The sequence below is a fragment of the Streptomyces sp. NPDC002588 genome (assembly GCF_040295925.1).
GTDB lineage: Bacteria > Actinomycetota > Actinomycetes > Streptomycetales > Streptomycetaceae > Streptomyces.
Genome location: NZ_JBEOWF010000002.1, coordinates 283394 through 339292, shown reverse-complemented (window position 1 = coordinate 339292; position 55899 = coordinate 283394). Strand labels below are relative to the sequence as shown.

The following is a 55899-nucleotide window of genomic DNA, read 5'->3' as shown; positions in this document are numbered from 1 at the left end:
CGGCGCGTACTTCGCCAACCCCTGCTTCACGCAGATCCACCCGACCTGCATCCCGCGCACCGGCGACCACCAGTCGAAGCTGACCCTGATGAGCGAGTCGCTGCGCAACGACGGCCGGATCTGGGTGCCGAAGGCGAAGGGCGACACCCGGCCCGCGAACAAGATCCCCGAGGACGAGCGCGACTACTACCTGGAGCGCATCTACCCCTCCTTCGGCAACCTGGTCCCGCGCGACATCGCCTCCCGCGCCGCGAAGAACGTCTGCGACGAGGGCAGGGGCGTCGGCCCCGGCGGACAGGGCGTCTACCTGGACTTCGCCGACGCCGTCCGGCGCATGGGCCGCAAGGCCGTCGAGGCCAGGTACGGCAACCTCTTCGACATGTACCAGCGGATCACCGACGAGGATCCGTACGAGGTGCCGATGCGGATCTACCCGGCCGTGCACTACACGATGGGCGGACTGTGGGTCGACTACGACCTCCAGACCACGGTCCCCGGCCTGTTCGCGATCGGCGAGGCCAACTTCTCCGACCACGGCGCGAACCGACTCGGCGCCTCCGCGCTGATGCAGGGCCTGGCCGACGGCTACTTCGTCCTCCCGGCGACCATCAACGACTACCTCGCCCGCAACCCGCACCAGGACGCGGTGACCGACGAACACCCCGTCGTCCAGGAGACGCTGGCCGAGACCCAGGACCGGCTGAACCTGCTGCTGTCCGTCGACGGCGACCGTACCCCCGACTCCTTCCACCGCGAGGTCGGCGAGCTGATGTGGGAGTTCTGCGGCATGGCCCGCACGGACGCCGGACTGCGCAAGGCACTTGAGCGCATCCCGCAGATCCGGGAGGAGTTCTGGCGGCGGATCAAGGTCCCGGGGACGGGCGAGGAGTTCAACCAGTCCCTGGAGAAGGCCAACCGGATCGTCGACTACCTGGAACTCGCCGAGCTGATGTGCCTCGACGCACTGCACCGCGCCGAGTCCTGCGGCGGCCACTTCCGGGAGGAGTCCCAGACCCCGGACGGCGAGGCGGCCCGCAGGGACGAGGAGTTCGCCTACGCGGCGGCCTGGGAGTTCACCGGGACCGGCGAGGCCCCCACCCTGCACAAGGAAGACCTGGTCTTCGAGTACGTCCACCCCACCCAGCGGAGCTACGCATGAAGCTCACCCTGCGCGTCTGGCGGCAGCGTGCCGCGGACGCCGACGGCGCCATGTCCACGTACGAGGTGGACGGCATCTCGCCCGACATGTCCTTCCTGGAGATGCTCGACACCCTCAACGAGGAGCTCATCCTCAAGGGCGAGGACCCCGTCGCCTTCGACCACGACTGCCGCGAGGGCATCTGCGGCGCGTGCAGCCTGATGATCAACGGCGACGCGCACGGACCCGAACGCACCACCACCTGCCAGCTGCACATGCGGTCCTTCCGCGACGGCGACACCATCGACGTCGAGCCGTGGCGGGCCGCGGCCTTCCCGGTGGTCAAGGACCTGGTCGTGGACCGGTCGGCGTTCGACCGGATCATCCAGGCCGGCGGCTACATCACCGCCCCGACCGGCTCCGCCCCGGAGGCGCACGCCACACCGGTGCCCAAGCCGGACGCCGACTCCGCCTTCGAGCACGCCGAGTGCATCGGCTGCGGGGCCTGTGTGGCGGCCTGTCCCAACGGCGCGGCGATGCTGTTCACCTCGGCGAAGATCAACCACCTGAACGTCCTGCCGCAGGGCGCGCCCGAGCGCGAGACCCGCGTCCTGGACATGGTGGCGCGGATGGACGAGGAGGGCTTCGGCGGCTGCACGCTGACGGGGGAGTGCGCGACGGCCTGCCCGAAGGGCATCCCGCTCGTGTCGATCACCGGCATGAACAAGGAGTGGCTGCGGGCGACGCGCAAGGTGAAGCGGTAACACCTGGCGTTGGCCGGGAAGTTCCGAAGCGCCTGGCATTCAGCATTCCCACATCCGCACTCTCGGCACCGGTCACGTACACGCCAACCGCGGTCGGCAGAAACAGGGGGAGCGCCACCGTCCCCGATGTGGCCCGTGCCCAGGAGTGAGCCATGACCGGCGTTTCCACGCTCGACCGTCCCCAGCAGTCCACGGCACCCGTCCGCTACACCGTCACCCTGGCCCGCGACGAGGACGACGTACGGGCCGCCCAGCGGCTGCGGCACGACGTGTTCGCCGGCGAGATGGGCGCCCTGTTGTCCTCCCCGCAGCCGGGCCTCGACGTCGACCCCTTCGACGCCCACTGCGACCACCTGCTCGTGCGCGACACGGAGACCGGCCAGGTCGTCGGCACGTACCGGCTGCTGCCGCCGGAGCGCGCCTCGGTCGCCGGACGCCTCTACTCGGAGGGCGAGTTCGACCTGACCCCGCTCGACACGATCCGCCCAGGCCTGGTCGAGGTCGGCCGCTCCTGTGTGCACCCCGACCACCGCGACGGCACGGTCATCGGCCTGATCTGGGCCGGCATCGCCCGCTACATGGTGGACCGCGGCCACGAGTGGCTGGCCGGCTGCTGCTCGATCCCGCTCGCCGACGGCGGCGCCCTCGCCACCGGCACCTGGGACCGGGTCCGCGAGAAGCACCTGGCGCCCGAGGAGTTCCGGGTACGCCCGCTCCTGCCGTGGACGCCGAACGAGACGGCTCCGGCCGCCCGCACCGAACTGCCCGCCCTGTTGCGCGGGTACGTCCGGCTGGGTGCCTGGGTGTGCGGCGAGCCCGCGCACGACCCCGACTTCGGGGTCGCCGACCTGTACGTGCTGCTGTCGATGCGCCGGGTCAACGCGCGCTACCTGCGGCACTTCCTCTCCCTCGTCCCGGCCTCATGAGCGTCTGGCTGCCCGGCGCACCCTGCACCCCGGTGGCGTGCGTGGAGAGCACCGCGTCCCGGACCGTCCTGCCGTGGGCCGTGCTGCGGCTGGTCACGGTGGTCGTGCTGGTGCTCGCCGGCGTCGTCGCGTCCCCCGTCGGCCCCTGGATCCCGGCGGGCGTGATACGCGTGTGGAGCCGCGCCGTCGTGCGGGCCTCCGGGGTCCGGATCCGGGCGACAGGCGGGCCCGCGCCCGCCACCGGCGGACTGCTCCTGGTCGCCAACCACATCTCGTGGCTGGACATACCGCTGCTGGCCGGTGTCCGCCCGGCCAGGACGATCGCCAAGAAGGAGATCCGGGACTGGCCGGTGGCGGGCGCGCTGGCCGCGAACGGCTGTCTGTTCATCGAAAGGGACCGCCTGCGCGCCCTGCCCGGCACGGTCGCCCGGATCGCCGACGTGCTGCGCCGCGGGAAGGCGGTCGCGGTGTTCCCGGAGGGCAGCACCTGGTGCGGGCGCGCGCAGGGGCCCTTCCGGCGCGCGGTGTTCCAGGCGGCGCTGGACGCCGGGGCCCGCGTCCAGCCCGTCCGCATCCGCTACCGGGACGCCGCCGGGGCGGCCAGCACCGCACCCGCGTACGTCGGCGACGACTCCCTGCTCACCTCGCTCTGGCGGGTGTGCTCGGCGCGCGGACTGGTCGCGGAGGTCGAGGTGCTGCCGGTGATCGAGCCGGGCACGCACCCTGACCGGAGGCTGCTCGCGGCCGCGGCCGGAGCGCGGGTGATGTCCGGGACGCCGTACGGGCACCCTCGTGCGTCGCACGAATTCCCGGCAAGCAGGGGGTCTTCGGACGTGCGGGATGGGATCATGGCGCGCGTCCCGACCACCTGAGGGGAGCGCACGTGAGCACAGGGCCGGCCGGCAGCACCGTCCTGGTGACGGGAGGCAGCGGTTTCGTCGCCGCGCACCTGGTACAGCAGCTCCTGGAGCGCGGCCACCGGGTGCGCACGACCGTGCGCTCCACGGCGAACACGGCGAAGCTCGCCCCCCTGCACGCCCTCCGGGACGCCCACCCGGGCCGCCTCGGCCTCTTCGAGGCGGATCTGCTGAAGGACGGCTCCTTCGACGAGGCGATGAAGGGTTGCACGGTCGTCTTCCACGTGGCCTCGCCCTTCCTGATGCCGGAGAAGATCAAGGACGGCCTGCGGGACGTGGTGGAACCGGCCCTCGAGGGCACCAGGAACGTCCTGGCGTCCGTCGACCGCACGGAGACCGTCGAACGGGTCGTCCTCACCTCCACGGTGGGCGCGATCTTCGGCGACTACGCGGACGTCGACGCCATGGACGGCCGCATCCTCTCGGAGCGGTACTTCAACACCACCAGCACGGTGGAGAACAACCCGTACCACTACGCCAAGACGGTCGCCGAGAAGGCCGCGTGGGACGCGGAGGCCGCGCAGAGCCGCTGGCGGATGGTCGTCCTCAACCCCGGCCTGATCCTCGGCCCCTCCCTCACCCCGGCCTCCGACTCGGGCAGCCTGTTCCTGCTGGACGAGCTGTTCAAGGGCTACTTCTTCTACGGCGCCCCGGACTTCAGCTTCACCACGGTCGACGTCCGCGACGTGGCCGCCGCCCACATAGCGGCGGCGCAGCACCCGGACGCCCACGGCCGGTACATCCTCGCGGCCGAGGAGATGACCTCCTTCCACCAGATGGCCCGCATCCTGCGGAGGCACCACCCGCGGAGCCTGCGCCTGCCCCGGACGGCCCTCCCGCACTGGCCCGTCCGCATCCTCGGCCCCGCCTTCGGCCTCACCCAGGACTACATCCGGGCCCACCTCGGCATCCGCTTCCGCGTCGACAACCGCAGAAGCACCGACGAACTGGGCCTGACCTACCGTCCGATCGAGGAGACCCTGGTGGACCACTACGGGTCCTGGCGTGAGCAGCGGATTCAGGCCCGGACGACCCGGGCCAGCCGCCGGTAGGAGTCCAGCAGCGCCGCACGGTCGTACGTGCTGGTGGTGACGAGGACCTCCTGTGCCCCGGTGTCCTTCAGCAGCAGCTCCAGCTCGCCGGCCACCTGCTCCTCGGTGCCCGCGATGTGCCCGGTCAGACCGGCCTCGTAGAAGCCGCGCTCCTTCGCGGTCATCGTGCGGGTCTCCACCTGCCCGGCGGGCGGCAGCGGCGGGAACGTGCCATGGGTGCGGGAGTACGCCATCGACCAGGCCTCCGGCAGCAGGAGCCGGCGGGCCTCCTCGGCGGTCGCGGCCACGGCGACCGTGCCGGAGACCACGACGTACGGTTCGGGCGCCCAGGGGGAGGGGCGGAAGCGGGTGCGGTACCGGTCGATGCCGCGCCGCATCCGCTCCCGGTCGCGCAGGTCGCCGATGACCATCGGCAGGCCCGCGCGGGCCGCGGTCTCCGCGCCCTCGCCCATGGCCAGCACGAACGGCGGCACGGTCAGGCCCTGCGCCGGGTAGGCGTGCACCCGGGTCGGCGAGGTGCCCCGGAACCAGCCGAGCAGTTCCGCCAGCTGGGCCGTGAAGTCGTCGGCGTCGGCGTCGTCCTTGTCCCGGCCGAGCGCCCGGCGCACCCCGTCGGTGAAGCCCACCGAGCGGCCCAGACCCATGTCGATCCGGCCCGGGAAGAGCGACTCCAGCACACCGAACTGCTCGGCCACGACCAGCGGCCGGTGGTTGGGCAGCATGACCCCGCCGGTGCCGACCCGGATCGTGCGCGTCGCCCCGGCCACGGCGGCCGCGAGGACGGTGGGCGCCGAACCCGCCACCCCCGGCACCCCGTGGTGCTCCGAGACCCAGAACCGGTGGAAGCCGAGCCGCTCCGCCTCCCGCGCCAGCGCCACGGTGTCCCGCAGCGCCTCCGCGCCGGTGCGGCCCTCACGGATGCGCGAGCGGTCGAGGACGGAGAAACGGGCCGAGGCGATCACGGAGGTCATACAGGGTTCAACACCTGTGCCCCGCCGGGATTCCCCACCAGCTCCGGAGTGAGGCGGGTGACCGACAGCGGCAGGCGGCCGCTCGCCGTGTTCGACCGTGACCGGGAGGTGCGGGTGCTGGTCGACGACGACGCGCTGGTGTGCGTGGACGCCGAACGGGCCGGGTTCGCCGTCGTCCTGGCGCGCCGGACGGAGCCGTCCGCCGAACTGCGCGCGGCGCAGGAGCGGGAGGGCCGTACCTGAGGGCCCGGGTCAGTCCGACTCGTCGAGGCGGAAGCCGACCTTCAGGCCCACCTGCCAGTGCGCGATGTCGCCGTCCTCGATCTGCCCGCGCACCTGGGTCACCTCGAACCAGTCCAGGTTGCGCAGTGTCTGCGAGGCGCGGGCGATGCCGTTGCGGACGGCCTGGTCGACGCCCTCGGGCGAGGTGCCGACGATCTCCGTGACCCGGTAGGTGTGGTTCGACATCGGATGCTCCTCTCGCGTGCGTCACTCCACCGTGCCCCAAGCCGCGGCACACCGCCATGCCACACACTCGGCAAGAAAAAGCCTATTTTCTACCCATGTGGTGATATAAGGATCATGTTGGAAATATGAGCTTCGACTGGGTGTTCGAGGTAGACCATGCGGCGGTTCAGAATCGCGATGTCCCGACAGGCGCCGGTTCCCATGGCGCGTCACCCCATCCACCGTGAGGAGACACGGGCCCTGTGGTACCGCCCCTTCTCGGTCGGCGTGGACCTGCTCGCCGCCGCCCTGCCGGTCGCGGCGACCATCGTGGAGGTCCGTGAACCCCACCCCTTGCGGCTGGCCGCCGCCGCGGCCCTGCTCTGGCCGCTGATCGGCGTGGCCAGCAAGCGCTACACGCTCCTGGCCTGGGGCGACGGCGGCGGTCTGCGGACCGTCGTCCGGGACTGGCTGGTCCTCGTCGGCGCCCTGGCCACCCTGCGGGTGGTCTGCGGCCTCGGCAGCGTGCCCGCCGAGGCCTTCACGGCCCTCATCCCCGCACTGGTGTGCACGGGCGTCTGCCAGAAGGTGATCCACCGTCACCTGGTGGCCGCCCGCCGCAACGCCCGCGCCCTGCGCCATGTCGTGGTCGTGGGCGAGGCCTCGACGCTCGACGCGGTGGTCGGGCAGCTCGCCCAGCGCACCGACCACGAGTACATCATCGTCGGCGCCTGCCCGGTCGGCGACGGAGAGATCGACTCCGGGGTGCCGGTGTGCGTACGGCTGCCGCTCGAGGCGCCCGAGACCCCCGAGACCGACGCCGGCCTCGTGCTCGGCGCGGTCGACGAACTCGGGGCCGACCTGGTGTTCGTGGCGCCCGGCCCGCACATGACCGGCGAACGGATGCGCCGGCTGTCCTGGGCGCTGTACGACCGGGGACGCTCCCTCATGGTGCTGCCCGGCATCACCGACGTGGCCCGCCGCCGGGTCCGGCTGACCTCGGCGGCCGGCCTCACCCTGCTGCACATCGCCCCGCCCCCGCAGCGCGGCGCGCACAGCCTCGCCAAGGGAGCCGTGGACCGGGTCGGCGCCCTGCTGCTGATCGTCCTGCTCTCGCCGCTGCTGCTCCTGCTGGCGCTGGCCGTCCGGCTCGGCTCACCGGGCCCGGTCCTCTACCGCCAGACCCGGGTCGGCCGGCACGGCATGCGGTTCGCCATGTGGAAGTTCCGCACGATGGTCGTCGACGCGGACCGGCTCAAGAGCGGCCTGGAGGCGGAGAACGAGAACGACGGGCACATGTTCAAGATGCGCCGGGACCCCAGGGTCACCTCCGTCGGACGCGTCCTGCGCCGCTACTCGCTGGACGAGCTGCCCCAGCTGTTCAACATCCTCTTCGGCCACATGTCGCTGGTGGGCCCGCGCCCGCCGCTGCCCGAGGAGGTCGTCAAGTACAACGGCATCGAGATGCGCCGGCTCCACGTCCGCCCGGGCCTGACCGGCCTGTGGCAGGTCAGCGGCCGCTCCGACCTGTCCTGGCGCGAGACGGTCGCGCTCGACCTGCGCTACGTCGACAACTGGTCGCTCTCCGGCGACGTCGACGTGATGGCCCGCACGGTCCGCGCGGTGCTGGACGGCCAGGGCGCCTACTGAGCCCCGGCCCGGCGGCCGCCGCCTACCGCCGGGCCACCGTCCGTCCCCCGTCCGGCATCCGCTGTCCGAGCCGCCGTCCGCCATCCGGGCGCGTCTGCCGTCAACACGCGGCCGGCGCGGGGGCTCCGCCCGCGGGGCCGTGAAGGATCGCGTCATGGTACAGACCACTTCCGCCGCGGGCCCGGCGCACCGGCCCGTCGTGGCGCGACACCTGCGCGGTTTCACCGGTGCCGGTTACGACAAGGGCCGCCCCCCGCTGACCCAGGCCGCCTGGTACGCCGTCCAGCATCTGCTGTTCACCCAGTGGTGGTTCCCGGCCCGCTGGCGGCCGCCCCTGCTGCGCGCCTTCGGCGCCCGGGTCGGCGAGCGGGTGCTGATCCGGCGCGGGGTGCGCGTCCACTGGCCGTGGAAACTGGACGTCGGCGACGACGTGTGGATCGGCGAGGACGTCTGGATCCTGAACCTCGAGCCGGTCGTCATCGGCCACGACTGCTGTGTCTCCCAGAGCGCCCTGCTGTGCACCGGAAGCCACCGCCGCCGCTCCGTCACCTTCGAGTTCGACAACGGCCCCATCCGGCTGGAGCCGGGCAGCTGGGTCGCGGCCCGCGCCGTGGTGCTGCGCGGGGTCACCGTCGGCCGGGGCGCGGTGGTGGGCGCGGGCGCCGTCGCCCACCAGGACCTGCCGGAGGACTCCGTACTGACCACGGGAGGCGCCGCATGAGGCTGGTCCACGTGGTCACGCTGGTCAGCGACGACGGGGCGTTCGGCGGTCCCACCAGCGTGGCGGCCGCGCAGCTCGAGGAGTGCGCCGCCCGCGGCCACGACGTGACGCTGGTGTCGCTGTGGCGCGGCGCCGCACCGGCACCCGAGCGCCTCGGTGCCGTGCCCTTCGTCTCCCGCCCGGCCTGGCGGGCCGTCCCGGGCCGGGGCTGCCTCGGGCTCATGCACCCCCTGCTGCTGTGGGACCTGTGGCGGGTGATGGGCAGCGCCGACGCCGTCCATGTGCACGCGGGCCGCGACCTGGTCTCGCTCGCCGCGCTCGCGGTGGCCCGGCTGCGGCGCGCGGACTTCGTGACACAGACCCACGGCATGGTCGAGCCCCGCACCGCGCCGGTCGCGCGCGTCTTCGACCGGCTGTTCGTGCCCCTGCTGCGCCGGGCACGCGCCTGCCTGGTGCTCACCGACCGGGAACGGCGCGAACTGTCCGCGGTACTGGGCCCGGACGGGCCGGAGCTGGTGAGTCTGCCCAACGGACTGCGGGTGCCGGCGGACGCGGCCGGCGGGCCGGCGCGCGGCGACCACGAAGTGATCTTCCTGGCCCGGCTGCACCCGCGCAAACGCCCCGAGGTGTTCGTGGAGATGGCCGCGCTGGTCCACAAGGAGCTGCCCGAGGCCCGCTTCACGCTGCACGGCGCCGACGAGGGATCCCTCCCGGCGGTGCGCCGGCTCATCGAGGACCGCGGACTGACCGGTGTGGTCGCCTACGGCGGCGCGCTGGACCACTCCGCCGCGCTGGCCGCGTACCGCAGGGCCGCGGTGTACGTGCTGCCGAGCGTGCGCGAGCCGTTCCCGATGACGGTCCTGGAGGCGCTCGCCGAGGGAACTCCCGTCGTGTGCACGGACAGCAGCGGCATCTCGGCCGAACTGGCGCGCAGAAAAGCGGCCTTGGTGACCGACGGCAGCCCGGAGGCGCTGGCCGACGCGGTGGCCGCGCTGCTCGCGGACGGCGAACTGCGCCGCGGGCTGGCCGACGCGGGCCGCCGAGCGATCGACGAGGTCTTCTCGATCCGCGCGGTCGTGGACCGGCTGGAGGGGCTCTACCGGAGCCGGCCGCGCTGAGGACGAGGACGAGGACGGCGGAAGGGGGCCGGCCGCCGAGTGCGGCCGGCCCCCTTCCGGTTCAGCGCAGGGGCGCCCGGCTCGCCGTACGGAGGATGTCCTCGAAGCGCGAGGCGCAGTCCTCGAGGGCGAACTCCCGCTCGGCCAGGGCGCGGCTCTCCTTGCCCAGCGCCTCGGCCCGGGCCGGGTCGGACAGGATCTCCGCGGCCCAGGCCGAGGCCTCGTCCAGCGCGGACTCCTCCGGGGCGAACACCGCCGACCCCGCCTTGCGCAGCAACTGCGCGGCCAGGTTGCCGGCGGGCATCAGACCGAGCACCGGGCGCCTGGCACACAGGTACGACAGGGTCTTCGACGGGACCGAGAACTCCCCGGCGTCCGCGCCCAGCAGGACGACCAGGAGATCGCCCGTGCCCAGCACCTCGGGCAGCCGGTCGTAGGGCTGGAAGGGCAGCAGCGTCAGTTCGACGCCCCGGGCGGCCGCCGCCTCCTTCAGGACGGGTACGGCCGGACCGTCGTTGACGACGACCAGCCGCACCGGCGTGCCCCGCTCGGCGAGCCGCTCGGCCAGCCGCACCAGCAGGGCGGGGTTGTGCTTCAGGCCCAGGGTGCCGGAGTACAGCACGGTCCGTACGCCGTTCAGACCGTGCTCGGCGGACCAGGCGTTGGCCCGGTCCACCGGCACGATCTCGTCCAACGGCGCCCAGTTGGGGATGACGGTGACCTTGCCGGCCGTGCCCCACTCGCGGTGGACGCGCACGAACGACTCGGCGATCACCACGATCGCCGAGGCCCGGCGCGCCGACCACTTCTCACCGGCCCCGAACACCTTGGCGGCGAGCCCCATCGAGCGGGCGACCCCTTCGGCGGCGAAGCTCTTCAGCGCCACGGCGGTCACGTCCTGGTGCCACAGCACCCAGGGGATGCCCAGTCGCCGCAGCACGGCCGCCGCCACCACCAGCACCGGGATCGGCATGTTGGACAGCAGGGCCACCTCGGGCCTCTCCCGCCGTACCTGCCGGGCCAGTTCGAGGCCCAGCAGGGTCTCCTGGCGCAGCCGGCGGACGTAGGCGTCCTTCTGCAGCGCGAGACCGTCCCCGATGGTGACGAAGCGCAGACCGGGGGAGTCCCCGGCGAGGTTGCCCTTGCCGGAGACGTAGGCCGTGCACGTCGAGTGGACGACCTCGTGACCGCGGCGGGCCAGTTCCCGGCTCAGCTGTGCCTGGAACGGGTGGCCGCTGTAGTCGTGGACGAGGATCCTCATCGGCTCTACCTGCCCTGGTGTCGGGTCGTGGTCCGTCACTGCTGGGCGCGCTTGACCTGGTCGTAGACCCAGGCGTAGGTCTTCTCCAGGCCGTCGACCAGGGCCACCGAGGGTTCCCAGCCGTGGATCTCGCGGATCAGCGTGTTGTCGGAGTTGCGGCCGCGCACGCCCTGCGGGGCGTCCAGCCGGTGGGCGCGCTCGCAGCGGACACCCGCGATCCCTTCCACGATGTCGACCAGCTGGTTGATGGTCACCAGCTCCGACGAGCCGAGGTTGACCGGGACTCCGCTGTCCCCGTTCATGATCATCTGGCTGCCGTGCAGGCAGTCGTCGATGTACATGAAGGAGCGGCTCTGCAGGCCGTCGCCCCAGATCTCGATCCGGTGGTCGCCGCTCAGGACGGCCTCGGCGACCTTCCGGCACACCGCGGCCGGTGCCTTCTCCCGGCCGCCGGTCCAGGTGCCGTGCGGGCCGTAGACGTTGTGGTAGCGGGCGACGCGGGTGACGAAGCCGTGGTCCTCCGCGTAGTGGCGGCACATACGCTCGGAGAACAGCTTCTCCCAGCCGTAGCCGTCCTCGGGCTGTGCCGGGTAGGCGTCCTCCTCCTTGAGGGCGGTGAGCTTCGGGTCGGTCTGCTTGCCGGCGGCGTAGACGCAGGCCGAGGAGGAGTAGAAGTAGCGCTCCACACCGGCCTCGTGGGCTGCCTGGAGCATGTGGGTGCTGGTGAGCACCGACATCATGCAGGCGGCCTTGTTGTTCTCGATGAAGCCCATGCCGCCCATGTCGGCGGCCAGCATGTACACCTGCCGCGCGTCCCGGACGCCGGCGCGGGCGCAGTCCAGGAGGGACAGGTCGGCGACCACGTTCTCGGCGTCGGCGTGGACCTGGTACCACTCCTGGCGCGGCTTGATGTCGATGGAGCGGACGGTCAGTCCCTGGGCGAGAAGGTCGCCCACCAGGTGACCGCCGATGAATCCCCCGCCCCCGGCGACGACGACGTCTACCTGCTGGCTCATGCGCAACTCCTCTGCGAATCGGGATACCTGGTGAGATCCAGTGAGATCCATCGAGATCCGTCGAGATCCGGTGAGATCTGTTGGCCGATAAGCTATGCAGATTTGTCATGATTTGCGGTAATTGGCACGCCGAGAAGTTGGCGGTTTGTGCGCGCCTGGGCTGATCAGGGCGATCTAAGCGCTATATATCTTTCAGTGATGTTTCAGCCTAAATATTCGTTCGACGGAGAGGCCGGGATGCAGGACGCTCGCGTCCGCAGTGTGGCTGCGGTCTCCCTCTGGGCCGTGGTGCTGACCGTCCTGCTGCCGGGGCTGATCCTCCAGTCGCACGGTGTGCACGTGTCGGCCGCACTCGCCCTGCAATGCGTCGTCGTGGCGCACAGCGGCGGCGCGCTCGCCCGGGTGCTCACGGCGGCCCGGGTGCGGTTCGTCGCCCTCGGTTTCTGGGTGTTCGCCTATATCTGGCTGGGCCTGGCCGCGCTGGCGATGCTCGCCGTCGACACCTACCCCTGGCCCTACCGGACCGACGAGTTCACCGCCCTCGGGGCCGTGGCCGTCGTCGAACTCGGGCTGCTCGCCTACAGCGCCGGGACGGCCCTCGCCGACCGCCGGGAACGTGCCCGTCCCGCGACCGCCCCGCCGGGGCTCCTGGAGCGCGTGCTCTCCCGCCGGCTCGCCCCCTGGCGCCTGGTGGTGCTCTGCGCCTTCGCCCTCGGCCTCGCGGTATTGCTGATCGCCGGCCAACCCGGCCGCCTGGGCGCCTACTTCACCAGCCGTCAGGCCATCACCGAGGCCGGCGGCGACGACGCCTCCCTGCGCTCCCTGCTCAGCTGGTCGCTGTCCGTGCCCGCGTTCTGGGCGCTGCTCGGTCTGCTGCGGGTCCCCCGGCTGCCCGGCGGCGACCGCTGGCTGCGCGGGGTGCGCTGGATCCTGCTGCCGGTGCTGGCCGCGCTCAACGTGATCGTCAACAACCCGATCAGCAAACCGCGGTTCTGGGCCGGCATGGTCCTGCTGACCCTGCTGTTCTCCGTACCCCGGCTGTGCCGCCCCCGCGCCTTCCGGGTGACGGCCGCCGGGCTCCTCGCCGCGCTGCTGTTCGTCTTCCCCTACAGCGACTACTTCCGCTACAGCGACCGGGAGGACGTCGCCGTCGTCTCCCTCGCCGACCAGTTCACCTCCAACGGCGACTACGACGCCTTCCAGCAGGTGCAGACCGGCGTCGACTACGCGCACGACAACGGGTTCTCCCCGCAGAGCGCGCTCGGCCCGCCGCTGTTCATGGTGCCGCGCTCGATCTGGCCGGAGAAGCCCTCGGACACCGGCATCGCCCTGGCCGAGTACGCCGGATACGACTTCCACAACCTCTCCGCGCCTCTGTGGATCGAGAGTTACCTGTGGGCCGGGCCCCTCGCGGTGGTCCTCGTGTTCTGTCTGCTCGGCCTCTTCGGACGGCGGGTGGACGACGTCCGCCACCGGCTGCGCGACCGGGCGGGCGCTCTCGCCGTCCTTCTCGTCCCGGCCTTCGCCTTCTACCAGATGGTCTTCCTGCGCGGCAGCCTGCTCGCCATCGCGGGCCCGCTGACCCTGCTGGTGGTCGTCCCGCTGCTCATCAGCACCCCCGTCGCCCGGGCATCCCGCATCCCCTCGTCGGCGGTGCCGAGCGCACCCACCCGACACGCATCGATCCCCGGAACAATCCCCGGAACAGGAGGGCACCCGTGACCGGCCCCATCCATCTCGACGACCGGTACGACGAGCCGGACCAACTTCGCGACCAACTGCGCCGCATCCTGCGCCACCGCGCCCTGATCGCGCTGGGCCTCATCCTGGGACTGCTCGGGGGGCTGGCCCTGGCCGAGTACCGCGCGCACACCTACACCGCCACCGGTGAGGTGCTGGTGCGCTCCTCCGCGGACCCGTTCGGCACGGCCGGTGTCTCCGCCGACAACCAGGTCAGCATGACCACCGAACAGCAGATCGCCACCAGCGAGGAGGTCGCCCGGCGCGCGGCCGACGCCCTGGGCGTCCCCGACAGCCAGGCCGGCGGTCTGGCCGCCCGGCTGCGGGTCACCAACCCGATGAAGTCCCGCGTGCTCCGCTTCGAGTTCACCGCCGGTTCGCCCCAGCGCGCCGCCCGCGGCGCCAACGCCTTCGCCGCGGCCTACCTCGCCGACCGCAAGGGCCGCAACGACGCCGCGGTCAAGCGCGCCACCGGCGCCCTGGACCAGCAGATCCAGGTGCTCAACAAGCAGCTCGCCCAGGACGAGCTGGAGCGTCCTGACACCAAGACCGCCGCACAGAGCCAGCTCTACAACCTGCAGAAGCGCGTCCTGGACATCAAGTCCCGTGACACCGACGCCGGTGACGTCGTCCGCAAGGCGACCGCCCCCCACCTGCCGGCCGGTCCCGGGCTGCGCACCCTGCTCGCCCTCGGCCTGGTCTGCGGTCTGCTCCTCGGCCTCGTGCTGGCCTGGCTGCGCTCCGCGCTGGACACCCGGGTCCGTACGGTCGGCGAGGTACGGGCCGCGCTGCGCGCCCCGGTGCTCGGCTTCCTGCCCGAGAGCCCCGAGGACAAGGACGACGAGCTGCTGAAGGTCGGCCGCACCGGCGGCGCCCGCACCGAGGCCTTCCGGGCCCTGGCCTTCCGGCTGCGCAACACGCAGAACCCGGCCGGTGCCGGCCACGTCCTCGTCGTCGCCCCGCGCGACGCCGAGGCCGCCGAGGAGGTCGCCGCCAACCTGGCCGCCGCGCTCGCCGAGTACGGCGGCGAAGTGCTGCTGGTCGACGCCGACCCCGACACCTCCGACCTCACCCACCGGCTGCCGCTGATGTCGTACGAGTCGCCCACGCTGGAGGAGGCGTTCCTGCCCAACGGGAGCATCCTCGTGGACGCCGACGTCGCCGGGCGGTTCGCCTTCCGCGCAGGCGCGGGCCACGGCCTGCACGCCCGGATGTCCGCCCCCGCCGAGATCGGCCGCGCGCTGCCGAACGCCGACTCGTCGACCGTCGTCGTCACCGGGCCGTTCCTCGGGCACGCCGACGCCCTCGCCGTCGCCCAGCGCGTCGACGGCGTCCTCCTGGTCGCCGGTCTCGGGTCCACCCGGCAGGACGAGCTCAGGCAGGTGCAGGAACTGATCGACTGCGCCGGCGGACGACTCCTCGGTGCCGTGCTGGACGCCGCGCGCCCGCGCCGCCGCCTGTGGCTGCGCCGCCGTCCGAAGCACCGCCCGGCCCCGCACACCACGGCCTTGATGGGGCTTCCCGCACAGGACGGCACCCTCACGGCCTCCCGCCGATGACCGCTGCCGAAGCGGCCGCTCCCACCCGCGCCCCGGCCGCCGCCCCCAGCGGGGTGGCGGCGGTCGCGCGGGGCGGATGGTGGGGGATGGCGGGGTCCGCCGCGAACGCCGTCTTCTCCTTCCTCCTGGTCGGCCTGGTCACCCGCGCCGTCGGAGCGGACGGCGCCGGTGCGATCTTCACCGGCGTCGCCCTGTTCACCATCCTCGGCAACACCTGCAAGCTCGGCGGCGACGCCGGGCTGATCCGTTTCGTCCCCCGCGACCTCGCGCTCCACGGCGGCCGTTCGGCGGGCGTACTGCTGCGCATGGCCGTCCTCCCGGCGGCCGCGGCCTCCGTGGTGGCCGCCGCGCCCCTGCTGCTCTCGCCCGCCGCGGCCACCGCCCTCCTGCCCGGGCTGCCCCCGGCGGACGCCGTCGCGCTGGTCCGGCTCTTCGGGCTCTTCCTGCCCGTCGCCACCGTCGGCATGGTCCTGCTCGGCGCCACCCGGGCCTACGGCACCGTGCTGCCGTTCGTCGGCGTGGAGCAGATCGGCAAGCCGGTGCTGCGCCTGCTGATCGCCCTCCCCGTCGTCTGGTTCCTGCCCGGACTGCTCGCCCTCGCCTCGGCCTGGCTGCTGCCCACGCTGGCCGGCTCCGTCGCCGCCTGGTTCGCGCTGCGCCGGTGCCGCGCCGCGCGCCGGCCCACCCCGAACGCCGCGCCCGGCGGGGCCGTCTCCTGGCGGACGTTCTGGGGTTTCGCCGCGCCCCGCGCGGTCTCCTCCGTGTTCGACATCAGCGCCGTGTGGATCGGTGTCATCCTGCTGTCCGCGCTCGCCACCGCCCAGGAGGCGGGCGTCTACACCGCGATCGGCCGGGTCGTCACCGCGGGCACCCTCCTCCAGCTCGCCGTCCGGCTCGCCGTCGCCCCCGAGATCAGCCGGCTGCTCGCCCTGCGCGAGGACACCGAGGCGCATGTGCTGCACCGCGTGTCGACGTGCTGGATCGTGCTGTTCTCCTGGCCGCTGTTCGTGCTCGTCGCGGTCTTCCCGAAGACCTTCCTGGCCCCGTTCGGGCCGGAGTTCGTCCAGGGCGCGCCCGCCCTGGTCGTGCTGTGTGCCGCCTCGATGGTCAACGTCGCCGTCGGCAACGCCCAGACCGTGCTGCTCATGGCAGGCAAGAGCTCCTGGCATCTCGCCCTCACCGCCGTCTCGTTCACCGTGCAGCTGACCGTCGGCGCCCTCGCCGTGCCCGCCTGGGGTGTGCTCGGTGCCGCCGCGAGCTGGGGCGCGGCCATCGTCGTGGAGAACCTCGCGGCGGCTCTGCTCATCCGGCTGCGCCTCGGCTTCAGGACCGTGGACCACGGTTACCTGACCGCCTTCGGTATCGGAACGCTCGTCACCGTGGTCCTGGCAGCCGCCCGCACGCGCGATGGTGACACCCCGTCAGGACTCGCCGTGGCGATGGCCTTGGGAATGTGTGTATTTGCTATTAGTTTGTGGCGATATCGGACGTCGCTGAGGGTGAGCGAGCTGGTCGGAGTGCTGCGCCGCCGCGCCGCATGAGGCCGGCCCGGCCGCAGCCTCCTGGCCCTCGGCCGTCGTCCCGGCCTCCGTACCACTCACACCACTGCCATCCGGGGTTCCCTTGTACCTGAGAAAGCTCCGTACGAAGCCGGTCACCAGGGTCGCCGTCACCGCCCTCGTGTGCACCACCGTCCTGCTCGACGCCACCTCGGCCGTGGCCGCCGACGGCGACCCCAAGACGCTCGCCGCCGACACGCTGCCCACCTGGCAGGCCGACGGCATCGTCTGGTCGCTGGCCGCCGCGAACGGCGTCGTCTACGTCGGAGGGTCCTTCGACTCGGTCCGCCCGCCCGGCGCCGCGCCCGGCCAGCGCCAGACCAGGCGCCGCAACTTCGCCGCGTTCGACGCCGTCACCGGCAAACTCCTGCCCTGCGCCCCGTCCTTCACCGGGCACAACCACACGGTGCGCGCCATGAAGGCCTCGCCCGACGGGCGGGTGCTGTACATCGGCGGCTCCTTCGACGGCACGGGAACCGCCAAGACGGCCAACGTGGTCGCCCTCAACACTTCCGACTGCTCGGTGCGGGCGGACTTCAAGCCCGCCGTCTCCTCCACCGTCCGCGCCATCGAGACGACGGGCAAGGCGGTCTACCTCGGCGGCGACTTCACCCGTGTCTCCGGCCGGCCCAGGAACCATGTCGCCGCCGTCTCGGCCAAGGGCGCCGTGCTGCCGTTCGAGGCGGACATCGACCAGCCGGTGCGCGCCCTGTCCGCCGCGACCTCGCACGGACGGCTCTTCGTCGGCGGCGACTTCGAGTCGGTCAACGGCCGGGCCGCCCGCTCCCTGGTCACCCTCGACCCCACCACCGGCGCGACGGTCCTCGCCTACCCGGGCTGGTTCCCTTCCCAGTCGTCGGTGAAGACGATCGCCCAGGACGGCACCCGCTTCTTCGTGGGAGCCGAGGGGCACGGGCCCGGCATCTACGACGGCCGGATCGCGGGCCGGCTGGCCAACGGCACCATGGTCTGGAACGACACCTGCCGCGGCGCCACCCAGTCCGTCGTTCCCTTCAAGGGCGTCCTGTACAGCGCGTCCCACGCGCACGACTGCAACGAGACGCCCGGCGGGTTCCCCGATCGCGGGGACCGCCAGCACTTCCTCGCCCAGTCCGTCGCGGACCGCAGGATCCTGCACTGGTTCCCCGACACCAACGGCGGCCTCGGCGAGTCGGTCGGCCCGCGGACCCTGGTGGTCGCCAACGGTGTGCTGTGGGCGGGCGGCGAGTTCACCGAGGTCAACGAGAAGCCCCAGCAGGCCCTCACGCGCTTCGGCGACAAGGACACCGGGGCGCCCGAGGTGCCCTCCCTCTCCCTGGCGTCCTCCGAGCCCGGCAAGGTCACCCTCTCCTGGCGCGCCTCCTGGGACCGCGACGACGCGACCCTGACCTACAAGATCTACCGGGACGGCAAGCTCGTGGGGCGCAAGAGCGAGTCCTCCGCCTTCTGGGAGCGTCCCAAGGTGACGTACACCGACTCGGTCGCCTCCGGTACGCGGCACAGCTACGCCCTCGTGGTGACGGACGGCTCGAACACGTCGTCCAAGTCCCGCTCCCTGACCGTGAACGTGCCGCCGAACAAGGCCGCGGAGCGCCCGGCGGCCGTGACCCCGTCCGGGAACGCGGGCGGACAGCGGCAGACGCGTGGGGCCGGTGGCGCGAGGTGACCCGCATCGGATTCGCGCCCGGCGTCTACGACCTGTTCCACATCGGGCACCTCAACATCCTGCGTGAGGCCCGCAGGCACTGCGACCGGCTCGTCGCGGGCGTCTCCTCCGACGACCTCACCCACCGCCTCAAGGGCAAGACCCCGGTCGTACCGCTGACCGAGCGGCTCGACATCGTCCGCAGTGTGCGGTACGTCGACGACGCGGTCGTGGAGACGGAGGTGGACAAGCTGAGGACGTGGAAGCGGGTCGGCTTCCACGTCATCTTCAAGGGCGACGACTGGCGGGGGACGCCCAAGTGGGAGGAGTACGAGCGGCGGTTCGGGGAGGTCGGCGTCGAAGTCGTCTACTTCCCCTACACCATGCACACCTCCAGCACCCTGCTGCGCGGCGCCCTGCAACTGCTGTCCGCGCACGAGCCGCCGGAGATCCCCTCAGCGCAGCTCGCGGAACCACTTCACCAGAAACGCCGCCATGAACAGGACGTGTGCCAGGAGCAGGGTGCAGTACACCGCAAGGAAGACGTGCTGGCTGCCCAGGAGTAGGAAGCTGACACAGGTCAGGCCGTAGTCGACCGGCAGCAGCAGCACGGCCCGCAGGGCCTTGGGCGACCCGGGCGGAATCCCGTCCGGGGTCCGCCGCCGGAGCTTCTCCGTCAGGATCCCGGCGAAGAAGATCACCACGGCGGCGAGCTGGAAGACCATCGGCGCCAGCAGCCAGGCCGGGCTGGGCAGCGTGAAGAAACGGTAGAACGACACCAGCACGACCAGGTGGAGGGTGAGGATCTTGCCGCAGTCCAGGACATGGTCGAGCCACTCGCCCGACGGACTGCCCGAGCGCTGCCCCCTGGCCAGCTGACCGTCCGCCGAGTCCAGCACGAACCCCACGGCCAGGGACGTGCCGACGCAGACCGCCATCGTCGGCCCGGGCGGCACCAGAGCCACGGCGGCCAGGGCCGGAAACGTGAACAGGGCGCCGAGGACGGTCAGCTGATTCGGCGTCGCCCCGATCTGGTAGGCCAGCGCGGCCAGCACCCGGCCGGCCGGGCGGTTGACGAACCGGGTGTAGAGCGAGACCCCCTTCGCGGGCTTCTGGGCCGCCGACAGATGGCGCAGCACCTCGGCAAACTCGGCCACTTCTCTCCTTCGGTCACAAACCTGCTTCTGATGAAAACAGTCTTTTGGTAAGAAAACGGTTGGAAAGAAGGCAATTATGTCAGAACGGGGAGGCGGGATGTCCCGTGTCAGCCGCCGACAGCTACTGCGTGGCGGAGTGACCATGCTGGGCGCGACGGTCCTCACCGCCCACACCGCGTCCGCCGTGTCGGGCCCCGGCCGGCGCAAGCCGTCCGGGGACCTGCTGTCCCGCGTGATCAACGTCGGCGACCTGGGCGCGGTGGGCGACGGACGCACCGACGACAGCGCGGCCTTCGAGTACGCCTACGCGCTCGCCGCCACCCGGGTCTCCCGCGGCGTGGGGCGCACGGTGATCGAGATCCCGCCCGGCGAGTTCCTCATCACCCGTCCCCGCGCCCTGCTGGACGGTGCCGCCCCGCTGCGCCCGGCCAACGGACTGCGCTTCTCCGGTGCCGGCAAGCGCATGACCACCCTCGTCTTCCGCCCGCCCACCGGTCCGGGCTCCTATCTCTGCCGCAACGACGACATCTGGGCCAACCTCTCCTTCGAACGCATCCAGTTCCGCTCGGCCACCCCGGGCGCCTCCTTCATGAGCTCGTACTCCACCGGGCAGGCGCAGGACTACCGGTTCTCGGAGTGCGAGTGGATGGGGGAGTGGGAGTACGGCGTCGCCCTGGACGGCACGGACACCAACTCGGAGATGCGCTGGGAGGCGTGCCGGGTCGGCGGCGCCTACCGCAGGGCGTTCCTCTACTCGGGTGTCACCGGCCGCGGGCAGGACCCCAACGACCAGGACCAGTTCCTCAACTACTGGTTCACCGACATGAAGGTCGAGTACGACTGGGGGAACTTCCTGGAGTTCCCCTACGGCGGCTCCATCACCTGCCGGGGCGGCTCCTACATCGTCACCGGCACCCGGCCGCAGAGCCCGGAGTACGGCACCACCAGCACGTTCTTCCGCTTCCCCGTCGCCCAGCACCACGACTCGGTACAGCGGTTCCACGCCCAGGACATCCGGTTCGAGGTGCGCAACCCCGATGTGCGGATCATCGACTGTGTGTGGAAGAGCGGCACCGTCCACTTCAGCGACTGCGACGACACCGCGAACGCCTACAAGGCCTTCTCACCCGAGGTCCGGTCCCACCAGTACGTCGTGGGACCGCGCGGGCCGCTGGTGCGGTACGACTCCTGCCAGTTGGCGGGCCGCCACGAGTACCGGACGGACGGCGGGCGCGACTCCCTGCCGACCGTGGCCCGCTACGACATGTGTCTTCTGCGCAACCACCCGGAGGACACGTTCGCCGTCACCGACGGGGGCGGCCGGCCCGGCTTCGTCAGCTTCGTCGACTGCGTGGACGGCGCCGGCCCGGCGGAGCCGCCGGTGCAGAGCGGGCCCGAGGCACCGGACCCCGCCAAGGGCGGCCCGGACACCCCGAGCGCCCCGGGGCAGCCGCCGGCCGCCCCGCAGCCGCCCACCGCCCCCGGGCCGGCCGGCCCCGGTACCGCCGCCGCCCCACAGCCGGCCCCGCCGGCTCCACCGGCCAAGCCGGTCCAGCCGGTCCAGCCGGTCCAGCCGGCGCAACCGGTCCAGCCGGCCCCCGTACGGCCGGGAGCGCCCGCCGGGTAGTCCTGCCCGTCGGGCGCGGCGGCGGCATGACCGGTCCTCGTTCCGCTCCTTCAGAGGCTGCGGGCGGTGATGTCGCCGCGGGAGGTGGTGGCGCGGATGTCGAGTTCGGCGGTGCCGTCGTTCTTCAGGGCGTTGCTGACACGGCCGTGATCGGTACCGGCGTCCAGGGCGGCCGAGACGCCGGCGGCCGCGGCCACCGAGATGTCACCGGACTGGGTGCGGAGCACGAGCGTGCCGCGCGCGGCCTCGGCGATCCTGATGTCGCCCCTCGCGGTGCTGATCTCCGCGGGGCCGCCCAGCCTGCCGACCTCGACGTCGCCGTCGGTCGCGGTGAGGCGGACGCTCGCGGCCTCGTCGATCTTGATCTGTCGGTACGCGCCGTCGAAGACGACGTCGCCGAGGCGTCCGACGCCGCGGAGCTCGGCGCTCGCGGCCTTGGCCTCGACGCGGGAGCCGGCGGGCAGCCGGACGGTGATCTCCACGGATCCGGAGGGGCCGAAGAGCCGGCTGTCGGGGGCCGCGGCCGTGATCCGCAGGACGCCGTCCGCGTAGGCGACGGTGGTCTGCTCGGCGGTCCTGGTGTCGCGGCTCTTGGAGGGGTCGGCGGGCAGGACCTCGACGGTGGTGTCGGCGCGGTCCGCGGCGATGAACTGGACGCGTCCGGCGGGGAGGTCCAGGACGGCGGAGATCGGGGCGGGGGTCTCGAACTTCTGCATCGTGCTCTCCCGTGTCTGCTCGTTGTTTCTAACACCGGAAACGCTACGTTGCTTTCCAAATCAAGGCAACATATCTGTTGCGCGAAATTGCTATCTTCGCAGCTAGAAGCGGTTAAAGTGTTGCAACGGCCGCTCGTTCAATGCAACGGGCGGAATCTCGATCATTGCAATGAACGTGAAGTGAACGCTATGCTGGATGACATCAGGGACCGCCACGGAGGATCACCGAGGAGATCGCGATGCCGGGAGGCAGGCTCACCCAGCAGGAACGTCAGCAGATCGCGCTGGGGCTGGCCGACAGCCTCCCCTACGCCGAGATCGCCCGACGTCTCGACCGTCCGACCTCGACGGTCACGCGTGAGGTGATGCGCAACGGCGGCCCCACCGCCTACCGGGCCGACCTGGCCCACCGTGCCACCGAACGCCGCGCCCACCGGCGCAGGCCCGTCTCCGCCCGGGGGGCGGAGCCGGTCCCCCAGCCGCACGGACGCGACGCCGAGGCCGTGGCCGAGTACGAGGAGACGTTCACCACCGTCCTCATGGCGTCGGGCCTGAGCAAGATGTCGGCCCGGGTGCTGACCTGCCTGTTCACCACCGACGCGGGCAGCCTCACCGCGTCCCAGCTCGCCCAGCGCCTCCAGGTCAGCCCGGCGTCCATCTCCAAGGCGATCGCCTTCCTGGAGAGCCAGAGCCTCGTCCGCCGGGAACGCGACGAACGCCGCCGCGACCGCTACGTCGTCGACGACGAACTCTTCTACCAGGCGACGATCGCCAGCGCGCGGGCCAACGACCAGCTCGTCGAAACCGCACGCCGGGGCGTCGCCGTACTCGGCCCCCACACCCCCGCCGCCGCCCGCCTGGAGAACATCGCCCGCTTCCTCGACTTCATCAGCGAAAGCATCACCCGTGCCGCCGAACAGGCCCGCGAAGTCCTCCACACCAAACGCGGGACCACCTCCGACGACACCACGGAGTGATGCTCTCCGGCCCGGTCAGGAAAGCCCGGACGCCCTCAGGACGGCTCGTGCGGTCTCGTCGTCGATCCGGTGGCCGAGCTGCTCCAGGACGTCCGCGCCCTGGCGGAGCGTGCCGCGTTCGACGGAGCGGTGGACACCGGTGTCGAGTTCGTGCCAGATCAGGGGGTTGGCGGCGAGGACGCGGGGGTCGAGTTCGAGGCGCCCGCCGTGGGCGTCGCGCAGGACCAGGTGCGAGGAGACGCCGCCGAACTGCCGTACGGCCACCAGCGCGTCCGTACGCACGGTGTGCCGGCGCCAAGGGGTGCCCACCGCCAGCCAGCCGGGGCCCGCGGTGACCCGGTGCGGCAGCAGGACGGCGAAGAGGGTGGCGGACAGGGTCAGCCACAGCAGCGATCGCAGGAGCGTCAGGCTGCCCGCGTCCCAGTCCACGAGCAGGAAGAGGGCGCACAACACCACGGCGCAGATCGCCGCCAGCCGGGCGCTGCCACGCCAGTGACGGTCGTCGGCTGCAGGGGCCCAGGGGCCCAGGGGTCCATCGGAGGCATGTCCCCGACGCTAGGCGGCCGGGCGGGGCCGGGACACCGTCGCTGACGGGGTCCTGACGCCGTACGGGCGGATCCATACGGAATCCTGACGCGGGCACCGTCCGGCGCGGCCTCGCGTCACGGACGTGGGGGAGCGGCGCGGGCGAGGGCCGAGGAATCAGCGCCGCGCGTGACGGATCTTCAGCCGTCCGTACCCCATGGCCCCGGAGATCCGGATCGTCGGCCCGTCCGGGCGGGAGCTCCGCCTTGGCTTGTACCGCGTGTCCTTCCACCCGGTGTGCAGCTCGTCGTACTCGACGAGCGCGTCGCGAGGCACCGTGATCCTCGCCCTGCCGGTGCCGAGTTGCAGCTCGATGTCGACCACCGGATGCTCGATGACCGCCCGCGAGAGGTCCAGGTGCACCCTGCCGAAGGCGGACGTGACCTTGAGGATCCGAGGCACCCGCCATGCGCCGCCGCGCGTGATCCGTCCGCCGGCGGCGGCGATCGTGGAGGTGGTGTCCCCGTTCTCCGCCGGGAGCGCCGGGAGCGAGGCGAGAACCGACCCGAGTTCGCTGTCCGTCCCGGCGGTGAGCGCCCGATGAAGGCGTTCGTCCAGCTCCTCGTGCGAGATGTGGCCTGCGGCGTACGCCTCCTGCAGGCGGCGCACGGCCGCGTCGCGGTCGTCCTCGCGGAGCGGTGACGGCGGGTTATCCGGCAGGGAAGTCACGCTTTCACCCTACTGCCGAGCCAGCGGCGCACGGACGGCACGCGGCCCCCGCGCCCGACAGGACGAGGGGGCCGCATCCCATGCCGTGTTGGCGGCAGCGGGCGGTCAGGTGCGTGTTGCGAAAGTCCCGCCTGCCTGCTCTTCGGGCAGACGACGCTACTTTCGCAACACGCCCTGGCGAGGAGTGGCGAGGACGACGCAGAAACCTGCCCCGGAGTCCTCCCAGACCTGATCCGCGTGCAGGCCCGCCGCGTTCAGTTCCGTCCGCAGCCCATCCGTGGTGAACTTCGCGCTGCGCTCCGTGATCCACTCCTCGCCGCGGTCGAAGTGCACGGTGAGGTCGAGCTCCCGGATCTTGACCTGCTGATCCGCGCGGCTGCGCAGCCTCATCTCGATGTGCTGCTCGGCCTCGGACCAGACCGCCCGGTGCTCGAAGGCGTCGGGGTCGAAGTCGGCGCGCAGTTCGCGGTTGAGGACGTGCAGGAGGTTCTTGTCGAAGGCGGCGGTGACGCCGTCGCCGTCGTCGTAGGCGAGGATCATCTCCTCGGTGTCCTTGACCAGGTCGGCGCCGAGCAGCAGGAAGTCCTGCGGGCGCATGACGTCCCGGAGTTCACGCAGGAAGGGGACCCGGGCCGGCCGGCGGAAGTTCCCCAGCGTGCTGCCGATGAAGGCGATCAGGCGTGGGCTGTCGGCGGGCAGTTCCGGCAGCACGAAGGGAGCCGTGAAGTCGGCACGGAGGGCGTGCAGGACGAGACGCGGATAGTCCTGTACGAGCTGGGCACTGGCCTGGTGCAGAGCGTCCTCGCTGACGTCGACCGGGACGTAGTGCAGGCCGTTCGGCCCCAGCGCCTCCAGGATCAGCTTCGTCTTGGTGCTGCTGCCCGAACCGAGTTCCACGAGGCTGCGGGCCCCCGTACGCGCGGCGATGTCGTGCGCGTGAAGCGTGAACAAGCCGAGCTCCGCCCGCCACAGGGGGTACTCCTCGAGCTGGGTGATCTCCTCGAAGAGTTCGCTGCCCCGGGCGTCGTAGAACCACGTGGGTGCCGTGGACTTGGGGATGCTGGTCAGCCCGCCGCGGATGTCGGCGCGCAGTGCCTTGGCGTAGTGCCCGGCGTCCAGGGTGTTGGTGTAGCCGTAGGTGCGGGTGCCGGTCACAAGTGCCTCGCTCGGGTCGACGGCGGACTGGGGCGGTTTCCCTTCGGCGGGAGCGTCCGGGTGCTCTGGAACAGGCTCACGTGGGGGTCTCCTCGGGTGGTGCGGGTACCGCGTCGGGACTCGGGTCCTTGAGGGGGGTGAGCAGGACGTCGGTGCGGCTCGCCGTCAGGAGGGTGCGGTCGGGGACCTCCTGCCAGCGCGGATCGTCGTCGTGGGGTTCGGAGGCCACGACCGTGCGGCCGCCGGGACCGGCCAGGTACCAGAGGCTGTCGCCCCAGGCGGTCGCGGTGATCGCCGTACCGTTGGTGAGCAGCAGGTTGAGGCGGGATCCGGGTGCCGCCGCGGCGACCTCGAGGACGGTGTCCGTCAGCGCCTGTCCCTCCGGGTCCCCGCCGTTCAGCCGGGCCAGGACCAGCGCCCACACGAACGCCGAGTCGGTGCGCGCCTCCATCGACAGCACGTCGGCCGCGGGCAGGGTGCGCACCAGGGACTCCAGGGAGCGCGGCCAGTCGGACACCGCCCCGTTGTGGCTGAACAGCCAGGTCCCCGCCGCGAACGGCGCCGCCGCGGCCTCCGCGTCGGCCCCGGCGAGCGTCGCGTCCCGTACGGCGGCCAGCCACGCCCCGGAGCGGACCACCCGGGCCAGGTCGGCGAAGGACAGGTCCGCCCAGATCGGTCCGGCGCGGCGGTAGCGGGCCGGGACCGGATCGTCCTCGGCGTACCAACCCACGCCGAAACCATCGGCGTTGACCGTCCCGTACCGCTGCCGCCTGGGCGCCCACGACTGCCGGTACAGCCCGTGCGGCGGCTCCACCAGCACCCGGCCGAGCGGCTCCACGGGCCCCAGGCACGCGATATGACGGCACATCAGACGGTCCCCGAGCGCGCGGTGCGGAAGCCGGAGAAGATCTGCCGCCGGATCGGGTAGTCCCAGTTGCGGAACGTGCCCCGGCAGGCCACCGGGTCCACCGCGAACGAACCGCCGCGCAGCACCTTGTACTCGGGCCCGAAGAACACCTCCGAGTACTCCTTGTAGGGGAACGCACGGAACCCGGGATAGGGCAGGAAGTCGCTCGCCGTCCACTCCCACACGTCACCGATCAACTGGCGTACGCCGAGGGGGGATTCGCCCTCCGGGTAACTGCCGGCGGGGGCCGGGCGCAGATGGCGCTGGCCCAGGTTGGCGTGTCGGGGGGCGGGGTCGGCGTCGCCCCACGGGTAGCGCATCGAGCCGCCGGTGGCCGGGTCGAAGCGGGCCGCCTTCTCCCACTCGGTCTCGGTCGGCAGCCGGCGCCCGGCCCAGCGGGCGTAGGCGTCGGCCTCGTACCAGCACACGTGCAGCACCGGCTCGTCGGGCGGCACGACCTCGGTGGTCCCGAAGCGGCGGCGCAGCCACTGGCCGCCGTCGCGGTGCCAGAACAGCGGGGCGTGGATGCCGTGGCCGCGGATGTGCGCCCAGCCCTCCTTCGTCCACCAGCGTTCCTCGTCGTAGCCGCCGTCGTCGATGAACGCCTGGTACGCGGCGTTGGTCACCGGTGTGGTGTCGATGTGGAAGGGGGCCACCTCGCGCCGGTGCGCGGGGCGTTCGTTGTCCAGGGCCCAGGGCTCGTTGGACGTGCCCATCGTGAACGGGCCGCCGGGGACCAGCACTTCGGCCGGCCCGGTGAACAGCGGGAGAGGATCCGGGTCGGGGGCGGTCAGGGCCGCCGGGCCCCGGCGCAGCTGATGGGTGATCAGCATCGTCTCGTCGTGCTGCTGTTCGTGCTGGGCGATCATCCCGAAGGCGAAGCCGGCCTCCGTCAGCCGGGTGCCGTGGAAGTCGGCCGACTCCAGCACGTCCGTCACCCGGCCGCGGACCTCCGCCGCGTACCGGTGGGCCTCGGCGGGCGGCAGCAGCGGCAACGAGGGCCGCTCGGCACGCGGGTGCTCGAAGGCGTCGTAGATGCCGTCGATCTCGGGACGCATCGCCTCCCGCCCGGCCACCGTGCGCAGCAGCCACAACTCCTCCTGGTTGCCGATGTGGGCGAGGTCCCACACCAGCGGGGACATCAGGGGGGAGTGCTGGGCGGTGAGGTCGGGCTCCTCGACGCATGTCGTCAGGAGCGTGGTGCGCTCACGGGCGGTGGTCAGGCTCGCCAGCGCGCGGTCGCGGAGCGCGTCGGCGTCCAGTGGGCCGGCGGCCGGAGTGGTCTCGGTCATGGGCGGAGGTCCTTCCCGTACGCGCGGGTGTCCGTGCCGCGCAGGCGGTCGAGCGTGTCGTCGGCGGGGGTGCGGCCCCGGAGCACATAGCGGTCCCGGTACGCGGCCACGGCCTCCAGCACGGGGGCGGTGGCGCCGAGCCGGGGCAGGGCCCGGAGGGCGGCCTCGAAGCAGACGACGGCGGTCTCCTGGAGCTCGGGGTCGGCCAGGCCGTAGCGGGCCGCCTCGATCCACAGCGGATTGTGCGGGGCGGGCCGCGGCAGCGCCCGCTCGGCCAGCGGTTTCACCGCCCGGTAGGCCGACTCCGTGGCCTCCGGGTCGTCGAACAGCGCCGTCGCCACGGCGACCGGCACGATCCAGCCGTCGTCGCCGGGCTGCGCGTCGATCATGCGCAGCTCCAGGTGGCCGCGGGGTCTGACCGGCGGGAAAAGGGTGGTCAGGTGGTAGTCGAGGTCCGCGCGGGTCGGGGACCCCGTCCGGATCCACTCGCGGAAGGTGAGCCGCTCCGGGACGTCCCAGGGGCCGCCCTCGCGCCGTACGCACATCACCGGAGCGTCCAGCACATGCCGGGCCCAGGCCTCGCGCGGCTCCCCGTCCAGGGCGGGGGCGCCCGCGCGGCCGGCGCCGATCTCGGTCCACAGCAGCTGCCGGGTGGAGCGCCACCCGGTCGGCCTGCCGCCGAGCAGCGGGGAGTTGGCGAAGGCCGCCACCAGCACCGCGCCCAGCGTGTGCGAGAGCCACCAGCGCCGTCCGTGCCCGAGCGGGCCGGGTTCCTCGTAGCCGGCGTCCAGACAGACCTGCACGGAGGCCGAGGTGCACATCATGGCGCGGCCGGCCGGCCCGGTGCGGTCGAGGTACGTCTCCATGGCGTCGTAGCGCGGCTCGTGCAGGAACCGGCGCGGCGCGTGCCAGGGATCGGTGCCGAGGCCGACGAGGGCGAGGTCCCGCTCGCGCAGGACGGCCCGGACGGTGTCCAGATCGGCGGAGAGGGTGCCCAGGCACTCCATCAGGGAGGCGGCGGGCGGTGAACTGAGTTCCAGCTGCCCGCCCGGTTCGACGGTGAGCGGCGAGCTCAGGGGCACTGTCCTCAGCGCGGCGTAGGCCGCTTCGAGCCGTTCGGGTGACACGGGGAGCCGCGGCCGGCGCAGCTCGTGGACCAGCCATTCCAGTTCGACACCGAGGGTGCGGGGCGGGCCGGTCTTGAAACAGATGCCCCTCACCAAGGCCTCCACCTCGGCCTCGGTGAGGGTGTCGCGGCGCTCCGTACAGTCGGTGGGGCTGTCGGTACAGTCGCTGACCGAATCGGACATGTCGGGATCCTCCTGAGGTTCCACCATGCCACCGGTCCGGCTTCCGGGCCGCCGGACCGGCATCACATCTGTCCCACCCAAGACCCTCGTTCCAAAACGCACAAGGGTGCAAATCGGTGCGTAATGGTCCGGCGGCCTTCGAATCCGTGCCGATTACATGTTGTTACCTGGGAGTTCCCGGTGTGTTTCCCGGTCCCGGAAAATCTCGTTGCACCGCCTGTCCGGCGTCGCTCACGATGCGTGCATGAGTACGACGGCGGGAGAGGCGGGGGAGACCCGCACGCCCATGGAGTCCACGGGGGTGGCGCCATGAGCGCGCGGCTGCGCGGGATCGCGCGGGAGACGGAGGAGATCGTGGCGGCGGGCGCCTACCGCGCACCCGACGGGCGCGAGGTGTCCCTCGCGGCGGCGGTCGAGGCCGCCCGGGCGGGCACCCGGATGCTGGGCCCGGGACCGGTCCCGGTACCGGAGGCGTCCCCCGTCACCACGGCCGTCGAGGTCACCGGCGAAAGCAGCCTGGAGGCCGCCCGCCGGCTCGCCGACTCCCCGGTCGCCGTCCTGAACTTCGCCTCCGCCCGCAACCCGGGCGGCGGCTATCTGAACGGCGCGCAGGCGCAGGAGGAGGCCCTGTGCCGCGGCTCCGCGCTGTACGCCTGTCTGCTGCGGGTCCGGGAGTTCTACGACCACCATCGCGCCCACCGCGACCCGTTCTACACCGACCGGGTGATCCACTCACCGGCCGTGCCCGTCTTCCGCGACGACCGCGGCCGGTTGCTGGGCGAGCCGTACACCGCCGGCTTCCTCACCTCCGCCGCGCCGAACGCGGGGGTGGTGCTGCGGACGGCGCCGGAGCGCGCTCCCGAGCTGCCGCGGGCCCTCGCCGTGCGCGCCGAGCGGGTGCTGGAGACGGCCGCGGCGCACGGCTACCGGCGGCTGGTGCTGGGCGCGTGGGGCTGCGGGGTGTTCCGCAACGACCCCGCGCAGGTGGCGGAGGCGTTCCGGGCGCTCCTCGCCCCCGGCGGGCGGTTCGGGCGGACCTTCGAGCACGTGGTGTTCGGGGTGCTGGACCGGACGCCGGGGACCGAGGTGAAGGCGGCCTTCGAGCGGGCGCTGGGCGCTCAGGTCCAGCCGTAGCGCTCGTGCAGCCGCTGCCGGACCAGGTTGAACCGCCCCCGGTCCAGCGCGCACGCCTCGCGGCGCATGCCGTCCTCGTGGAGCCTGAGGACGCGGTCGACGTCCACCCAGGAGTCGCGTCCCGTGCGGTCCCAGGGGCCGCTGCCGATCGCGACCCACTCCCGGTCGTTGTCGTGGCGCTTGCTGGAGAGCTGGACGGCGAGGAAGGTGCCGGCCGCCTCGCGGGCGACGACGAGCACCGGACGGTCCTTGCCCCGGCCGTCGCTCTCCTCGAAGGGCACCCAGGTCCAGACGATCTCACCGGGGTCGGGGTCGCCGTCGTGCGCGGGCGAGTACTCCGTGCGGACCCGGCCCACCTCGCGCGGGTCGGCCTCGGTGGTGGCGGTGGGCCCGAAGCGGCCCGGGACGTATCCATCGGTAGACGTGCTCACGGGGGCACCCTAAGGGGTGCCCCCGTGAGTCCCACCAGCGGTTCACTTCCCTTCGACGGGCACCTTCTGCGACGGCGGCGGCGCGGCGACCCCGTTCAGGGGCGAAGTCCCGCCCGGCGTCTGTCCGTTCTGGTTCATGGACGCCAGCAGCTGACGGGCGAGCCCCAGCCCGGTCCCGCCCATGGTCAGCGCCTTCGCGAACACGTCGCCCATGCCGTCGGCGCCGTTGAGCAGCACCATGTTGTCGACGTTGCCGAACGCGGACGCACCGGCCCGCACGATCTCCGGCCAGTTCTCCGCGAGTTGCTGGGCGACGACCGCCTCCTGGTTCTCGGCGAGGGCGGCGGCCCGGGCCTTGATGGCCTCCGCCTCCGCGAGACCCTGCGCCTTGGTCGCCTCGGCCTCCGCCAGACCCCTTGCCTGTGCGGCGGCCGCCTCGGCCTCACCGGTGGCCCGGGTCGCGGCCGCGCCGGCCTCACCCCGGGTCCTGGTGGCCTCGGCCTCGGCTCCGGCGGCGGTCTTCACCCGGGTCGCCTCGGCGGCGGCCGCGAGTTCCGTCTCCTTCGCCTTGGCCTGCGCCGCCGAGATCCGCGCGTCACGCTCGGCCTCGGCCAGCGTGCGCTTCTCGTACGCCTTGGCGTCCGCGGGCTTGCGGACGTCGGCCTGGAGCTGCTGCTCGCGCCGGTGCGCCTCCAGTTCGGCGACCCGGGTCTCCTGAATGACGACCTCCTGCCGGGCCGCCGCGTCGGCGTTCGGACCCGCCTGCCGGGCCTTGGCCGCCGCCTTGTCCCGCTCGGCCTGGTAGCCGGCCTGCAGGATCTCGCTGTCCCGGGTGGCCTCCGCCATCCGGGCGAACGAGGCCTGCTCCGCCTCCGTGGCGAGACGATTCGCCTCCGCCTGCGCGATGCGCGCGTCCCGCTGCACGGCCGCCGCGTGCGGCATCGCCAGGTTCTGGATGTACCCGGTCGGGTCCTCGATCTCGTGGATCTGCAGCGAGTCCACGATCAGGCCCAGCTTCTCCATCTCCGTACCGCAGGCGGCACGGGTCTGCCCCGTGAGCTTCTCCCGGTCCCGGATCATGTCCTCGACCGTCAGCCCGCCCACGATGGAGCGGAGATGGCCGGCGAAGACGTTGTGCACCCGCTCCGACATCATCTTCTGCTGGTCGAGGAAGCGCCGGGCCGCGTTGGCGATCGACACGAAGTCGTCGCCGACCTTGAAGATGACCACGCCCCGCACCTTGAGCGGGATGCCCTGGTGCGTCACGCAGTCCACATGCAGTTCGGTCTCGTTCAGGTCGAGCGACAGTTTGCGCACCACCTGCACACCGGGCATCACCAGCGTGCCGCGCCCCGTGACGATGCGGAAACCCATGCCCTCCTCCAGCCCCTCCATGCGGTGCTTGGAGCCGGAGATGACGAGTGCCTCGTTGGGTTCCGCGACCCGCCACATCAACTTGAACAGACCGATCAGAACGAGAACGGCGACGACCGCCGCCCCCGCAACGACGCCGACAACCATCGGCATACGCCCCCTTTGGATGGTGCCCTTTCGGCACCGAACGAAGGGAGTGTGCGCCTCGGCGGACCCGGGTTGAAGACGCTGACGAATCCTTGTTGCAATCTTGACGCATACCTGGACGAAGAGCTCTCACCTGGGGTGAGGCGGGCTCAACTGTCGTACGCCTCCGTGACGTAGACGGTCCTCGGCGGCAGGTACTCCACCACCATCACCACCGTGCCGCGCTCGATCCTGCCCGTGCCGTTCGCCGCGTAGGCGAGGAAGTGCTCGGCCCCGCCCCGCACCCGGACGATCACCTCGCCGACGAGCCCGGGCCCGACCGTCCCGGTGACCCGCCCCATCAGCCCGATCATCGACGCATCGTCCATGGTCACAGGGTACGGGCAGGTTATGCGGCCGGGGAGTCCGCGACGAGCGGCCCGGGCCAGTGTTCGTGCCAGCGCAGCTCCGCCTCCAACTGGGCGGCGAGGGAGAGCAGCAGGGGCTCGCTGTCGGCCGGGCCGAGCAGTTGGGCGCCGACGGGCAGACCGTCGGGCGTGAAGCCCGCGGGGACGTTGACGCCGGGCCAGCCCAGCACGTTCCACGGCCAGGCGTAGGGGCAGGCGGCGATCATCGCGCGGTCGGTGGCGAACCCGCTCAGGTGCAGCATCGCGCCGACGAGCGGCGGGGGAGCGGCCGTCGTCGGGGCGAGGACCACGTCGTACGACGTGAAGAAGCCGCCGATACGACGGTGCAGGGCCGCCTCCGCGCGCCGGGCCGCCCTGAGCGGGGCGCCGCCGAGCAGCCGGCCGAGCCGGGCGGCGCCGTGGGTGCGCCGGTCGAGCAGCGCGGGGAACGGTGCCTCGGCCACCCGTTCGGCGATGCCCGCGGTCGCCCGGGGCACGAAGGTGAGCCCGATCTGCCCGTAGGGCGGGTCGGCCTCCTCCACGTCATGTCCCAAGTCGGCCAGTTTCGAGGCGAGTTCGACGACCCGGGCGCGCACTTCGGGCGTCAGGCGCGCGGGTACCGCGGTGAACGGCGGCTTGAGGGAGAGCGCGATCCGCAGCCGGCCGGGATCGCGGCCCACCGCGGCCGAGGCGTCGACGGCGGCCGGCCGGTGCGGGTCGCGGTCGTGGTTCCCGCTCGCCGCGTCGAGGAGCAGTGCCGCGTCCCCCACCGTCCGGGCCAGCGTGCCGTTGACGGTGATGCCGTGGAAGGACTCGCCGCGCGGCCAGGTCGAGATGCGGCCGCGCTGCGGCTTGACGCCGACGAGATGTGTCCAGGAGGCCGGGATGCGGACCGAACCGGCGCCGTCCGAGCCGAGCGCCGCCGGCACCAGACCCGCCGCCACCGCGGCCGCCGAACCGCCGGAGGAGCCGCCCGGCGTGTGCCCGGGGCTCCACGGGTTGCGGGTCGCGCCGAAGGCCGGGCCCTCGGTGAACGGCCACTGGCCGAACTCGCAGGTGTTGGTCTTGCCGACGATCACCGCGCCGGCCGCGCGCAGCCGCCGTACCGCCTCTCCGTCCTCGGCGGCCGCCGGATGCGCGCCCGGGCAGCCGAAGGCGGTCGGTTCGCCGGCCACGTCCATGTCGTCCTTGACGGCGACCGGCACCCCCAGCAGCGGCCCGCGTCCGCCCGCCGCCAACTCCCGGTCCGCGGCGTCGGCTTCGGCGAGCGCGGCCTCGGCGCGGACGATCCGGAAGGCGTTGAGGGTGTCCTGCGTGGCCTCGATCCGGGCCAGGGCCCGCTCGACGAGAAGACGGCTGGTCACCTCCCCGGCGGCCAGGGCGCGGGCTGACTCGGCCAGGCCCTGGGCACGGTCGAGCGTCATGGCGGGACCACCTCCGGTACACGATGTCTACCGGAGAGTAACTCCCGGACCGGTGGCGCTGTACAGGTTTCGCACAGGTGTCGGCCAGTCGTGTGTGAACCATTGACGTGCACCTGCCTCACCTCTACCTTCTGCTCGACTTCTCGAACCGAGTTCGAAGTTTCGGACGTACGCCGTTGTACCGGTCCGTTGTACGAGTCCCAGGGAGAGCCGCCCGTGACCACACATCCCCCCACCCCGTCCCGTCGCGCCCTGCTCCGGGCGATGGCCGCCCTGCCGGTCTCGGCCCTGGTGCTGGGCGAAGCACCCGGGCTGCTCGGCACGGCCGCGGCCGCCGCCCCCGCGAGCGGCTACGCCACCCGGTACACCATCGTGCCGTTCCTCAACAGCGACGACGGCACGGTCAACGTCTACCAGTCCGACGACGCCACCGACTTCCGTCTGGTGCAGTCCTCCGCGTACACCCCGCCGAGCAACCGCATCCGCGACGCGAGCATCTTCAAGCACACCAACGGCTACTACTACCTGACCTACACCACCCACACCTGGCAGGACGTCAGCACCACGATCGGCTTCGCCCGCAGCTCCGACCGGGTCAACTGGACCTTCCTGTACGACTACACGGTCCCGATCACCGGCCTCTCCCGTGCCTGGGCGCCGGAGTGGTTCGTCGACAGCGACGGCAGTGTCAACGTCATCGTCTCCTGCTCGCTGACCAGCGACGAGTGGATCTTCACCCCGTATCTGCTGAAGGCCACCAACTCGGCGCTGACAACGTGGAGTTCACCGGTGGCCCTGTCGGGCATCGGCTCCAACCACATCGACACCTGCATCGTGAAGGCAGGGTCGACCTACCACGCGTTCACCAAGAACGAGACGGCGAAGTACATCGAGTACGCCACCGCGAGCAGCCTCACCGGCCCGTACACGATCTCCAGGACGGGCGACTGGGCGGGCTGGGGCAGCTACCGCGAGGGCCCGTCGGTGATCCAGCTCGACAACGGCGCCTGGCGGATCTTCTTCGACGGCTACGGCGACGGCAATTACTACTACAGCGACAGCTACGACACCTTCGCCACCTGGAGCGCGCCCAAGGCCCTGCCCGCGGTCTCGGGCACGGCCCGCCACTTCACCGTCATCAAGGAGACCGTGTCCGGCGGGCCGAGCATCACGAAGAACGCGACCCGCTCCTTCCGGTCCGTCAACTACACCACCCGCTACTGGCAGGAGCAGTCCGCCCTCCTCAACCTCCCGGTGGTCAGCAGTTCCAGCACCACCGCCGAGAAGCAGGCGGCCACCTTCACGGTCGTCGCCGGCCTCGCCGACTCGGGCGGCTACTCGTTCCGTGACGCCTCCGGCAACTACCTGCGCCACTACGACTTCCGCGCCCGGTTCGACGCGAACGACGGCACGTCCACGTTCGCCAGGGACGCCACGTTCATCGCCCGCACGGGCACGGCGAGCGGCTCGGTCCGCTTCGAGTCGTACAACTACCCCGGCTACTACCTGCGGCACTACAACTACCAGCTGACCGTGGCCGTGTCGGACGGCACGGACCTGTTCCGGCAGGACAGCTCGTTCGTGCCGGTGACCGCCTGGGCCTGAACGGGGCCGTGCCCGGCCGGCTGCCGTGCCGGGGCACGGAGGGCGGGTTCCGCCGATGCGGCGCCGGAGGACGTCCCGGCGCCGCATCGGCGGCACCTGTCGGTGCGGACCCGACCTCGAACTCCTGTGCCGAGTAGGCGAGTTGGACACTTTCGCGGCCACCTCATCCCGGTTGGGCCGGGTCGTAGGGTGGCACATATGAGCATCGACGATGTCGCGTTGCGCCCCGTGGCCGAGGACGACCTGCCCGTCATGGAACTGTTCCTCAACGACCCCGCGACCACCGCGCCTTTCCAGTGGTCCGGCTGGTGGGACCCGGGGCGCTGGCGCCGCCAATGGGCGCAGAACGGCCTGCTCGGCGACGACAGCGGGCATCTGATGGTGGTTCGCGGCGGGGAGAGACTGGGGTTCGTCGCCTGGCGGAAGATCACGCCGACCCGGACCACGTCCTACTGGAACATGGGGATCTGCCTGCTGCCGGAGACCCGCGGGCGGGGTGTCGGGACAGAGGCGCAGCGGCAGTTGGTCCGGTACCTCTTCGCGCACACCACGGTCGTACGGATCGAGGCGGACACCGAAGCGGAGAACATCGCCGAACAACGCGCCCTGGAGAAGGTCGGGTTCAGCCGCGAGGGCCTGATGCGCAGCATCGCCTTCCGCGACGGGCAGTGGCGTGACGGCGTGCGCTACAGCATCCTGCGCGGCGAACTGGCCTGAGCACGTGATGCCGCGCTCGCCGGCTGAACGGACAGCCGGGGGCCGGCCATGAGCGGACTGCCGTGCGGCGGTCGCGGCCGTCAGGCGGAGGGCTTCCGGGAGGCGCCCTCGCGCGGGGCCGTGGTGAGGCGGCCCGCGTGCGGCTTCCCGCACGACGTGGCCGCCCGGGTCGAGATCGGTCGTCACGGTCACCTGGCGGCTGCCGCGGCACCGGTTCAGGCGCCGGTGCCGCCGCAGCTTTCGCGGATGATCAGGTCGGTGCCGGCGAAGGTCGGAGCGAGCGGCTGGAAGTCGCTCTCCAACTGGCCGCGCAGGAGGCCGAAGGCGTCGCGGCCCAGCCCCTGGAAGTCCATGCGGACGGTGGTCAGGGAGGGGGTGAGGAAGCCCGCGTGCGGGGCGTCGTCGAAGCCGATGACGCCGACGTCTCCCGGCACGGACCGCCCGGCGTGATGCAGGGCGCGCAGTACGCCCAGCGCCAGGTCGTCGTTGCCGCACAGGATCGCGGTGACACCCGGGTCCTCGGCGAGCCCGCGCCCCTCGTCGTACCCGGCCCGCGCGTCCCAGCCCTTGCCGCCGTGGGGTTCGGGCGGGGTGATGCCGGCCGCCTCCAGCGCGCTCCGCCAGCCCTGGGCACGCGGCCCCTCCGAGCGGCGGGTGCCCCCGGACGTGGGGATCGCGACGTAGTGAACCGTCCGGTGGCCGAGCTGAAGGAGGTGCGCGGTGGCGGCGCGGGCCGCCTCACGGTCGTCGGCCCACACGGCCGGCCGGGGAGGGGTCCGGCCGTGCGACGGCGCTTCGACGACCGCGGCGCACGGTACGTCCGCCGGAACCCGGCTCAGTGCCGCGGCGCCGAGCCGGTCGAAGCCGATGACCATCAGTGCGCCGCCCTCGGCCATGGCCGACGAGATCGTGCGGTCCAGGTCCTCCTCGGGCGTCAGCACCTTCATGCCGAGCGAGTAGCCCGCGGCCCGGGCCGCTTCCTCCAGGCCCTGCAGGGTGGCCGCGTAGCCGTAGAGGGTCGTGTTCGACGTCAGTACGGTGATGGACCGGGTCACGCCGCTGGCCAGTGCGAACGCGGTGGCGTTGCGCCGGAATCCCAGCGTCTGGATGGCTGCCTCGACCCGCCGGCGGGTCTCCTCGCGGACGTTGGGGTGACCGTTGATGACCCGCGAAACTGTCTGGTAGGAGACGCCCGCCGCCTGGGCGACGTCGCGAATGCTGGCGGCCTTGCGTGGCTCCTGTCCGGGGCCGGAGCGGCCATCGGAGCTCTTGTGACCGGTCACATCCATGGGACGAGTGTCAGCGGTCACAATGACGTCCGTCAAGACACAAACCCATGTGCTGCCGACAGTTGTACCAGCCAGACGCCACGGCGCACGAACGCCCCGGCTGAAGCTGCTTCAACCCGACCACGGTCAGCCGCGGCACGCCCGAGCGGGGCGGGGACGGGCGACGGGTCGGCCCGGCGGGGAACGATCAGGATCGGAGAAGCCGAACGTGATCCCGGGCCCGTAGCGTGTGGGGCTATGGAGAGCGAGCTCCGGAGGATGGAGAGACGATGAGCAGGGCCACGAGGACGGACACGGGCACCACCGAGGCGCACAGGGCCGACAGCCACGATCTGATCCGGGTGCACGGCGCGCGCGTGAACAACCTCAAGGACGTCAGCATCGAGATCCCCAAGCGCAGGCTGACGGTCTTCACCGGTGTCTCCGGCTCGGGCAAGAGCTCGCTTGTGTTCGACACCGTCGCCGCCGAGTCGCAGCGGCTGATCAACGAGACCTACAGCGCCTTCGTGCAGGGCTTCATGCCGACGCTGGCGCGGCCCGAGGTCGACGTCCTCGAAGGGCTGACCACCGCGATCATCGTCGACCAGCAGCGGATGGGGGCCGACCCCCGCTCCACCGTCGGCACCGCCACCGACACCAACGCGTTGCTGCGGATCCTCTTCAGCCGGCTCGGCACACCGCACATCGGCCCGCCCAGCGCGTACGCCTTCAACGTCCCCTCGGTCCGGGCGAGCGGCGCGATCACCGTCGAACGCGGCGCCAAGAAGGCGGTCAAGGCCACCTTCAACCGCACCGGCGGCATGTGCCCGCGCTGCGAAGGCCGGGGCGCGGTCTCCGACATCGACCTCACCCAGCTCTACGACGACTCCAAGTCGCTCGCCGAGGGCGCGATCACCGTCCCCGGCTACAAGGGCGGCGGCTGGAACTCCCGGCTCTACGTCGAGTCCGGCTTCTTCGACCCGGACAAGCCGATCCGCGGATACACGAAGAAGGAGCTGCACGACTTCCTGCACCGCGAGCCGACCCGGATGAAGATCGCGGGCATCAACATGACCTACGAAGGGCTGATCCCGCGGATCCAGAAGTCGATGCTCTCCAAGGACAAGGAGGCGATGCAGGCGCACATCCGCGAGTTCGTGGAGCGGGCGGTCACCTTCACCACCTGCCCCGAGTGCGACGGCACCCGGCTCAGCGAAGGCGCCCGGGAGTCGAAGATCAAGGGGATCAGCATCGCCGACGCCTGCGCGATGCAGATCAGCGACCTGGCCGACTGGGTCCGCGCACTGCGCGAGCCGTCGGTGGCGCCGCTGCTCACCGCGCTGGGGGGGACCCTGGACTCCTTCGGCGAGATCGGTCTCGGCTATCTCGCGCTCGACCGGCCGGCGGGCACCCTGTCCGGCGGCGAGGCACAGCGCGTGAAGATGATCCGCCATCTCGGCTCCTCGCTCACCGACGTCACCTATGTCTTCGACGAGCCCACCGCCGGCCTGCACCCGCACGACATCCAGCGGATGAACGAACTGCTGCTGCGGCTGCGCGACAAGGGCAACACGGTGCTCGTCGTGGAGCACAAACCGCAGACGATCGCCATCGCCGACCACGTCGTCGACCTCGGCCCCGGCGCCGGCACGGGGGGCGGCACCGTCTGCTTCGAGGGCACCGTGGAAGGGCTGCGGGCGGGCGACACCGTCACCGGCCGCCACCTGGACGACCGGGCCGCCCTCAAGGAGACCGTGCGAACGCCCACCGGCGCGCTGGAGATCCGCGGCGCCACGGCGCACAACCTGCGCGACGTCGACGTCGACATCCCGGTCGGCGTGCTGTGCGTGATCACCGGCGTCGCGGGCTCCGGCAAGAGCTCGCTGGTCCACGGCTCCATCCCCGCCGGGGCGGGCGTGGTGTCGGTCGACCAGACGCCCATCCGCGGCTCCAGGCGGAGCAACCCGGCGACGTACACCGGACTGCTCGACCCGATCCGGACCGCGTTCGCCAAGGCCAACGGCGTGAAACCGGCGTTGTTCAGCGCCAACTCCGAGGGCGCCTGCCCCACCTGCAACGGCGCGGGCGTCGTCTACACGGACCTGGCGATGATGGCCGGGGTCGCCAGCACCTGCGAGGACTGCGAGGGGAAGCGGTTCGAGGCGTCGGTCCTCGACCACCACCTCGGTGGCCGCGACATCAGCGAGGTGCTCGCGATGTCGGTGGCCGAGGCCGAGGAGTTCTTCGGCGACGGCGAGGCGCGCACCCCGGCCGCGCACCGCATCCTCGGCCGGCTGTCCGACGTCGGGCTCGGCTACCTCAGCCTCGGCCAGCCGCTCACCACGCTGTCCGGCGGCGAACGCCAGCGGCTGAAGCTGGCCACGCACATGGCGGACAAGGGCGGCGTGCTCGTCCTCGACGAGCCGACCACCGGCCTCCACCTCGCCGACGTCGAGCAACTGCTCGGCCTGCTGGACCGGCTCGTCGACTCCGGCAAGTCCGTCATCGTCGTCGAGCACCACCCGGCGGTCATGGCGCACGCCGACTGGATCGTCGACCTCGGCCCCGGCGCCGGCCACGACGGAGGCCGCGTCGTCTTCGAGGGCACCCCCGCCGACCTGGTCGCCGCCCGCTCCACCCTCACCGGCGAGCATCTCGCGGCCTACGTCGGCGGCTGAGACGGCACCGGGCCGGGGCCCGTCCGGCGGATCGGGGCGCAGGGCGGCAGCGGCGACCGACCAGCCCGGGCGAGCGGGCCCCGGGTGAGCCGGACCTGACCGGCGACAACGCCGCGGCCGGGCGTGTCGGCGGGCCCCCGTCCGGTGCCCGGGACCAGCGGTGTCAGGGGCGCAGCAGGTAGTGCGTGAGCAGCGACTCGGCCCTGGCGGGACTCACCCCCAGGGCCGTGCCGATCCGCTCCCACGACACCTCGTCCTCCTGGATCGCGTAGGCCGCCTCCTGGGCGATGTCGGCGGTGAGGCGCTCCAGCGCGGTCGCGGCCCGGAGCGCGGCGACCGGGGCCTGCTCGACCAGCGCGGCCAACTGGTCCTCCAACACGTCCAGCAGATGGGTGAGTTCGTCCGGCAGAGGCACGGTCCGGCGTTCCACGGCCCGGATGTGCTCGCTCCAGTCACGGTACGCGTCGCCGGTGTCGGGGTCGGGCCGGCGGCCGCTCACCTCCTCCGCCCAGTCGATCGGGTACGGCTCCCCGCGCCAGCCGCACGCACAGGCCGCGCGGAACCCGGCCGCCCGGGGCCGGCCCGCGAGACCGTCGTAGGCCCACCACTCGCCGGTCTCCACGCCGCTGTCGGCGCCGCCGAAGTCCAGGTACACCGGCTTGGGCTCGTCCCCCTCGGCGAGCACCGCCCCCGCGATGCCCTCGTGGGACTCCCCGAACTGCTCGGTCGTCCACCCCACGGTCTTCCCCCCTGTGGTCCGGTCTTGTCGCATCCCTCGAACACCCTGCGGGGCGCCGTACGGTGACACATGCCCCGGGAGCGAGCATGCCCCGGGCCGCCCTTCCGTGAACGGGACTTCACCCGGCGCCCCGGGGCGCGAGGGTGAGATCATCTCCGGCATGGACTTGGCACCGGAGCAGGAGATGATCCACGTACTGCCGGGGGAGGTGACCCTGTCGGACCGGCGCACACGGCGTACGTGGGCGGTGGAGGTGGCGGCCTGCCGGATCGGGACCCACCCCGTCACACGGGACCTGTACGCGCGCGTCACCGGCGCGCCCCCGCACGCCGCCGGGGAGGGCCGGCTGCCCGTCGAGGGCGTCTCCTGGTGGGACGCGGTGCACTTCTGCAACGCCCTGTCCCTGCGCGCCGGTCTCACCCCCGCGTACCGCACGGGGGCCGACGGCGAGACCGTCGCCTGGGACACCTCGGCCGACGGATACCGGCTGCCCACCGAGGCCGAATGGGAGCACGCCTGCCGCGCCGGCACCGAAGGACCGCGCTACGGCCCGCTCGACGACATCGCCTGGTACCGGGAGAACTCCGGCGAACGGCCCCAGGAGGTCGGCGCCAAACTCCCCAACCCCTGGGGCCTGTACGACATGCTCGGCAACGTCTGGGAGTGGTGCTGGGACGTCTACGACGCCGAGGTGTACGGCACCTACCGCGTCCTGCGCGGCGGCGGCTGGTTCGACGAGCACTGGAGCTGCCGGGCGTCCGTGCGGCGGCGCAGCCACCCGACGTTCCGGGTGGACGACGTCGGCTTCCGGCTCGCGCGTACGGCGCGCCCGGCGTCGTAGGGCGCGCTACGGGCGCGGCCAGGGGCGGCCGCCGATGGCCTCGATGCCGTTGTTGAACCGCCGCAGGTAGCCCGCGAAGGCGGCGACGTCGTCGTCCGGCCAGTCGTGCATCACCTGGTCCAGGATCTCGACGATCCCCTCCCGTTCCGCGTCCAGCAGGCGCATCCCCTCTTCGGTGAGACGGAACTTGCGGGCCATCCCGCCCTCGGGGTCGGGGATGCGCTCGATGAAACCCGCCCGCATCGCCGCCGCGGTCTGCCGGTTCAGGGTGGAGGCGTCCAGGCCGAAGGCCTCGCTGAGTTCCCCGATCGACATCGGCCCCTGGACCTGGATCCGGCTGAGCAGGATGTAGGCGCTGCGCTCCATGAGGCTGTTCTTGCGGCGGCCGCCCCGCTGGTTCAGGAACGTGTGACGGCTGAGCAGCATCTGCTCGTACTCGACCTCATGGGTGGGCGTCTCCATGGGCCCATCCTGGCATACGGGTGTGTATGGGCCATGCCATGTGCTTGATACATATGGCATGTACGATGCACATCCTCGCGTACATCGTTTCCTGCTCCCGCGCTTCGTCCTCTGCTCCCGCACTTCGTTCCTTGCACACTTTCTCCGAGGAGTCCCCCATGGGCGCCCCAGCCCCTCAGCCCACGGCCCGCTCGGGTGCCGTGATCGCCACGCTGGCCTTCGCCGGCACCACGGCGGCGATCATGCAGACCCTGGTCACGCCTCTGATAGCCGAGCTGCCGCAGATCCTGGACACCTCGTCCTCGAACGCGGCCTGGGTGATCACGGTCACCCTGCTGGTGGCCGCCGTCTGCGTACCCGTCGTCGGCCGCCTCGGCGACCTGGTGGGCAAGCGCCGGATGCTGCTCGCCTGCTCCGTGCCGCTGATCGTCGGCTCCGTCGTGTGCGCCTTCGCCTCCGACGTGGTGACGATGATCGTCGGCCGCGGACTGCAGGGCATGGGCATGGGCATGGTGCCCCTCGGCATCGCGCTGCTGCGGGACGTCGTACCGGCCGAGAAGCTCAGCGGCTCCATCGCGCTGGTCAGCGCCTCCATGGGCATCGGCGGCGCCATCGGCCTGCCGCTGGCCGCCGCGGTCGCCCAGTACGCGAACTGGCGCGCCCTGTTCTGGGGCTCCGCCGCCCTGGCCGCCGTCGTCGCCGTCCTGATCTTCACCCTCGTCCCGGACGTCCCCGCCGGCGCCAAGGGCCAGCGCTTCGACCTGCCCGGCGCCGTCGGCCTCGGCGTCGGCCTGGTCTGCCTGCTGCTCGGCGTCTCCAAGGGTGCCGACTGGGGCTGGGCCTCCGGCAGCACGCTCGGCCTGTTCGCCGCCGCCGTCGTGGCCCTCGTCGGCTGGGGCGCCTGGGAGGTGCGCACCACCGACCCGCTGATCGACCTGCGCACCACGGCCCGCCCCCGCGTCCTCCTCACCAACCTCGCCTCGGTCTTCATCGGCTTCGGCATGTACGCGAGCATGCTGGTGATGCCGCAGCTGCTGCAGTTCCCGGCGGCCACCGGCTACGGCCTCGGCCAGTCGATGCTCGCGGCCGGCCTGTGGATGGCCCCCGGCGGCCTGATGATGATGCTGGTCTCCCCGCTCGGCGGAAAGCTCACCAACGCCCGCGGCCCGAAGTTCACCCTGGTCTGCGGCGCCCTGGTGCTGGCCGTCGGCTACTTCGTCTCCCAGGCACTGATGGGCTCCGCCTGGGGCGTCATGGTGGTCAACCTCATCACCAGCGGCGGCGTGGGCCTCGCCTACGGCGCCATGCCCGCCCTGATCATGAGCTCGGTGCCGCTGACCGAGACGGCCGCCGCCAACGCCTTCAACACCCTGATGCGCTCGCTCGGCACCTCGGTCGGCTCCGCCGTCATCGGAGTGATCCTCTCCCAGATGACCACGACCATGGGCGGCTACACCTTCGCCTCCGAGGACGGCTTCCGCACCGCGCTCCTCGTCGGCGGCGGCCTCGCCCTCGTCTCCGCGGCCATCGCGGCGGTCATCCCCGCCGCCCGCGCCGCGGCGGCCGAGGACACCACCGGCCAGACCGCCGCGCCCGAACAGGCCAAGGTCTGAGCGACCGGAGGGGGCGACCGCACGGTTCGCCCCCTCCGTGCTCCCCGGGCCCCGACTCCTACTCGAGGTCCAGCAGCCCCCTGCGCACCGCCTCCGACACCGCCGCCGCCCGGTTGTCCGCGCCCAGCTTGCGGTAGACCCGCACCAGATGCGTCTTGACGGTCGCCTCGCTCAGGAACAGCGCCTCGGCGATGGCCCGGTTGCTCAGCCCCTCCGCCAGCAGCCGCACCACCTCCACCTCCCGCCCGCTCAACTCCCCCTCGGGAGCCGGGCCCTGGCCGACCAGCTCGCCCACGAGCTCCGACGCGAGCCCGAGCCCGCCGGCCGCGGCGCCGCGCACCGCCGTGAACAGCTCCTGCGGCGGCCCCGCCTTCAGCACATATCCCCGGGCCCCCGCCTCCAGCGCGCGCACCACGTCGGCCCGGCCCGAGTAGCTCGTCAGCATCACCACCGGCATCCCGGGCGCCTCGGCCGCGAGCCGGCGCACCGCCTCGATCCCGTCGATGCCGCGGCCGCCCCCGAACCGCAGGTCCATCAGCACCACGTCCACCCCCAGCCGGGCCGCGAGCCGCACCGCCTCCTCCCCGGACCCCGCCTCCCCGGCCACCTCGAGATCCGGCTCCCCCTCCAGCAGTGCCCGCAGCCCCGCCCGTACGACGGCGTGGTCGTCCGCCACCAGCAGCCTGAGCGGTGTCCCGCTCACCGGGCGGCCACCCCGGCGGCCGGACGGCTCGGAGCCTGCGCGGGCACGGTCGCCCGCACCCGCGTCCCGCGCCCCGGCACGCTGCCGACGTCGAGGTCGCCGCCGCACTCGCGCAGCCGCGCCCGGGCGGCCGGAATGCCGAGCCCCCGCGCGGTCCGCGACGGCACGCCGGCCCGGCCGGGCTCGAACCCCCTGCCGTCGTCCCGCACTTCGAGCTCCGTCCGGTCCGCGTACCCGTGCAACGTGACCACGACGTTCACCGCCCGCGCATGCTCACGGACGTTGGCCAGCGTGCTCTGCGCCACCCGGAACAGGGTCGCCGCCGCCTGCCCGTCGAGGGCCGGGCGGCCCACGCCCGCCGAGCGGAACCGCACCCGCGCCGCCGCACCCTCCGCCTCGGCCCGGGCGCACAGCATCCGCAGCGCCTCCTCGAGACCCGCCTCGTCCACGGCGGACGGCGTCAGATCGCGGATGATCCTGCGGGTCTCGGCCAGATTGGCGTGCAGCCCGTCCGCGACCGCCCGCATCCGGGTGCGGGCCATGTCCGGACGCGTGTCCCAGTCACGGTCGGCGGCCTGCAACAGCATCACCCCGCCCGAGAGTTCCTGGGCCAGCGTGTCGTGCAGGTCCCGGGCGATCCGGGCCCGCTCGGCCAGCACCCCGGCCTGCCGCTGCCGCCGGGCCAGGACGTCGCGGGTGCCCCGCAACTCCCCGACCAGCCGCAGCCGTTCCGCCGCGTCGCGCTGCTGGGCCCGGTAGAGGGCGACGGTGCCCCACACGGCCGCCACCGGGATCAGCACCAGCTCCGGATCGAACTGCCCAGCACTGCGGACGAGTTGCCCGGACAGGACGACCGACAGGGCGGCCACCGCCGTTGCGGCGGCCCGCCGGCCGAGCACCCGCAGCGCCGCGCAGGCCAGCGGCACCGCGCACCACACATAGGCGGAGGTGAGCGACGCGGGAGCGAGGACGACCAGCGCGGTCCACAGCGCCATCAGCGCCGCCACCCACAGATGTCCGCCGATCCGGCCGAGCCGTGCCCCGGCCGCGAGGCCGCCCGCGTACACCAGCGCCAGCAGCCCGCTGACGCCCACGATGTCCCAGCACAGCCCGGTCCTGAGCTGCACCAGCCGGACCAGACCGGCGCCCACGACGACGAAGAACGTCAGATGGGCGAGGAGGTCGGTGGCCGGCCGGCGCCCGCGGGCCGCCCGCGCGGAGAGGTGGACGGGAGGGCGCTCGGACACGGCAGATCCCCTTGGACGATGATCCGTTCGAACAGGGGGTCCGAGTCTATCCGCCGGCTGTAGGGACCGTGTGAGGGCGGTCCCCGCCCGGTCAGGCGCCCGGGTGCAGCCCGAGGAAGCCGGGCGTCGGGTCGCCCTTCACCTCGCCGAAGTACAGCGCGAACGTCTGCTTCAGCCGCTCCACCTCGGCACGGTCGGACATGAACCGCGGGAAGCCGTCGATGTTGGCGTGGCGGTACTCCCAGACCGGCTTCAGACCGGCCGGGGGAGTGATGTCGGTGCGCACCGACCAGCCGTTGAAGGAGTTCTGCTGGACGGCCGTGGACAACTGCCAGTTGAGGTAGAGCTTGGCGGCCGCGGTGTTCCTCGCCGCCTTCAGGATCGCCGCCCGCTGGCCCCAGGCCATGAACGGGGCGCTGTCCGGGAGCACCCACTTCACGGGGCCGGACGCCAGGGGTGCGCCGGAGCCGCCGACGCCGATGGCGTACTGCCCGGCGCGCACGGCGTCACCGGGCGAGTTGCTGCCACGCGCGAACCGCACGTCCTGGGCGGCGAGACGCGCCGCCCAGTCCCAGCCGTAGTGCTTGACGTACAGCGAGTAGAGGAAGAGGACCGCGTCGTCGTCGTGCGGGAAGGAGGAGGCGATCTTCCCCTTCCACCGCGCGTCGAGCAGATCCAGCGGGGTGCGCGGCGCGGCCGGGCCGACGGCGTCCGGCCCGTACATGAAGCTGAACGCGATCGCGGCGACGGCGACCCAGGCACCCTGCGGGTCCTTGAACGTGTCGTGGACCTTCCCGAACCCGGCCGGCCTGTAGTGCAGCAGCCGTCCCTGCGACTTCCAGCGGACGAAGTCCTGCACGGTCTGCAGCTGTACGACGTCCGGGACGAGGGTGCCGGTGGCGAGCTGGTTGTCCACGCGGACGTCGTGGTACTTGCTGTAGTCCACGATCAGCTTCAGGTCGATGTCCGGGAAGGCCTTGAGGAAGGCGGCCCTGGTGCCGTCCTGCTGGGTCGGGGTGTCCCCGCCTGCGTAGACGACGAGCCTGCCCCCTTCCGCGAGCGCGGCCCGGTACAGCTCGTCGAGCGTCCGGGTCTCCTCGGCGCCGTACGACCGTGCGGCGGAGGCGGGGGACGCCGAGGCGGGCGACGCGCCGAGAGCGCCGGCACCGAGGGCGGCGCCGGCACCGGTCGCGAGGAGACGCCTTCTGCTGGGGAAGCTGGCCATGGTGCGAGTACCTCTCTGGAGCACGGAGGAGGGGGAGGGGACCGGGCGCCACGGTCGACGCCGAGTCTGCCGGGCCCGGCGTCCGGCCCGCGTCGTCCGGACGGAGCGGACGACACGCGTCCGGTGGAAACCCCGTTCAACCGATCGGTTGAACGCCCTTCCCGTGCGGTCCCGCCCCTACGGCCTTGCCAGTCGCCGCATCGTCAGCGCGAGGTGCAGCCGCAGCCGGCCCTGAGGTGTGCGCACCGGCCAGCCCAGCAGGTGTTCGGCGTGCGCCAGCCGGTCCTGGAGCGTGGAGTGGTGGACGTTCGCCTCCGCGGCCGCCGCCCGCATACTCGCCGTCGCGGTGACGGCGTACAGCGTGGCGAGCAGCCACGGGGCGTCCGCGGCGGCCTCCTCCACCGCCCGGACGTCGGGCGGCGGCTCGGCCCCCGCCACGACCAGTTCGGCCAGCGACGCGATCCCGCCGAGCTCGTCGGCGTACACCACCCGGGGACCGGGATCGTGCGGGCCGCCCTCGGCCGTGAACCGCAACGCGGTCCGGGCGGCCGCCCAGGACCGGGGCAGCTCCAGCACGGGGACGGCGGGGCCGACGCCGGTCCGGACCGCGGATTCGGTGCCGGGCGTCTCCGCGGAGGCGGGCACGACCCGGGGGCGTCCGGCCGGGGTGGCCAGGGCGCGGGCCGGGGCGAGGGGGTCGAGGCCGAGCTTGCGGGCGGCGTGCAGCCGGGCCGGTTCGGCTGCCGTGGCGTCCAGCAGCGTCTCGACCAGGGCGGGGTCGTCCAGCGGGGCCCGGCCGCGGGTGCGGTCGAGGACGAGGCGTACCGCGCCGGCGGCCCGCTCCAGGATCACCGCGTCGACCACGCTCGGCGCCGCACCGGCGCGTTCCAGCCAGAGGGCGGGCGCACCGTCCGGGGTCAGCGCGGCGGACGGCCACTCGGGATCCGGCGGCAGGTCGGAGTCCCGCCGGGTGCCGTCCTCCTCGACCCGGATCCGCACCCGCCGGTCCGCGTCGACCAGCCGCGCGGGCACCCCGGCGAGCACGGCGGCCCCGCGCACCAGCGACTCCACGCCGGCCCGCGCCTCCGCGAGCCCGTCGAAGTAGGCGATGACCCGCACGGCGGCACCGGCGTCCGGGTCCAGCGCGGTCAGGCGCCCCGCCAGCTCTTTCATGGGCCCATCATGCGCCACGGCCCCGCCGGTGAGGAGGGCCCGCCCCGTCGGTTCCGCCGGAAACCGGCCGCCGGCGCGCACGCCGACGGGCCGTCCGGCTCGTCACCATGAGCCGGGCGGCCCGGTCGCGGAACCGCGGAGGTCGCCGTAGGACTACTCGGCGAGGAGCCTGCGCAGCCAGTTCAGCTGGGCGGCCCGGGCCGTCCTGGAGAGCGCGGCCTGCGGGGCGAAGCCGTCGAAGCCGTGGAAGCCACCCGGCCAGACGTGCAGTTCGGCCACCCCGCCGGCCTGCCAGATCCGGGAGGCGTAGGCGACGGCCTCGTCCCGGAAGGTCTCGGCGGAGCCCACGTCGAGGAAGGCCGGGGGCAGGCCGGAGAGGTCCTCGGCGCGGGCGGGCGCCGCGTACGGGGAGACGTCCGGGCCGCCCCGCGCCGACCCGAGCAGCGCCGTCCAGCCGGTCTCGTTGGCCGTCCGGTCCCAGACCCCGAGGCCCGCCATCTGGTGCGAGGAGGGTGTGTCGTTGCGGTCGTCCAGCATCGGGCACATCAGCAGCTGGCCGATCGGTTGCGGACCGCCGCGGTCGCGCAGCAGCAGGGCGAGCGCGGCGGTGAGCCCGCCGCCCGCGCTGCCACCGGCGATCACGATCCGCTCCGGGTCCGCGCCCAGTTCCTTGGCGTGCTCCGCCGTCCACAGCAGACCGGCGTACACGTCCTCGACGGGTGCCGGGTGCGGGTGCTCGGGCGCGAGGCGGTACTCCACCGACACCACGACCAGGTCCAGCTCCCGCGCCCAGTCCAGGGCCAGGTCCACGCCGACCCGGTTGTTGCCCAGGACCATGCCGCCGCCGTGCACGTGGTAGACGACCGGACGCGGCCGGTCCGGGGCCGGCGAGGTCGGGCGGCAGATCAGCAGCGAGATCTCGGGGGCGCCCTCGGGCCCCGGCACGGTCCGGTCCTCGACCTCGAGGGCACCGCCCGCCGTCAGGTCCAGCTGGGCCAGCAGCTGGATGCCCGGACCCTGGCGGGCGGTCTCGATGTCGTCCGGGGTCATGCCGGGCTGGATCATCTCCCTGATCAGTTCCAGGGCGGCGGCGAGTTCGGGGTCGAACGGCGGGGGGACGAAGGCCATGGCTTCTCCTCGGCGGGGCGGCTCGTGCGGCCATGATCCGCGCACAGGCAACCTTACGGAGCGCCGCCGTCCGGCGGAACCTGCCCGCCGTTCGGCGGGTGGCAGGCCGTATGACCTGGTGTCTTGCCAGGTCATGACCTTTTGTTCACCTGTGCGGGGTGGAACGGCGGCGCGGAGGGCGACAACGATGTCCGCACCCCCACACGCACCAGGAGCATCCCGGTGAACGTCTCCCTCAACGTCTGGCTGCTGACTGTAGCGGCCCTGTGCGCACTCGTCGCCGTCGACTTCCTCATCGGCCGCAAACCCCACGACGTGTCGGTCAGAGAGGCCGGAACCTGGACGATCGTCTGGGTCGTCCTGGCGTGTGTGTTCGGCCTGGGAGTGTTCCTCTTCGGGGGCGGCGGGCCGACGGGCGAGTTCTTCGCCGGGTACATCACGGAGAAGTCGCTGAGTGTGGACAACCTCTTCGTCTTCGTCCTGATCATGGGGAAGTTCGCGGTGCCCTCGCAGTACCAGCAGCGGGTGCTGATGGTGGGCGTCCTGATGGCGCTGGTGCTGCGCGCGGCGTTCATCGCGGCCGGCGCGGCCATCATCTCCGCGTTCTCCTGGGCGTTCTACCTCTTCGGCGCCTTTCTGATCTGGACCGCGTGGAAGCTGATCCAGGACGCGGGGAAGGGCGGGCACGAGGAGGAGTACGAGGAGAACAAGCTCCTGAAGTCGGTGGAGAAGCGTTTCGGGGTGGCCGACCGCTACCACGGCACCAAGCTGTGGATCGAGCGGAACGGCAAGCGGGTCATGACCCCGATGCTGGTCGTGATGCTCGCGATCGGCTCCACGGACGTGCTGTTCGCCCTGGACTCCATCCCGGCCATCTACGGCCTGACGGAGGACCCGTACATCGTGTTCACCGCCAACGCCTTCGCGCTGATGGGTCTCAGGCAGCTGTACTTCCTCATCGGCGGCCTGCTGAAGAAGCTGGTGCACCTCGGCTACGGCCTGTCGGTCATCCTGGGCTTCATCGGCGTGAAGCTGGTGCTGCACGCGCTGCACGAGTCGGGGGTCCACGTCCCCGAGATCGGCATCCCGTTCTCGCTCGGCTTCATCGTGCTCGTCCTCGCCGTGACGACGTTCACCAGTCTGAGGGCGGCCAGGCGACAGGAACAGCGGTCCGGGGCGACGGCCTGAGACGTCCCGGGTGCCGACGGCGAAGGGGGCCCGGAGTGACTCCGGACCCCCTTCGGAGTGTGACGGCTACGGCGCTCAGGCGGCCGCGGTCTCGCCGGCGTGGCCGTGCAGTCGGGCCACGACCTCGGTCAGCTGGGCGGCGACCTCGGCGTCGTCGACCGGGTGGGTCTCGGCGAAGCGGGTCAGGGAACCCGGGATGGAGAGCTTGAGGTCCTCGATGACCTTGCCGCCGGCGATGCCCACGGCCTTGCGGGCCTCGTCCTGCGCCCACACGCCGCCGAACTGGCCGAAGGCGGTGCCGACCACGGCGACGGGCTTGCCGCCGAAGGCGCCGGCGCCGAAGGGGCGGGACAGCCAGTCGATGGCGTTCTTCAGAACGGCCGGGATGGTGCCGTTGTACTCGGGGGAGAAGAGCAGGAAGGCGTCGGCGGCCTGGGCGGCCGCGCGCAGCTTGGCGGCGGCGGCCGGGACGCTGCCCTCGACGTCGAGGTCCTCGTTGTAGAACGGGACGTCGGCCAGGCCCTCGTAGAGCTCGACCTCGGCGCCCTCGGGAGCGACCTTCACCGCCGCCTCGGCGAGCTGGCGGTTGGTCGAACCGGCGCGGAGGCTGCCGACGAGCGCGAGGATGCGGACAGACATGGGTACTCCAAGGGGGCTGAAACAGTGCGTTTACAATCCGGACCGAGGTCCGTTTAAAGTTGTAGCACTCTAACCGGACCGCGGTCCAGTTTCCTTCCCGGTGCTTTACGCTGAGTTCATGTCCAGCCTTCTGCCGCCCTGCCCGGAGCCCGAGGAGCGCATCGGTGAGCCCGCGCTGCTGCAGCTCGGGTCCGCCGCCGACGAGCCGTGCCTGCGCGCCGACGCGGCCCGCAACCGGGCCCGGCTGCTGGACGCCGCCGGCCGCCTCATCGCCGAGCACGGCGCGGCCGGGGTCACGATGGAAGCGGTGGCCGCCGCGGCGAACGTGGGCAAGGGGACCGTCTTCCGCCGCTTCGGCGACCGCACCGGTCTGCTCACGGCGCTCCTGGACCACTCCGAGCGCAAGGCGCAGGCCGCGTTCATGAGCGGTCCGCCGCCGCTCGGACCGGGCGCGCCGCCCGTGGAGCGGCTGCGCGCGTTCGGCATCGCCATGCTGCGGCGCTGCGTCGACGAACTGGATCTCCAACTGGCCGCCGAAGCCGACCCGGTGCGCCGGTACTCGGTGCCCCCGCACCGCGTCCACCACAGCCACGTCGTGCTGCTGCTGCGTCAGGCGCTGCCCGGTGCCGACCACGACCTCCTCGCGCACACGCTGCTGGCCTCCCTCAACCCGGTTCTGGTCCACCATCTGACCCGGCAGTGCGGGGTGTCGCTGGAGCGGCTGGAGAACGGATGGACCGATCTGGTGCGGCGGGTGACGGCTCCTCAGGGCTGACCGGCGAACAGGTGCCCGTGCGCGCCGAGACGGTCGGCGCGGCCCCGGTCTCCGCCGGGTGCGCGGCGGCGCCGAGCAGGCGGACCGCCCGGCGCGAAGAGGGGGAACGGACGGGTCGCAGCGTCCTGCGCAACAGCGGCCGCAAACGCTTTCGTTGACGCTACAGCAAATTCGGGAGTCCCCCCGCCCGAAATCCGGCCCGCGGTTTCTGCCAAGATGCCCTACGTCATGGTGCAGATACCGAACACGCCCGCGCCGACGAAGTCGCCGGTGCCGCGCCCCGTGCCCACTAGCGCCGACGTGGCCCGCCTGGCCGGCGTCTCGCGCGCGACCGTCTCCTACGTCCTGAACAACACCAGCGCCGTCCGCATCAGCGAACCCACCCGCCGCCGGGTCCACGAGGCCGCCAAGGAGCTCGGGTACGTGCCGCACGCGGCCGCCCGCAGTCTGCGCGCCGGACACAGCCGGATGGTCCTGATGCCGACCCTCACCGTCCCGGCGGGCCCGCGCTACAGCCAGTTCGTGCACGAGGTGCAGGGCGCCCTCAGCCGCCTCGACTACACCGTCGTCCAGTACGGCGCCACCGGTCTGAGCGGCGACGACGCCGCCCGTGCCTGGGCCGAACTGCGCCCGGTCGCCGTCCTGATGCCCACCCCCGGCATCGGCCCGGAGGGGGTCGCCGTCCTCAAGCGGTCCGGCGCCCGGGCCGTGGTGACCCTCAGCTCCACGGCCGTCGAGGGCGCCCACGGGCTGCTCCTGGACCAGGCGGGCGTCGGCCGCAGCGCCGCCGCGCACCTGCATGCCAGCGGGCGCCGCCGGATCGGGGTCGTCGTCCCCGGGGAGCAAGGGCTGGAGATCTTCGCCGCGCCCCGGCTGGCCGGCTGCCGCGAGGCACTGGACGGCACCGGCGCCACCGTCACCGAACTGCCCCTCGCCTACACGGAGGAGTCGGCGGCCGCCCTCGCCGCCCGCTGGCCCGACCTCGGCCTGGACGGCGTGTTCGCCTACAACGACGAGTACGCCATGCTGCTGATGCGGGCCCTGCAGGACGAGGGGGTGCGCATCCCCGAGGACACGGCCGTCATCGGCGCCGACGACCTGATGCTCGGCCGGCTGCTGCGGCCCAGGCTCAGCACCGTCCGCCTGGCCCTGCCCTCCGGCCGCGAGCTCGCCTCCCTGATCGACCGGGCGGTGCGCAATCCGGGTGCGGCACCCGAGTCGCACGAGCTGCTCGGTGCGACCGTGGTGCGCAGAGACTCGAGTTGAGCCCTCCCGAGGCGATCAGGCCGATCCCGAGCAGACGCTTCGGGTCGTCTTCCGACATGACTAGGATGTTGCATGCTCAACTAGATGGGACTTTCGTGCTTCCTGAGCCATGAGTCCCGCGGGACATCGATCGGAGAGCCACCATGCCGCTGCTCGACCCCCAGACCTGGCAGACCGAGCGGTCCGGCGCCCTGACGGGGCCCCGGCACACCGTCACCGAGCCCGCCACCGGCGAGGCTCTCGGTACGGTCGTCCTGGCCTCCGCCACGGACGTGGCCCCGGCCGCCGAAGCGGCCCGCGCCGCCCAGACCGAGTGGGCCCGCCTCCCGCACTTCGTCCGTGCCGGAGTGCTGCGCAAGGCCGGTGACCTCTTCGCCGCGCACGCCGGGGAACTGCGCGACTGGATCGTCCGCGAGTCCGGCTCCATCCCGGGCAAGGCGGACTTCGAGCTGCACGTCGCCGCCCAGGAGTGCTACGAGGCGGCCGCCCTCGCCTCCCGCCCGGCCGGCCAGGTCCTGCCCAGCGAGGCGCCCAGGCTGTCGTACACCCGGCGGGTCCCGGTCGGCGTGGTCGGCGTGATCTCCCCGTTCAACGCCCCGCTGATCCTGTCCATCCGCTCCGTGGCGCCCGCCCTCGCGCTCGGCAACGCGGTCGTCCTCAAGCCCGACCCGCGCACCGCGGTGTGCGGCGGTCTGGCCCTGGCCGCGGTCTTCGCCGAGGCGGGCCTCCCCGAGGGCCTGCTGCACGTACTGCCGGGCGGCGCCGACGCGGGCGCCGCGCTGGTCGCCGACCCTCGGGTGCCCGTCATCTCCTTCACCGGCTCCACCGCGGCCGGACGCGCGGTCGGCGAGGCCGCCGGACGTCACCTCAAGCGCGCCCACCTCGAACTCGGCGGCAACTCCGCCCTGATCGTGCTGGAGGACGCCGACCTCGACGCGGTGATCTCCACCGCGGCCTGGGGCTCGTTCTTCCACCAGGGCCAGATCTGCATGACCACCGGCCGCCACCTGGTGCACGCCTCCCTCTACGAGGAGTACGTGGAACGGCTCGCGGCCAAGGCCGACTCCCTGGCCGTCGGCGACCCGCACCGCGCACAGGTCCACCTCGGACCGCTCATCGACGGCGGCCAACTCGCCAAGGTGCACGGTCTGGTGGAGGCCAGCACGGCCTCCGGCGCCAAGCTCGTCGCGGGCGGCACCCACGAGAACCTCTTCTACCGCCCGACCGTCCTCGCGGGAGTCGACGACGGCACCCCCGCGTACGCCGAGGAGGTCTTCGGCCCCGTGGCGCCGGTACGCCCCTTCACCACACCCGACGAGGCCGCCGCCCTGGCCGCCCACAGCGCCTACGGCCTCTCCCTGGGCATCGTCACCCGTGACTCCGCCCGCGGCCTGGACCTCGCCGAACGCATCCCGACCGGCATCGTCCACATCAACGACCAGACGGTGAACGACGAGGCCGTGGCGCCCTTCGGCGGGGTCGCCGCCTCCGGCACCGGCGCCCGTTTCGGCGGCGAGGCCAACCTGGAGGCCTTCACCGACGTGCGCTGGACGACGGTGCGCGGCGACGTGGCGCCGTACCCCTTCTGAGAACCCCTACCGGTCGGCCTGGTCGGTGGCCTTGGCCTGCTGCTCCTCGACCGACTTGCGGACCTCGTCCATGTCCAGCCTGCGGGCCTGCCCGATCAGGTCCGCGAGCGCGGGCTCGGGCAGCGCGCCCGGCTGGGCGAACACCGCGACCCGCTCGCGGACGATCATCAGGGTCGGGATGGACTGGATACCGAAGGCCGCGGCCAGCTCCGGCTGCGCCTCGGTGTCCACCTTCCCGAAAACCAGGTCCGGGTTCTCCTCCGCGGCCTTCTCGTAGACCGGGGCGAACTGCCGGCACGGCCCGCACCAGGACGCCCAGAAGTCGATCAGGACGAAGTCGTTGTCCGTGACCGTCTGGTCGAAGTTCTCCTTGGTGAGCTCCACGGTGCTGCTCATGACCTGAAACCTTCTTCCTGGTGGGGGGCGAGACCGTCCGCACAACGCGGGCGGCAGGCCGGGTATTCCGCGCCCCTACCCGTGTGGCCACCCCGCACACCACCCACCAGACTGACCCCATGACGGAATCGGAAACCATCGCGTACGACGTCGTGGTGCTCGGGGCGGGTCCCGTGGGGGAGAACGTGGCCGACCGCACCCGTGCGGCCGGCCTCACCACCGCGGTCGTGGAGAGCGAACTGGTCGGCGGCGAGTGCTCGTACTGGGCCTGTATGCCCAGCAAGGCCCTGTTGCGCCCGGTCATCGCCCGGGCCGAGGCGCGCCGCCTGCCCGGGCTGCGCCAGGCGGTGCAGGGCCCCCTGGACGCGGCGGCGGTCTTCGCCCGCCGCAACTGGTTCACCGGCGACTGGACGGACGACGGCCAGGTCGACTGGCTCAGCGGCATCGGCGCCGACTTCTACCGCGGCCACGGAAGACTGACCGGGCCGCGCACGGTGACCGTGGGGGAGCGGGTGCTCACCGCCCGCCACGCGGTGGTCGTCGCCACCGGTACCCGCGCCGTGCTGCCCGACCTGCCGGGACTCGCCGAGGTGAAGCCCTGGACGAGCCGGGAGGCCACCAGCGCCCAGGCCGTGCCCGGCCGGCTCGTCGTGGTCGGCGGCGGAGTCGTCGCCACCGAGATGGCCACCCTCTACCAGGCCCTCGGCGCGCAGGTCACCGTCCTCGTCCGCGGCAAGGGCCTCCTCGACCGGATGGAGCCGTTCGCGGGCGAACTGGTCGCCGAGTCGCTCACCGAGGCCGGCGCGGACGTACGGACCGGCACCTCGGTGCGGTCGGTGACCCGCTCCGACGGCACCGTCGTGGTCGTCACC

General features: G+C 72.5%; 52 protein-coding genes and 1 pseudogene (2 of these 53 only partly in view). 27 read left to right on the top strand and 26 right to left on the bottom strand.

From position 1 onward, the window contains the following. The 5 genes from ABT057_RS04240 to ABT057_RS04220 form a co-directional block, all read left to right on the top strand. Positions 1-1159, top strand: partial view of a fumarate reductase/succinate dehydrogenase flavoprotein subunit gene (locus ABT057_RS04240; RefSeq protein WP_352340880.1) — the 3' portion only. 788 nt of this gene lie to the left of the window's left edge; 1159 of the gene's 1947 nt are visible here — the last part of the coding sequence; the start codon falls outside the window, past its left edge; its stop codon occupies positions 1157-1159. Beyond that, positions 1156-1902 (top strand): succinate dehydrogenase/fumarate reductase iron-sulfur subunit, encoded by a 747-nt coding sequence (locus ABT057_RS04235; RefSeq protein ID WP_352340879.1) that lies wholly within the window; start codon positions 1156-1158, stop codon positions 1900-1902. Before ABT057_RS04240 ends, ABT057_RS04235 begins: the two co-directional genes overlap by 4 nt. Before the next feature lie 152 nt (positions 1903-2054). Continuing rightward, positions 2055-2828, top strand: coding sequence for a GNAT family N-acetyltransferase (locus tag ABT057_RS04230; protein WP_352340878.1), 774 nt, complete (start codon positions 2055-2057; stop codon positions 2826-2828). Beyond that, the gene (locus ABT057_RS04225) at positions 2825-3700 is read left to right on the top strand and encodes a lysophospholipid acyltransferase family protein (RefSeq protein ID WP_352340877.1); all 876 of its coding nucleotides are present in this window, start codon (positions 2825-2827) and stop codon (positions 3698-3700) included. The genes ABT057_RS04230 and ABT057_RS04225 overlap by 4 nt, the downstream gene beginning before the upstream one ends. An 11-nt stretch (positions 3701-3711) precedes the next feature. After that, positions 3712-4797 carry an NAD-dependent epimerase/dehydratase family protein gene (locus ABT057_RS04220; RefSeq protein ID WP_352340876.1) on the top strand — a complete coding sequence of 362 codons (1086 nt, stop codon included), beginning with the start codon at positions 3712-3714 and terminating at the stop codon, positions 4795-4797. Here the strand turns inward: ABT057_RS04220 and ABT057_RS04215 are convergent. Further along, positions 4764-5768, bottom strand: a complete 1005-nt coding sequence (locus ABT057_RS04215; protein ID WP_352340875.1) for an LLM class flavin-dependent oxidoreductase — start codon at positions 5766-5768, stop codon at positions 4764-4766. The two genes, ABT057_RS04220 and ABT057_RS04215, sit on opposite strands and share 34 nt — an antisense overlap. A gap of 57 nt (positions 5769-5825) precedes the next feature. Between ABT057_RS04215 and ABT057_RS04210 the strand changes: the two genes are divergently transcribed. Then, a complete protein-coding gene (locus ABT057_RS04210) occupies positions 5826-6011 on the top strand; it encodes a hypothetical protein (RefSeq protein ID WP_352340982.1) in 186 nt (61 codons plus the stop codon). A 9-nt stretch (positions 6012-6020) separates the two neighbouring features. On the opposite strand, the gene ABT057_RS04205 is transcribed toward ABT057_RS04210, so the two are convergent. Continuing rightward, positions 6021-6236, bottom strand: a complete 216-nt coding sequence (locus ABT057_RS04205; RefSeq protein WP_352340874.1) for a dodecin — start codon at positions 6234-6236, stop codon at positions 6021-6023. A gap of 267 nt (positions 6237-6503) precedes the next feature. On the opposite strand from ABT057_RS04205, the gene ABT057_RS04200 reads away from it, so the two are divergent. From ABT057_RS04200 to ABT057_RS04190, 3 genes are all read left to right on the top strand, one after another. Then, positions 6504-7865 carry a sugar transferase gene (locus ABT057_RS04200; RefSeq protein ID WP_502973773.1) on the top strand — a complete coding sequence of 454 codons (1362 nt, stop codon included), beginning with the start codon at positions 6504-6506 and terminating at the stop codon, positions 7863-7865. A 154-nt stretch (positions 7866-8019) separates the two neighbouring features. Next, complete coding sequence (locus ABT057_RS04195) at positions 8020-8586, top strand: LbetaH domain-containing protein (protein ID WP_352340872.1); 567 nt, start codon at positions 8020-8022, stop codon at positions 8584-8586. Then, positions 8583-9704 (top strand): glycosyltransferase, encoded by a 1122-nt coding sequence (locus ABT057_RS04190; RefSeq protein ID WP_352340871.1) that lies wholly within the window; start codon positions 8583-8585, stop codon positions 9702-9704. Before ABT057_RS04195 ends, ABT057_RS04190 begins: the two co-directional genes overlap by 4 nt. 61 nt (positions 9705-9765) lie before the next feature. Here the strand turns inward: ABT057_RS04190 and ABT057_RS04185 are convergent, their stop codons facing one another. Beyond that, positions 9766-10965, bottom strand: a complete 1200-nt coding sequence (locus ABT057_RS04185; protein WP_352340870.1) for a glycosyltransferase family 4 protein — start codon at positions 10963-10965, stop codon at positions 9766-9768. A gap of 35 nt (positions 10966-11000) precedes the next feature. Next, on the bottom strand, positions 11001-11981 hold the full coding sequence (locus tag ABT057_RS04180; RefSeq protein ID WP_352340869.1) for an NAD-dependent epimerase/dehydratase family protein: 981 nt from the start codon (positions 11979-11981) through the stop codon (positions 11001-11003). Between the two features lie 237 nt (positions 11982-12218). On the opposite strand from ABT057_RS04180, the gene ABT057_RS04175 reads away from it, so the two are divergent. From ABT057_RS04175 to ABT057_RS04155, 5 genes and pseudogenes are all read left to right on the top strand, one after another. After that, positions 12219-13703 (top strand): hypothetical protein, encoded by a 1485-nt coding sequence (locus ABT057_RS04175; protein ID WP_352340868.1) that lies wholly within the window; start codon positions 12219-12221, stop codon positions 13701-13703. Beyond that, positions 13700-15280, top strand: coding sequence for a hypothetical protein (locus ABT057_RS04170; RefSeq protein WP_352340867.1), 1581 nt, complete (start codon positions 13700-13702; stop codon positions 15278-15280). Before ABT057_RS04175 ends, ABT057_RS04170 begins: the two co-directional genes overlap by 4 nt. Next, positions 15277-16821 carry a lipopolysaccharide biosynthesis protein gene (locus tag ABT057_RS04165; protein WP_352340866.1) on the top strand — a complete coding sequence of 515 codons (1545 nt, stop codon included), beginning with the start codon at positions 15277-15279 and terminating at the stop codon, positions 16819-16821. The genes ABT057_RS04170 and ABT057_RS04165 overlap by 4 nt, the downstream gene beginning before the upstream one ends. A gap of 82 nt (positions 16822-16903) precedes the next feature. Further along, the gene (locus tag ABT057_RS04160) at positions 16904-18505 is read left to right on the top strand and encodes a fibronectin type III domain-containing protein (RefSeq protein WP_352340865.1); all 1602 of its coding nucleotides are present in this window, start codon (positions 16904-16906) and stop codon (positions 18503-18505) included. Beyond that, positions 18502-18912, top strand: a pseudogene (locus ABT057_RS04155) (FAD synthase family protein); the annotation flags it as partial. The gene ABT057_RS04160 and the pseudogene ABT057_RS04155, both read left to right, overlap by 4 nt. Positions 18913-18939: 27 nt before the next feature. On the opposite strand, the gene ABT057_RS04150 reads toward ABT057_RS04155, so the two are convergent. Beyond that, positions 18940-19641, bottom strand: coding sequence for a CDP-alcohol phosphatidyltransferase family protein (locus tag ABT057_RS04150; protein ID WP_352340864.1), 702 nt, complete (start codon positions 19639-19641; stop codon positions 18940-18942). 97 nt (positions 19642-19738) lie between these two features. On the opposite strand from ABT057_RS04150, the gene ABT057_RS04145 reads away from it, so the two are divergent. Continuing rightward, positions 19739-21268, top strand: coding sequence for a glycosyl hydrolase family 28-related protein (locus ABT057_RS04145; protein WP_352340863.1), 1530 nt, complete (start codon positions 19739-19741; stop codon positions 21266-21268). A 50-nt stretch (positions 21269-21318) separates the two neighbouring features. Here ABT057_RS04145 and ABT057_RS04140 read toward each other — a convergent pair whose 3' ends face one another. After that, the gene (locus tag ABT057_RS04140) at positions 21319-21984 is read right to left on the bottom strand and encodes a DUF4097 family beta strand repeat-containing protein (protein ID WP_352340862.1); all 666 of its coding nucleotides are present in this window, start codon (positions 21982-21984) and stop codon (positions 21319-21321) included. A 239-nt stretch (positions 21985-22223) separates the two neighbouring features. On the opposite strand from ABT057_RS04140, the gene ABT057_RS04135 reads away from it, so the two are divergent. Beyond that, entirely contained in the window at positions 22224-22961 is a 738-nt protein-coding gene (locus ABT057_RS04135) for a helix-turn-helix domain-containing protein (protein WP_352340861.1), read from the top strand. A gap of 15 nt (positions 22962-22976) precedes the next feature. Here the strand turns inward: ABT057_RS04135 and ABT057_RS04130 are convergent, their stop codons facing one another. The 6 genes from ABT057_RS04130 to egtA all read right to left on the bottom strand — a co-directional run bounded on the left by ABT057_RS04130 (position 22977) and on the right by egtA (position 28879). Further along, on the bottom strand, positions 22977-23426 hold the full coding sequence (locus tag ABT057_RS04130) for a hypothetical protein (RefSeq protein ID WP_502973772.1): 450 nt from the start codon (positions 23424-23426) through the stop codon (positions 22977-22979). A gap of 237 nt (positions 23427-23663) precedes the next feature. After that, positions 23664-24215: a DUF1707 SHOCT-like domain-containing protein gene (locus tag ABT057_RS04125; protein WP_352340859.1), complete on the bottom strand. Its 552-nt coding sequence runs from the start codon at positions 24213-24215 to the stop codon at positions 23664-23666. Between the two features lie 156 nt (positions 24216-24371). Next, the gene (gene egtD / locus ABT057_RS04120; RefSeq protein ID WP_352340858.1) at positions 24372-25370 is read right to left on the bottom strand and encodes an L-histidine N(alpha)-methyltransferase; all 999 of its coding nucleotides are present in this window, start codon (positions 25368-25370) and stop codon (positions 24372-24374) included. 76 nt (positions 25371-25446) lie between these two features. Continuing rightward, entirely contained in the window at positions 25447-26238 is a 792-nt protein-coding gene (gene egtC / locus ABT057_RS04115; protein WP_352340857.1) for an ergothioneine biosynthesis protein EgtC, read from the bottom strand. Next, entirely contained in the window at positions 26238-27569 is a 1332-nt protein-coding gene (gene egtB / locus ABT057_RS04110) for an ergothioneine biosynthesis protein EgtB (RefSeq protein WP_352340856.1), read from the bottom strand. The genes egtC and egtB overlap by 1 nt, the downstream gene beginning before the upstream one ends. Continuing rightward, positions 27566-28879: an ergothioneine biosynthesis glutamate--cysteine ligase EgtA gene (gene egtA / locus ABT057_RS04105; protein WP_352340855.1), complete on the bottom strand. Its 1314-nt coding sequence runs from the start codon at positions 28877-28879 to the stop codon at positions 27566-27568. Before egtA ends, egtB begins: the two co-directional genes overlap by 4 nt. A gap of 309 nt (positions 28880-29188) precedes the next feature. Here egtA and ABT057_RS04100 point away from each other — a divergent pair, with 309 nt between their 5' ends. After that, on the top strand, positions 29189-30013 hold the full coding sequence (locus ABT057_RS04100) for a TIGR02452 family protein (protein ID WP_352340854.1): 825 nt from the start codon (positions 29189-29191) through the stop codon (positions 30011-30013). Here the strand turns inward: ABT057_RS04100 and ABT057_RS04095 are convergent. The 4 genes from ABT057_RS04095 to ABT057_RS04080 form a co-directional block, all read right to left on the bottom strand. Further along, positions 29998-30444: a type II toxin-antitoxin system PemK/MazF family toxin gene (locus ABT057_RS04095; protein ID WP_352340853.1), complete on the bottom strand. Its 447-nt coding sequence runs from the start codon at positions 30442-30444 to the stop codon at positions 29998-30000. The genes ABT057_RS04100 and ABT057_RS04095 overlap by 16 nt on opposite strands. A 42-nt stretch (positions 30445-30486) precedes the next feature. After that, positions 30487-31971, bottom strand: a complete 1485-nt coding sequence (locus ABT057_RS04090; protein WP_352340852.1) for a flotillin family protein — start codon at positions 31969-31971, stop codon at positions 30487-30489. Positions 31972-32114: 143 nt separating this feature from the next. Next, positions 32115-32333, bottom strand: a complete 219-nt coding sequence (locus ABT057_RS04085) for an NfeD C-terminal domain-containing protein (RefSeq protein WP_352340851.1) — start codon at positions 32331-32333, stop codon at positions 32115-32117. A gap of 20 nt (positions 32334-32353) precedes the next feature. Beyond that, complete coding sequence (locus ABT057_RS04080) at positions 32354-33775, bottom strand: amidase (RefSeq protein WP_352340850.1); 1422 nt, start codon at positions 33773-33775, stop codon at positions 32354-32356. 216 nt (positions 33776-33991) lie between these two features. Between ABT057_RS04080 and ABT057_RS04075 the strand changes: the two genes are divergently transcribed. Together ABT057_RS04075 and ABT057_RS04070 are read left to right on the top strand one after the other, a co-directional pair. Then, entirely contained in the window at positions 33992-35380 is a 1389-nt protein-coding gene (locus ABT057_RS04075) for a glycoside hydrolase family 43 protein (protein WP_352340849.1), read from the top strand. Between the two features lie 198 nt (positions 35381-35578). Further along, on the top strand, positions 35579-36097 hold the full coding sequence (locus tag ABT057_RS04070; RefSeq protein WP_352340848.1) for a GNAT family N-acetyltransferase: 519 nt from the start codon (positions 35579-35581) through the stop codon (positions 36095-36097). Positions 36098-36312: 215 nt separating this feature from the next. Here the strand turns inward: ABT057_RS04070 and ABT057_RS04065 are convergent, their stop codons facing one another. Beyond that, entirely contained in the window at positions 36313-37386 is a 1074-nt protein-coding gene (locus ABT057_RS04065) for a LacI family DNA-binding transcriptional regulator (RefSeq protein ID WP_352340847.1), read from the bottom strand. A 269-nt stretch (positions 37387-37655) separates the two neighbouring features. On the opposite strand from ABT057_RS04065, the gene ABT057_RS04060 reads away from it, so the two are divergent. Further along, positions 37656-40043, top strand: coding sequence for an ATP-binding cassette domain-containing protein (locus ABT057_RS04060; protein WP_352340846.1), 2388 nt, complete (start codon positions 37656-37658; stop codon positions 40041-40043). Between the two features lie 163 nt (positions 40044-40206). Here the strand turns inward: ABT057_RS04060 and ABT057_RS04055 are convergent, their stop codons facing one another. After that, a complete protein-coding gene (locus tag ABT057_RS04055) occupies positions 40207-40782 on the bottom strand; it encodes a hypothetical protein (protein WP_352340845.1) in 576 nt (191 codons plus the stop codon). Between the two features lie 160 nt (positions 40783-40942). Between ABT057_RS04055 and ABT057_RS04050 the strand changes: the two genes are divergently transcribed. Continuing rightward, positions 40943-41623, top strand: a complete 681-nt coding sequence (locus ABT057_RS04050; RefSeq protein ID WP_352340844.1) for a formylglycine-generating enzyme family protein — start codon at positions 40943-40945, stop codon at positions 41621-41623. Positions 41624-41629: 6 nt separating this feature from the next. Here ABT057_RS04050 and ABT057_RS04045 read toward each other — a convergent pair whose 3' ends face one another. Continuing rightward, positions 41630-42085, bottom strand: a complete 456-nt coding sequence (locus tag ABT057_RS04045; RefSeq protein ID WP_352340843.1) for a MarR family winged helix-turn-helix transcriptional regulator — start codon at positions 42083-42085, stop codon at positions 41630-41632. A 26-nt stretch (positions 42086-42111) separates the two neighbouring features. On the opposite strand from ABT057_RS04045, the gene ABT057_RS04040 reads away from it, so the two are divergent. Further along, complete coding sequence (locus ABT057_RS04040; protein WP_502973768.1) at positions 42112-43698, top strand: MFS transporter; 1587 nt, start codon at positions 42112-42114, stop codon at positions 43696-43698. A gap of 58 nt (positions 43699-43756) precedes the next feature. Here the strand turns inward: ABT057_RS04040 and ABT057_RS04035 are convergent, their stop codons facing one another. From ABT057_RS04035 to ABT057_RS04015, 5 genes are all read right to left on the bottom strand, one after another. Next, entirely contained in the window at positions 43757-44401 is a 645-nt protein-coding gene (locus tag ABT057_RS04035; RefSeq protein ID WP_352340841.1) for a response regulator transcription factor, read from the bottom strand. After that, positions 44398-45648 carry a sensor histidine kinase gene (locus tag ABT057_RS04030; protein WP_352340840.1) on the bottom strand — a complete coding sequence of 417 codons (1251 nt, stop codon included), beginning with the start codon at positions 45646-45648 and terminating at the stop codon, positions 44398-44400. The genes ABT057_RS04035 and ABT057_RS04030 overlap by 4 nt, the downstream gene beginning before the upstream one ends. 91 nt (positions 45649-45739) lie before the next feature. Beyond that, positions 45740-46873, bottom strand: a complete 1134-nt coding sequence (locus ABT057_RS04025) for an ABC transporter substrate-binding protein (protein WP_352340839.1) — start codon at positions 46871-46873, stop codon at positions 45740-45742. 177 nt (positions 46874-47050) lie between these two features. Then, positions 47051-48046: a helix-turn-helix domain-containing protein gene (locus ABT057_RS04020; RefSeq protein ID WP_352340838.1), complete on the bottom strand. Its 996-nt coding sequence runs from the start codon at positions 48044-48046 to the stop codon at positions 47051-47053. A 153-nt stretch (positions 48047-48199) separates the two neighbouring features. Further along, positions 48200-49174: an alpha/beta hydrolase gene (locus tag ABT057_RS04015; protein WP_352340837.1), complete on the bottom strand. Its 975-nt coding sequence runs from the start codon at positions 49172-49174 to the stop codon at positions 48200-48202. A gap of 222 nt (positions 49175-49396) precedes the next feature. On the opposite strand from ABT057_RS04015, the gene ABT057_RS04010 reads away from it, so the two are divergent. Further along, on the top strand, positions 49397-50362 hold the full coding sequence (locus ABT057_RS04010; RefSeq protein ID WP_352340836.1) for a TerC family protein: 966 nt from the start codon (positions 49397-49399) through the stop codon (positions 50360-50362). A gap of 75 nt (positions 50363-50437) precedes the next feature. Here the strand turns inward: ABT057_RS04010 and ABT057_RS04005 are convergent, their stop codons facing one another. Further along, positions 50438-51001 carry an NADPH-dependent FMN reductase gene (locus ABT057_RS04005; RefSeq protein WP_352340835.1) on the bottom strand — a complete coding sequence of 188 codons (564 nt, stop codon included), beginning with the start codon at positions 50999-51001 and terminating at the stop codon, positions 50438-50440. Positions 51002-51119: 118 nt separating this feature from the next. Between ABT057_RS04005 and ABT057_RS04000 the strand changes: the two genes are divergently transcribed. The 3 genes from ABT057_RS04000 (at position 51120) to ABT057_RS03990 (ending at position 54631) form a co-directional block, all read left to right on the top strand. Beyond that, complete coding sequence (locus ABT057_RS04000; RefSeq protein ID WP_352340834.1) at positions 51120-51776, top strand: TetR/AcrR family transcriptional regulator; 657 nt, start codon at positions 51120-51122, stop codon at positions 51774-51776. Positions 51777-52004: 228 nt separating this feature from the next. Beyond that, the gene (locus tag ABT057_RS03995; RefSeq protein WP_352340833.1) at positions 52005-53042 is read left to right on the top strand and encodes a LacI family DNA-binding transcriptional regulator; all 1038 of its coding nucleotides are present in this window, start codon (positions 52005-52007) and stop codon (positions 53040-53042) included. Between the two features lie 143 nt (positions 53043-53185). Next, a complete protein-coding gene (locus ABT057_RS03990) occupies positions 53186-54631 on the top strand; it encodes a benzaldehyde dehydrogenase (protein ID WP_352340832.1) in 1446 nt (481 codons plus the stop codon). A 6-nt stretch (positions 54632-54637) separates the two neighbouring features. Here ABT057_RS03990 and trxA read toward each other — a convergent pair whose 3' ends face one another. Then, entirely contained in the window at positions 54638-55027 is a 390-nt protein-coding gene (gene trxA / locus ABT057_RS03985; RefSeq protein WP_352340831.1) for a thioredoxin, read from the bottom strand. Positions 55028-55146: 119 nt separating this feature from the next. Here trxA and ABT057_RS03980 point away from each other — a divergent pair, with 119 nt between their 5' ends. Next, a protein-coding gene (locus ABT057_RS03980; protein ID WP_352340830.1) for a dihydrolipoyl dehydrogenase family protein crosses the window boundary here: on the top strand, positions 55147-55899 show its 5' portion. Its footprint extends 666 nt past the window's final position; only the first 753 of its 1419 coding nucleotides appear in the window; it begins with the start codon at positions 55147-55149; its stop codon lies beyond the right edge, outside the window.

What these genes read in the sequence shown, in the direction of transcription:
- ABT057_RS04235 (WP_352340879.1), top strand. Translation starts at nt 1,156, where the DNA reads ATGAAGCTCACCCTGCGCGTCTGGCGGCAGCGTGCCGCGGACGCCGAC.
- ABT057_RS04230 (WP_352340878.1), top strand. Translation starts at nt 2,055, where the DNA reads ATGACCGGCGTTTCCACGCTCGACCGTCCCCAGCAGTCCACGGCACCC.
- ABT057_RS04225 (WP_352340877.1), top strand. Translation starts at nt 2,825, where the DNA reads ATGAGCGTCTGGCTGCCCGGCGCACCCTGCACCCCGGTGGCGTGCGTG.
- ABT057_RS04215 (WP_352340875.1), bottom strand. Translation starts at nt 5,768, where the DNA reads ATGACCTCCGTGATCGCCTCGGCCCGTTTCTCCGTCCTCGACCGCTCG.
- ABT057_RS04205 (WP_352340874.1), bottom strand. Translation starts at nt 6,236, where the DNA reads ATGTCGAACCACACCTACCGGGTCACGGAGATCGTCGGCACCTCGCCC.
- ABT057_RS04195 (WP_352340872.1), top strand. Translation starts at nt 8,020, where the DNA reads ATGGTACAGACCACTTCCGCCGCGGGCCCGGCGCACCGGCCCGTCGTG.
- ABT057_RS04190 (WP_352340871.1), top strand. Translation starts at nt 8,583, where the DNA reads ATGAGGCTGGTCCACGTGGTCACGCTGGTCAGCGACGACGGGGCGTTC.
- ABT057_RS04185 (WP_352340870.1), bottom strand. Translation starts at nt 10,965, where the DNA reads ATGAGGATCCTCGTCCACGACTACAGCGGCCACCCGTTCCAGGCACAG.
- ABT057_RS04180 (WP_352340869.1), bottom strand. Translation starts at nt 11,981, where the DNA reads ATGAGCCAGCAGGTAGACGTCGTCGTCGCCGGGGGCGGGGGATTCATC.
- ABT057_RS04175 (WP_352340868.1), top strand. Translation starts at nt 12,219, where the DNA reads ATGCAGGACGCTCGCGTCCGCAGTGTGGCTGCGGTCTCCCTCTGGGCC.
- ABT057_RS04165 (WP_352340866.1), top strand. Translation starts at nt 15,277, where the DNA reads ATGACCGCTGCCGAAGCGGCCGCTCCCACCCGCGCCCCGGCCGCCGCC.
- ABT057_RS04145 (WP_352340863.1), top strand. Translation starts at nt 19,739, where the DNA reads ATGTCCCGTGTCAGCCGCCGACAGCTACTGCGTGGCGGAGTGACCATG.
- ABT057_RS04140 (WP_352340862.1), bottom strand. Translation starts at nt 21,984, where the DNA reads ATGCAGAAGTTCGAGACCCCCGCCCCGATCTCCGCCGTCCTGGACCTC.
- ABT057_RS04135 (WP_352340861.1), top strand. Translation starts at nt 22,224, where the DNA reads ATGCCGGGAGGCAGGCTCACCCAGCAGGAACGTCAGCAGATCGCGCTG.
- egtC (WP_352340857.1), bottom strand. Translation starts at nt 26,238, where the DNA reads ATGTGCCGTCATATCGCGTGCCTGGGGCCCGTGGAGCCGCTCGGCCGG.
- egtB (WP_352340856.1), bottom strand. Translation starts at nt 27,569, where the DNA reads ATGACCGAGACCACTCCGGCCGCCGGCCCACTGGACGCCGACGCGCTC.
- egtA (WP_352340855.1), bottom strand. Translation starts at nt 28,879, where the DNA reads ATGTCCGATTCGGTCAGCGACTGTACCGACAGCCCCACCGACTGTACG.
- ABT057_RS04100 (WP_352340854.1), top strand. Translation starts at nt 29,189, where the DNA reads ATGAGCGCGCGGCTGCGCGGGATCGCGCGGGAGACGGAGGAGATCGTG.
- ABT057_RS04090 (WP_352340852.1), bottom strand. Translation starts at nt 31,971, where the DNA reads ATGCCGATGGTTGTCGGCGTCGTTGCGGGGGCGGCGGTCGTCGCCGTT.
- ABT057_RS04085 (WP_352340851.1), bottom strand. Translation starts at nt 32,333, where the DNA reads ATGGACGATGCGTCGATGATCGGGCTGATGGGGCGGGTCACCGGGACG.
- ABT057_RS04080 (WP_352340850.1), bottom strand. Translation starts at nt 33,775, where the DNA reads ATGACGCTCGACCGTGCCCAGGGCCTGGCCGAGTCAGCCCGCGCCCTG.
- ABT057_RS04070 (WP_352340848.1), top strand. Translation starts at nt 35,579, where the DNA reads ATGAGCATCGACGATGTCGCGTTGCGCCCCGTGGCCGAGGACGACCTG.
- ABT057_RS04065 (WP_352340847.1), bottom strand. Translation starts at nt 37,386, where the DNA reads ATGGATGTGACCGGTCACAAGAGCTCCGATGGCCGCTCCGGCCCCGGA.
- ABT057_RS04060 (WP_352340846.1), top strand. Translation starts at nt 37,656, where the DNA reads ATGAGCAGGGCCACGAGGACGGACACGGGCACCACCGAGGCGCACAGG.
- ABT057_RS04050 (WP_352340844.1), top strand. Translation starts at nt 40,943, where the DNA reads ATGGACTTGGCACCGGAGCAGGAGATGATCCACGTACTGCCGGGGGAG.
- ABT057_RS04045 (WP_352340843.1), bottom strand. Translation starts at nt 42,085, where the DNA reads ATGGAGACGCCCACCCATGAGGTCGAGTACGAGCAGATGCTGCTCAGC.
- ABT057_RS04040 (WP_502973768.1), top strand. Translation starts at nt 42,112, where the DNA reads ATGGGCCATGCCATGTGCTTGATACATATGGCATGTACGATGCACATC.
- ABT057_RS04025 (WP_352340839.1), bottom strand. Translation starts at nt 46,873, where the DNA reads ATGGCCAGCTTCCCCAGCAGAAGGCGTCTCCTCGCGACCGGTGCCGGC.
- ABT057_RS04020 (WP_352340838.1), bottom strand. Translation starts at nt 48,046, where the DNA reads ATGAAAGAGCTGGCGGGGCGCCTGACCGCGCTGGACCCGGACGCCGGT.
- ABT057_RS04015 (WP_352340837.1), bottom strand. Translation starts at nt 49,174, where the DNA reads ATGGCCTTCGTCCCCCCGCCGTTCGACCCCGAACTCGCCGCCGCCCTG.
- ABT057_RS04005 (WP_352340835.1), bottom strand. Translation starts at nt 51,001, where the DNA reads ATGTCTGTCCGCATCCTCGCGCTCGTCGGCAGCCTCCGCGCCGGTTCG.
- ABT057_RS04000 (WP_352340834.1), top strand. Translation starts at nt 51,120, where the DNA reads ATGTCCAGCCTTCTGCCGCCCTGCCCGGAGCCCGAGGAGCGCATCGGT.
- ABT057_RS03995 (WP_352340833.1), top strand. Translation starts at nt 52,005, where the DNA reads ATGGTGCAGATACCGAACACGCCCGCGCCGACGAAGTCGCCGGTGCCG.
- ABT057_RS03990 (WP_352340832.1), top strand. Translation starts at nt 53,186, where the DNA reads ATGCCGCTGCTCGACCCCCAGACCTGGCAGACCGAGCGGTCCGGCGCC.
- trxA (WP_352340831.1), bottom strand. Translation starts at nt 55,027, where the DNA reads ATGAGCAGCACCGTGGAGCTCACCAAGGAGAACTTCGACCAGACGGTC.